The organism is Blautia sp. DFI.9.10 (assembly GCF_024461705.1).
In the GTDB taxonomy this organism is placed as follows: Bacteria; Bacillota; Clostridia; order Lachnospirales; family Lachnospiraceae; genus Blautia_A; species Blautia_A fusiformis.
The window spans coordinates 1-57,671 of record NZ_JANGAA010000020.1 but is presented as its reverse complement, the minus strand read 5'-3'; the positions used below and the strand labels follow the sequence as shown (position 1 = coordinate 57,671).

Annotated in this window: 62 protein-coding genes and 1 pseudogene (1 of these 63 running past the window's edge); 62 read left to right on the top strand and 1 reads right to left on the bottom strand. The window is 42.7% G+C overall.

What is annotated here, in order from left to right; all coding sequences use genetic code 11:
• The 37 genes and pseudogenes from NE671_RS12220 to NE671_RS12050 all read left to right on the top strand — a co-directional run.
• A protein-coding gene (locus NE671_RS12220; RefSeq protein ID WP_059085786.1) for a VanZ family protein crosses the window boundary here: on the top strand, positions 1–104 show its final stretch. It extends 406 nt beyond the left edge of the window; 104 of the gene's 510 nt are visible here — the last part of the coding sequence; the start codon falls outside the window, past its left edge; its stop codon occupies positions 102–104.
• Between the two features lie 13 nt (positions 105–117).
• Entirely contained in the window at positions 118–1,182 is a 1,065-nt protein-coding gene (locus NE671_RS12215; RefSeq protein ID WP_059085787.1) for a sensor histidine kinase, read from the top strand.
• A 140-nt stretch (positions 1,183–1,322) separates the two neighbouring features.
• Entirely contained in the window at positions 1,323–2,210 is an 888-nt protein-coding gene (locus NE671_RS12210) for an ABC transporter ATP-binding protein (protein ID WP_059085788.1), read from the top strand.
• 1 nt (position 2,211) lies between these two features.
• Positions 2,212–3,453, top strand: coding sequence for an ABC transporter permease subunit (locus NE671_RS12205; RefSeq protein ID WP_059085789.1), 1,242 nt, complete (start codon positions 2,212–2,214; stop codon positions 3,451–3,453).
• A 360-nt stretch (positions 3,454–3,813) separates the two neighbouring features.
• Positions 3,814–4,167 carry a DUF3784 domain-containing protein gene (locus tag NE671_RS12200; protein ID WP_330590508.1) on the top strand — a complete coding sequence of 118 codons (354 nt, stop codon included), beginning with the start codon at positions 3,814–3,816 and terminating at the stop codon, positions 4,165–4,167.
• 100 nt (positions 4,168–4,267) lie between these two features.
• Entirely contained in the window at positions 4,268–4,471 is a 204-nt protein-coding gene (locus NE671_RS16200; protein WP_015524992.1) for a PF20097 family protein, read from the top strand.
• 118 nt (positions 4,472–4,589) lie between these two features.
• On the top strand, positions 4,590–4,751 hold the full coding sequence (locus NE671_RS12195; protein ID WP_173722117.1) for a hypothetical protein: 162 nt from the start codon (positions 4,590–4,592) through the stop codon (positions 4,749–4,751).
• Positions 4,739–5,071: a DUF1648 domain-containing protein gene (locus NE671_RS12190; RefSeq protein WP_173734484.1), complete on the top strand. Its 333-nt coding sequence runs from the start codon at positions 4,739–4,741 to the stop codon at positions 5,069–5,071. Before NE671_RS12195 ends, NE671_RS12190 begins: the two co-directional genes overlap by 13 nt.
• A gap of 92 nt (positions 5,072–5,163) precedes the next feature.
• The gene (locus NE671_RS12185) at positions 5,164–5,544 is read left to right on the top strand and encodes a DUF4825 domain-containing protein (RefSeq protein WP_055056114.1); all 381 of its coding nucleotides are present in this window, start codon (positions 5,164–5,166) and stop codon (positions 5,542–5,544) included.
• A gap of 80 nt (positions 5,545–5,624) precedes the next feature.
• Entirely contained in the window at positions 5,625–5,819 is a 195-nt protein-coding gene (locus tag NE671_RS12180) for a zinc ribbon domain-containing protein (protein ID WP_055056113.1), read from the top strand.
• A gap of 61 nt (positions 5,820–5,880) precedes the next feature.
• Positions 5,881–6,360, top strand: coding sequence for a hypothetical protein (locus NE671_RS12175; RefSeq protein WP_059085791.1), 480 nt, complete (start codon positions 5,881–5,883; stop codon positions 6,358–6,360).
• A 25-nt stretch (positions 6,361–6,385) separates the two neighbouring features.
• Positions 6,386–6,484, top strand: coding sequence for a hypothetical protein (locus NE671_RS16195; RefSeq protein WP_158565314.1), 99 nt, complete (start codon positions 6,386–6,388; stop codon positions 6,482–6,484).
• 427 nt (positions 6,485–6,911) lie between these two features.
• Positions 6,912–7,091, top strand: a pseudogene (locus tag NE671_RS16085) (AraC family transcriptional regulator); the annotation flags it as partial.
• 1 nt (position 7,092) lies between these two features.
• The gene (locus NE671_RS12165) at positions 7,093–7,443 is read left to right on the top strand and encodes a DUF2500 domain-containing protein (RefSeq protein ID WP_059085792.1); all 351 of its coding nucleotides are present in this window, start codon (positions 7,093–7,095) and stop codon (positions 7,441–7,443) included.
• Complete coding sequence (gene galT / locus NE671_RS12160; RefSeq protein ID WP_059085793.1) at positions 7,437–8,927, top strand: UDP-glucose--hexose-1-phosphate uridylyltransferase; 1,491 nt, start codon at positions 7,437–7,439, stop codon at positions 8,925–8,927. The genes NE671_RS12165 and galT overlap by 7 nt, the downstream gene beginning before the upstream one ends.
• 339 nt (positions 8,928–9,266) lie before the next feature.
• On the top strand, positions 9,267–9,845 hold the full coding sequence (locus NE671_RS12155; RefSeq protein WP_235812414.1) for an energy-coupling factor ABC transporter ATP-binding protein: 579 nt from the start codon (positions 9,267–9,269) through the stop codon (positions 9,843–9,845).
• A gap of 60 nt (positions 9,846–9,905) precedes the next feature.
• Positions 9,906–11,354 carry a L,D-transpeptidase family protein gene (locus NE671_RS12150; RefSeq protein ID WP_118037293.1) on the top strand — a complete coding sequence of 483 codons (1,449 nt, stop codon included), beginning with the start codon at positions 9,906–9,908 and terminating at the stop codon, positions 11,352–11,354.
• Positions 11,355–11,398: 44 nt separating this feature from the next.
• Positions 11,399–11,650: a hypothetical protein gene (locus tag NE671_RS12145; protein ID WP_235812351.1), complete on the top strand. Its 252-nt coding sequence runs from the start codon at positions 11,399–11,401 to the stop codon at positions 11,648–11,650.
• A 59-nt stretch (positions 11,651–11,709) separates the two neighbouring features.
• A complete protein-coding gene (locus NE671_RS12140; RefSeq protein ID WP_059085795.1) occupies positions 11,710–12,060 on the top strand; it encodes a DUF2116 family Zn-ribbon domain-containing protein in 351 nt (116 codons plus the stop codon).
• A 63-nt stretch (positions 12,061–12,123) separates the two neighbouring features.
• On the top strand, positions 12,124–12,315 hold the full coding sequence (locus NE671_RS12135; RefSeq protein ID WP_059085796.1) for a DUF6019 family protein: 192 nt from the start codon (positions 12,124–12,126) through the stop codon (positions 12,313–12,315).
• A gap of 697 nt (positions 12,316–13,012) precedes the next feature.
• A complete protein-coding gene (locus NE671_RS12130) occupies positions 13,013–14,119 on the top strand; it encodes an RNA-guided endonuclease TnpB family protein (RefSeq protein ID WP_059085798.1) in 1,107 nt (368 codons plus the stop codon).
• A gap of 359 nt (positions 14,120–14,478) precedes the next feature.
• On the top strand, positions 14,479–15,138 hold the full coding sequence (locus tag NE671_RS12125) for a response regulator transcription factor (protein ID WP_015525013.1): 660 nt from the start codon (positions 14,479–14,481) through the stop codon (positions 15,136–15,138).
• A gap of 2 nt (positions 15,139–15,140) precedes the next feature.
• Entirely contained in the window at positions 15,141–16,400 is a 1,260-nt protein-coding gene (locus tag NE671_RS12120; protein WP_256164034.1) for a sensor histidine kinase, read from the top strand.
• A 110-nt stretch (positions 16,401–16,510) separates the two neighbouring features.
• Positions 16,511–17,893 carry a DUF6034 family protein gene (locus NE671_RS12115; RefSeq protein ID WP_129974479.1) on the top strand — a complete coding sequence of 461 codons (1,383 nt, stop codon included), beginning with the start codon at positions 16,511–16,513 and terminating at the stop codon, positions 17,891–17,893.
• A 122-nt stretch (positions 17,894–18,015) separates the two neighbouring features.
• A complete protein-coding gene (locus NE671_RS12110) occupies positions 18,016–19,809 on the top strand; it encodes a DUF4209 domain-containing protein (protein ID WP_114001668.1) in 1,794 nt (597 codons plus the stop codon).
• 312 nt (positions 19,810–20,121) lie between these two features.
• Complete coding sequence (locus tag NE671_RS12105; RefSeq protein ID WP_110103125.1) at positions 20,122–20,805, top strand: hypothetical protein; 684 nt, start codon at positions 20,122–20,124, stop codon at positions 20,803–20,805.
• Between the two features lie 66 nt (positions 20,806–20,871).
• Positions 20,872–21,261 (top strand): hypothetical protein, encoded by a 390-nt coding sequence (locus NE671_RS12100; protein ID WP_256164032.1) that lies wholly within the window; start codon positions 20,872–20,874, stop codon positions 21,259–21,261.
• A 248-nt stretch (positions 21,262–21,509) separates the two neighbouring features.
• A complete protein-coding gene (locus NE671_RS12095; protein WP_015525019.1) occupies positions 21,510–21,926 on the top strand; it encodes a YjdF family protein in 417 nt (138 codons plus the stop codon).
• 124 nt (positions 21,927–22,050) lie between these two features.
• Entirely contained in the window at positions 22,051–22,383 is a 333-nt protein-coding gene (locus NE671_RS12090; RefSeq protein WP_114001665.1) for a DUF3784 domain-containing protein, read from the top strand.
• 53 nt (positions 22,384–22,436) lie between these two features.
• Positions 22,437–22,817 carry a mannose-1-phosphate guanylyltransferase gene (locus tag NE671_RS12085; RefSeq protein WP_114001664.1) on the top strand — a complete coding sequence of 127 codons (381 nt, stop codon included), beginning with the start codon at positions 22,437–22,439 and terminating at the stop codon, positions 22,815–22,817.
• A 249-nt stretch (positions 22,818–23,066) separates the two neighbouring features.
• The gene (locus tag NE671_RS12080) at positions 23,067–23,204 is read left to right on the top strand and encodes a helix-turn-helix domain-containing protein (protein WP_243002453.1); all 138 of its coding nucleotides are present in this window, start codon (positions 23,067–23,069) and stop codon (positions 23,202–23,204) included.
• 211 nt (positions 23,205–23,415) lie between these two features.
• Positions 23,416–24,108, top strand: coding sequence for a response regulator transcription factor (locus NE671_RS12075; protein WP_015533258.1), 693 nt, complete (start codon positions 23,416–23,418; stop codon positions 24,106–24,108).
• Positions 24,105–25,136, top strand: a complete 1,032-nt coding sequence (locus NE671_RS12070; RefSeq protein ID WP_005936000.1) for a sensor histidine kinase — start codon at positions 24,105–24,107, stop codon at positions 25,134–25,136. The genes NE671_RS12075 and NE671_RS12070 overlap by 4 nt, the downstream gene beginning before the upstream one ends.
• Before the next feature lie 165 nt (positions 25,137–25,301).
• A complete protein-coding gene (locus NE671_RS12065) occupies positions 25,302–27,335 on the top strand; it encodes an ABC transporter permease (protein ID WP_055201191.1) in 2,034 nt (677 codons plus the stop codon).
• 129 nt (positions 27,336–27,464) lie between these two features.
• Positions 27,465–27,725 carry a hypothetical protein gene (locus NE671_RS12060; protein WP_005927561.1) on the top strand — a complete coding sequence of 87 codons (261 nt, stop codon included), beginning with the start codon at positions 27,465–27,467 and terminating at the stop codon, positions 27,723–27,725.
• A 5-nt stretch (positions 27,726–27,730) separates the two neighbouring features.
• Entirely contained in the window at positions 27,731–28,396 is a 666-nt protein-coding gene (locus NE671_RS12055) for an ABC transporter ATP-binding protein (protein ID WP_009296631.1), read from the top strand.
• A 14-nt stretch (positions 28,397–28,410) separates the two neighbouring features.
• Positions 28,411–30,789 carry an ABC transporter permease gene (locus NE671_RS12050; protein WP_256164031.1) on the top strand — a complete coding sequence of 793 codons (2,379 nt, stop codon included), beginning with the start codon at positions 28,411–28,413 and terminating at the stop codon, positions 30,787–30,789.
• Positions 30,790–31,014: 225 nt separating this feature from the next.
• Here the strand turns inward: NE671_RS12050 and NE671_RS12045 are convergent, their stop codons facing one another.
• Positions 31,015–32,055: a DUF6076 domain-containing protein gene (locus NE671_RS12045; protein ID WP_008816376.1), complete on the bottom strand. Its 1,041-nt coding sequence runs from the start codon at positions 32,053–32,055 to the stop codon at positions 31,015–31,017.
• 302 nt (positions 32,056–32,357) lie between these two features.
• Between NE671_RS12045 and NE671_RS12040 the strand changes: the two genes are divergently transcribed.
• The 25 genes from NE671_RS12040 to NE671_RS11920 all read left to right on the top strand — a co-directional run bounded on the left by NE671_RS12040 (position 32,358) and on the right by NE671_RS11920 (position 57,624).
• Positions 32,358–32,582 carry a helix-turn-helix domain-containing protein gene (locus tag NE671_RS12040; protein ID WP_005362423.1) on the top strand — a complete coding sequence of 75 codons (225 nt, stop codon included), beginning with the start codon at positions 32,358–32,360 and terminating at the stop codon, positions 32,580–32,582.
• 147 nt (positions 32,583–32,729) lie between these two features.
• The gene (locus tag NE671_RS12035) at positions 32,730–32,933 is read left to right on the top strand and encodes a hypothetical protein (RefSeq protein WP_004614949.1); all 204 of its coding nucleotides are present in this window, start codon (positions 32,730–32,732) and stop codon (positions 32,931–32,933) included.
• A 286-nt stretch (positions 32,934–33,219) separates the two neighbouring features.
• Positions 33,220–33,537, top strand: a complete 318-nt coding sequence (locus tag NE671_RS12030) for a DUF3847 domain-containing protein (RefSeq protein ID WP_008816380.1) — start codon at positions 33,220–33,222, stop codon at positions 33,535–33,537.
• Between the two features lie 2 nt (positions 33,538–33,539).
• Positions 33,540–35,012 carry a MobQ family relaxase gene (gene mobQ, locus NE671_RS12025; RefSeq protein ID WP_074104019.1) on the top strand — a complete coding sequence of 491 codons (1,473 nt, stop codon included), beginning with the start codon at positions 33,540–33,542 and terminating at the stop codon, positions 35,010–35,012.
• 47 nt (positions 35,013–35,059) lie between these two features.
• On the top strand, positions 35,060–35,800 hold the full coding sequence (locus NE671_RS12020) for a CHC2 zinc finger domain-containing protein (protein ID WP_035110550.1): 741 nt from the start codon (positions 35,060–35,062) through the stop codon (positions 35,798–35,800).
• Positions 35,685–37,025, top strand: coding sequence for a virulence-associated E family protein (locus NE671_RS12015; RefSeq protein ID WP_256164037.1), 1,341 nt, complete (start codon positions 35,685–35,687; stop codon positions 37,023–37,025). Before NE671_RS12020 ends, NE671_RS12015 begins: the two co-directional genes overlap by 116 nt.
• 270 nt (positions 37,026–37,295) lie before the next feature.
• Positions 37,296–37,481, top strand: a complete 186-nt coding sequence (locus NE671_RS12010) for a hypothetical protein (protein ID WP_004849804.1) — start codon at positions 37,296–37,298, stop codon at positions 37,479–37,481.
• A gap of 107 nt (positions 37,482–37,588) precedes the next feature.
• Positions 37,589–39,211 carry a recombinase family protein gene (locus NE671_RS12005; RefSeq protein WP_008791695.1) on the top strand — a complete coding sequence of 541 codons (1,623 nt, stop codon included), beginning with the start codon at positions 37,589–37,591 and terminating at the stop codon, positions 39,209–39,211.
• A 51-nt stretch (positions 39,212–39,262) separates the two neighbouring features.
• Positions 39,263–40,090, top strand: a complete 828-nt coding sequence (locus NE671_RS12000; RefSeq protein WP_256164030.1) for a putative signal transducing protein — start codon at positions 39,263–39,265, stop codon at positions 40,088–40,090.
• 172 nt (positions 40,091–40,262) lie between these two features.
• Positions 40,263–40,940 (top strand): response regulator transcription factor, encoded by a 678-nt coding sequence (locus NE671_RS11995; RefSeq protein ID WP_015525024.1) that lies wholly within the window; start codon positions 40,263–40,265, stop codon positions 40,938–40,940.
• A complete protein-coding gene (locus NE671_RS11990) occupies positions 40,933–41,832 on the top strand; it encodes a sensor histidine kinase (RefSeq protein WP_256164029.1) in 900 nt (299 codons plus the stop codon). Before NE671_RS11995 ends, NE671_RS11990 begins: the two co-directional genes overlap by 8 nt.
• A gap of 135 nt (positions 41,833–41,967) precedes the next feature.
• Positions 41,968–42,639, top strand: a complete 672-nt coding sequence (locus tag NE671_RS11985; RefSeq protein WP_256164028.1) for an ABC transporter ATP-binding protein — start codon at positions 41,968–41,970, stop codon at positions 42,637–42,639.
• 15 nt (positions 42,640–42,654) lie between these two features.
• Complete coding sequence (locus NE671_RS11980) at positions 42,655–45,297, top strand: ABC transporter permease (protein WP_256164027.1); 2,643 nt, start codon at positions 42,655–42,657, stop codon at positions 45,295–45,297.
• 67 nt (positions 45,298–45,364) lie between these two features.
• Positions 45,365–45,670, top strand: coding sequence for a hypothetical protein (locus NE671_RS11975; RefSeq protein WP_243007658.1), 306 nt, complete (start codon positions 45,365–45,367; stop codon positions 45,668–45,670).
• A gap of 306 nt (positions 45,671–45,976) precedes the next feature.
• Entirely contained in the window at positions 45,977–46,531 is a 555-nt protein-coding gene (locus NE671_RS11970; RefSeq protein WP_015525029.1) for an RNA polymerase sigma factor, read from the top strand.
• The gene (locus NE671_RS11965) at positions 46,504–47,607 is read left to right on the top strand and encodes a DUF4179 domain-containing protein (protein ID WP_256164026.1); all 1,104 of its coding nucleotides are present in this window, start codon (positions 46,504–46,506) and stop codon (positions 47,605–47,607) included. The genes NE671_RS11970 and NE671_RS11965 overlap by 28 nt, the downstream gene beginning before the upstream one ends.
• 478 nt (positions 47,608–48,085) lie before the next feature.
• Positions 48,086–48,394: a hypothetical protein gene (locus NE671_RS11960; RefSeq protein ID WP_015525087.1), complete on the top strand. Its 309-nt coding sequence runs from the start codon at positions 48,086–48,088 to the stop codon at positions 48,392–48,394.
• 36 nt (positions 48,395–48,430) lie between these two features.
• Entirely contained in the window at positions 48,431–49,090 is a 660-nt protein-coding gene (gene ssb, locus NE671_RS11955) for a single-stranded DNA-binding protein (RefSeq protein ID WP_256164025.1), read from the top strand.
• 23 nt (positions 49,091–49,113) lie between these two features.
• The gene (locus NE671_RS11950) at positions 49,114–49,731 is read left to right on the top strand and encodes a hypothetical protein (protein ID WP_215707818.1); all 618 of its coding nucleotides are present in this window, start codon (positions 49,114–49,116) and stop codon (positions 49,729–49,731) included.
• Between the two features lie 14 nt (positions 49,732–49,745).
• Positions 49,746–51,968 (top strand): SF1B family DNA helicase RecD2, encoded by a 2,223-nt coding sequence (recD2, locus tag NE671_RS11945; protein WP_256164023.1) that lies wholly within the window; start codon positions 49,746–49,748, stop codon positions 51,966–51,968.
• 97 nt (positions 51,969–52,065) lie between these two features.
• Positions 52,066–53,856 (top strand): hypothetical protein, encoded by a 1,791-nt coding sequence (locus NE671_RS11940; RefSeq protein ID WP_256164022.1) that lies wholly within the window; start codon positions 52,066–52,068, stop codon positions 53,854–53,856.
• Positions 53,857–53,875: 19 nt separating this feature from the next.
• On the top strand, positions 53,876–56,029 hold the full coding sequence (locus NE671_RS11935; RefSeq protein WP_256164021.1) for a cobaltochelatase CobT-related protein: 2,154 nt from the start codon (positions 53,876–53,878) through the stop codon (positions 56,027–56,029).
• A 2-nt stretch (positions 56,030–56,031) separates the two neighbouring features.
• Complete coding sequence (locus NE671_RS11930; RefSeq protein WP_118254398.1) at positions 56,032–56,712, top strand: hypothetical protein; 681 nt, start codon at positions 56,032–56,034, stop codon at positions 56,710–56,712.
• A complete protein-coding gene (locus tag NE671_RS11925) occupies positions 56,702–57,181 on the top strand; it encodes a hypothetical protein (RefSeq protein ID WP_256164019.1) in 480 nt (159 codons plus the stop codon). Before NE671_RS11930 ends, NE671_RS11925 begins: the two co-directional genes overlap by 11 nt.
• A 62-nt stretch (positions 57,182–57,243) precedes the next feature.
• On the top strand, positions 57,244–57,624 hold the full coding sequence (locus NE671_RS11920) for a hypothetical protein (protein WP_256164018.1): 381 nt from the start codon (positions 57,244–57,246) through the stop codon (positions 57,622–57,624).
• Positions 57,625–57,671 lie beyond the last annotated feature (47 nt).

Genomic DNA, 57,671 nt, shown 5'->3' with positions numbered 1-57,671 from the left:
TCGGAAATAGAATAAAAGCAAACAGACTGTTTTCCATTCTGGCAAGCATAGTAAGTGTTGTCGTGATTGGACTGCTTGGCTTAATTCTGTTTGCTAATCGGTAGGAGGTGTATTCTCATGTCGAAGAAAGAAATGACAACAGAAAAGCGCCTTAAAGTGCGCTTATATCTATCATTGCTGATTTATACCGTTGTTGGATATGGTTTGACCCTTCTCTTGGACTACATCTTTTCAAAATTTGACAACGATATTTTTGCATGGATCTACTGGAGGCTTGGTCCGCTGTTTATTCTGTATCTGGTGATAGGCTTTGTATGTATCTTCAATTACTATTGGAAAAAGCCGTGGGACTATCTGGATGAAGTAATTGACGCAACCCAAACGGTCTATGAGCAGAACAGTCATACAGTATCGTTGTCTGATCCTCTGAAAGAACTGGAGGAACAGCTCAATCAGATCAAAATGTCTGTTCTGTTAAGCAAGCAGGCTGCAAAGCAGGCTGAAGAAAAGAAAAATGAAATTGTCATGTATCTGGCACATGATATACGCACACCTTTAACAACAGTGATCGGTTATTTGAGCCTACTCCATGAAGCCTCTGATATGCCTGAGCAGCAAAAGGAAAAGTATGTCAAGATCGCGTTAGACAAAGCAGAGCGCCTTGAAAGACTTATCAATGAGCTTTTTGAAATTACCAAGTACAATGCACATACGGTCATTATCAAAAAAGAAAATGTAGATTTGCATTGTCTGATTGCGCAGGTAATAGATGAAATATACCCGACACTCTCTGCAAATGGCAACACGGCGGTATTTACTGCGGAGGACAACTTATCTGTGAACGCTGATCCCGAAAAGCTGGCGAGAGTTTTCAGTAACCTTTTACGAAATGCCGCGTCATATAGTTACCCGCAGACAGAAATCACTATATCCGCCAAACGGTTAGAGCATGATATTCAGATTACTTTTGAAAATCGTGGGGAAACAATCCCGGAGGAACAGCTTAACAGTATATTTGAGAAATTCAATCGCTTGGATGATGCCCGGCTTTCTAATACAGGTGGTGCGGGACTTGGTCTTTCTATTGCGGAAGAAATTATACATTTACATGGTGGAAAGATTACTGCATCCAGTCAAAACGAAACTATAGACTTTGTGATTACATTACCCCTTTCCGCTTAGGAAAATAAGACTGTGATCTTAGGAATTACTTAGGAATTTAAGCGTGTGATTTTTGAGATTGAAAAGCCTTTGTTCGGTACAATGATTATCGAACAAAGGCTTTTTATTGTTCAGCCGAAGCAAAAGAAAGGAGTGTAAGCATGGAACTGAAAATAGAGCATTTAAGCAAGCAGTTCAAAGACAAAACAGCAGTAAATGATGTCAATCTGACATTGACTCCCGGCGTTTGGGGACTTTTGGGGGCGAATGGTGCAGGGAAAACCACGCTCATGCGCATGATTGCTGATATTATGACACCAACCAGCGGAGCAGTTTACTATGACGGAAAAAACATTCGAGAGTTAGGTGAAGTCTACCGAAGCAAGTTTGGCTTTCTGCCGCAGGATTTTGGGTATCACCGGGATTTTACGGTCAAAGATTATTTGGAGTATATAGCTGCGCTGAAAGATATTCCCACAAGGGCAACTACCAAAAAGATCAATCATTTGTTGGACATTCTTTCGCTCTCCGATGTGAAAAAGAAAAAAATCTCCAATCTGTCAGGTGGCATGAAGCGTCGTGTTGGTATTGCGCAGGCTATGTTGAACGACCCGGAGATACTTGTCATGGACGAACCGACAGCAGGACTCGATCCCGGAGAGCGCGTGCGTCTGCGGAATTTCATTTCCGAGTTTTCGCATGATCGAATCGTGTTGATTTCCACCCATATCGTATCTGACATAGAATATATTTCTACGCGCAACGCAATTATGAAAGCCGGAGAAATTGTTGATGTCGGAACTACCGCAGAACTTGTCAAGCAGATTGAGGGCAAGGTTTGGAATTGCACAATTCCGGCCTCAAAGCTGCCGGAATGTGAAATGCGGCTGCACATTATCAATCAGCGAGGCGAAGATCACAATCAGGTTTCTATTCGTTATCTGTCCGAACACTCGGAAATTGATGGATCTGTTACAACGGAACCACGATTGGAAGATCTGTATCTGTGGTTGTTTCCGCAGACAGACTTGGAAAAGGAGGAGAGATAATATGCGACTCTTTAGACTTGAAATAAAACGTATTTTGAAGTCACGGCGCACCCTGATTATACTTGCAATCGCACTTTTGCTTTCCGTAGCCATGGCATACCTGCCTATTTCATTTGAGGGTATTAACCGTCCAAACGAAGATGGCACGGTTACAGAATTAGACGGCTTGGCAGCGATCAAGTACAAACAAGATTTATATAAAACATCCGCTGGTGAAGTGACCCCGGATAGGATCAAATCGGCTTTGGAAACTTATCAAAGCTGCGTTCGAGAATATGGGCCAGTCGAGGAAGAGGGCTTTCCTCTGGCTGTATTTATTGAAAAAATCGTCCCGTTCCGTCACTTGCTGATGGGTCTGCCCGAAGCGTTTGCTGATCCATTAACAGGCATTGGTGCTGATTTAATGGATATTGACCCGAATGACATTGACGGAGCCTATTATGAAAAGTGCGCAGAACATTTACAGGATGTCATGCGGAATGAGCAAAGAGAAAACGAAACCGCACAACAGAAAGCTCTTGAAAAATATTCAGAACTTGATACGCCATTTTATCTTCATTCTGGAATTTCTAAAGATGCATTTGATTATATTGAGTTTTATATTTTGTTCCTTGCTATTTTGTGTGTGGCAATCGCAGCTCCTACTTTTGCCGGAGAATATCAAACGGGCGGTGACTGCATCCTGCGAACCACCAAATACGGGCGTAAACAATTAGCAATTACCAAAATTCTGGCAGCATTTACACTTTTCGTTGTTACTTTCCTTGTCGGGATCACGGTACACATTCTGATTTTAGATGCAGCGTTCGGGACGGATTGCTTAAAAACATCGTTTCAGATGCGATACTCTATCATTAACCTGCCAAACATCAATCTGGGGCAGTTGCAGATCATTCTCGCAGCAGCGGGCTTACTTTCTGTATTAGCAACGGTTAGCTGTACGTTGTTCCTGTCTGCAAAATGTAAAGACACATTGACAGTTTTGCTGATCTCTATTGTAGTTCTTCTCATGCCGTTTTTTGCTTATGTGGCGATGGGAGCAACATGGCTCTCTACCATACTTCCATCTGCCGGAATTGGTATGCAGAACAATTTCCTTTGTCAGCTTGCAAATTTCAATTATCTGAATATCGGTGGGATGAGTTTCTGGACACCGCATATTATTTTGCTTTCGGCAGGAATTGAATTATTTGTGTTTACATTCTTGGCGATTCATTCCTATTGCAGACATCAGGTAGCATAAAAGAAGTTCAAAATAGAACGAATTGATTATCTGCCGCACGACGGCAAAAGAAAAAGCAGACAATTTGGAACGACGGCTTTGATTTTCAGAGCCAGCGTTTCTTTGTGGCAACACAAACCTATGATGAATTTTCTGGAAATATTGTAGTTAATAGCATTGTTTATGCGTTGAAAATATCTGAAAAATTGATGATAGTAGAAATATAATATTAAAATAAAAAATAATATAAAAAATTGTTTTACTATAGAAAAATATATAGTATAATACAACCATAAGAAGTGATAAAAAAATAACAAGTTGACCTAGCCAAACATAATAAGTTTTACTGTTGTGTTTGGCTTTTTTTATTTGATAGCCAGAGTGGGAAGTGAGGTGTCTACAATGATAATCTGTGTTATCTTTGATTTGGGAATGGCAGTGATTATGTTTTTATTTGGAATCAGTTTTGTAAAATCAAATGGAAAGGCCGCTGCATTTTTGTCTGGCTATAATATGAAATCTACGGAAGAACGAAAACAGTATGATGAAAAAGAAATGTGCAGAGTATATGGAAATCGGATGATGTGGATGGCACTGCCATTTGTAGCCGGTGCAGCCATAGATTTATTATACAGTGGAATCGGATGTTTTGCAGCGTGTGTAATATGGACCGTTCAATTTGTTTTATTGATGAAAGAACGTATGAAACGAGAAAAAATAGAAAAGAACATTTAGGCAAAAATTATATTCGAAAGAAGATATACAAGCTATCCAGGAACAGGATAATTCTCGGGAACAAGAGGAACTTTAATTACTTAAAGGAGATGACGTGAATATGAGATGTCCATATTGTGAAGGAAAAATGCGAAAGGGTCAGTTGCATGCGGTTGGCGCAGGGGCAGGACTGGAGTGGAAAGAAGGCTCTGAGAGTTTGCGGTTAAATACGGATCCAGAGTTGGCAGCAAGGATATCTGGAGACCGCATAGCTGCCTATAATTGTGATTTCTGCAGAAAGATTATTGTTTCTTACGAATATTGAGATTTTCAATTCTTTGAATTGTAATGACCGTAACGGGAAAGGATAAAAAGAGATAATAGAAAAATATCCAGAGGGCGAGGAAGGCCGGACATTTGGCTCTCTCGTATATGAGGAAGAAATGTATTCTATTGGAATTCCTACGGTTTTGTATAAGGAACTTCTGCTAATAGCAGAAGGTAAGGAAGAAAATTTACTGGAAAAACTTCTTGAAAAAATTTCTTCTAAGGAAACATATTTACTAGATATCGTTCCAGATGAGGCACTGTTATGGATGGTATAAGCAGCAGGAAATTAACATGGGGAATTTGCATCGTTGGAATTGCGATTGCAATAATAAGCTTCTTTTTCTTACCGGAGATTATTCCCGTTCACTTTGCTGGGAATGGAGTCGCAGATGACTTTGGCAATAAGACAGAAATTTTTTTAATGCCGATACTCCTTCTGGCTGTTACAATCTTGAGTGGTATAAAAAGTATAAAGTATGTTCTGATGCATTCGAAGACTTGGCTAACAGTTGGTCAATATAACCTAATGATTGATTGTGTTTTAGGAATTATATTGATCGCAGAAATTTTTATGATTTATGCTTCGTTTGTTTAAAGGCTGATCTATAAATAAAGAAGCAGATATATGGCAGTTTCTGGTTCATTGGGCAGGCTGTTTTATATCAAAGTGTGAAGAGGAGCTGGTTCATGATGAAAAAAGTAATTCCAATTATTTTATTTACGGTATCAGCAATATTGCTTTCTGCATGTGGCAGAAAAGAAGAACTGTACGAGATTCCTGACTTGTCACAGTACAAGACAGATTATGTAGGAGATTCTTCGAATGTTATAAATATTGTAAGTGGGCAAGAGTATCCGGAAGGATATTCTTATGATAGCATACAGATACAGTCTGAAACGAAGCCTTATGGATTAACAGTATTTCTAAAAGTTGAGCCGTCTGCAGTTAAGATTGAAGATGAATTGCAAGTTAATGCGGATATGACATTTGATTTGATTGGTAATTTGGAAACACTTGATTATAAAATAGCGGATAGCAAGGAAATCATTGCATCGTATGAACGGTAGATCATTCAGTGGTTAATATTTTGTCTGCTATTATGTAGTAAGAAAAATAGGAAAGCGAAATATATATTTGGAGGACAGCAATGAGAAAATGCGAAAAGTGTGGAACAGTCATGAGAGCGGATTTAAGACTTAAAGTTAATGGCGGTGGCTATGGGATCGTTGTAGATGTAGATGAAAAACAAAAAACGACAACTATAGATGATGTTAAAGTTGCAGTCTGTCCAGAGTGTGGACATACAGAAATGTATTTAGAGGATTTAACTAAATTGAAGTAAAATTAGATATGATTGAAACAGGATAAAAAATTTTGATGGAATGCTTGTGGAGAAAATAAATATGAAAAAACTTAATTATACAGAAGATTTATTGAGAGTTATCTTCTTTTGGATAGGAACATTCTTTCTTGTTTCCGGTATCTTAAGTTTTCTTGGGATATTAAAACCAGCAGTAAACTCAGGTATTCAGAATCCAGATATGTTGGGAACTGTGTTTTCTATAACGGGGGTGCTTTTGTGTATAATAAGTGCTGCTCTTGGAATTTATACTGCAAAGCTTGATAAATTACATTTACAATTAATCGAAAATGGTACAAAAGTGAAGGGCTTGGTAGAAAAAGTATATTTGCAAAAATACACAAGATATAGAAGACAGATTCCATACAGGATTCTATATAGTTTTACATATCATGATAAAGTGTATTATCATAAAAGCCGTTTGGTATGGGAAAAGCCGGATCTTAAGAAAGGCGACTTGATTACCGTATATGTAAATAATCTTGGTAAATCAACAGTTTATAATTGCAATGAAGCGGTCTGATATCTAGCCTCTATATTTCGGAAAAATACTGCACGATTTGTGGTTTACAGAAGAGCAGCTTCAAAGAATGCTGAGGATGAAAAATGCAAATCCATCAGATGTATGGAAATTCAGAGATTATTAATTGGACAAATTGAAAGCTGAAAGGAAAACTGCCTATCCGTTTTCAGCATTGGCGGATCCGTCTGCTAATAAGTGGTTTAAAAATCAAAAAACGTGGTAAGAGTATTTTCATAATTCTGTTCAATTTTGTCTATGTTTTCGAGAATCCTGTTCATGTACAAATGCAACTAAATTAGAGTATAATAAGGGAAACCATTGAAACTGGGTTTCCGTAAAGGACATTCCTGTGATGGCAGGAATGTCCTTTACATATAGCGGTAAATTCTGAAGTAGTTGGCATAGAAGTTCATGAGGTAGTTGACGTATGCTTTAAATCTTTTCATTTCGTTTTCCTCCTTTCTTTATCTTACAAGCACATTATAATATCAGAAGACGTCTATTACTTGCCAAATGGGAAGAAAAAGTAGACAAAACTTGCAGGAGATTAATTGGAATGTACTGGTAAGAGCATCACAGACATTTGCCTGGATGCAGGAGTTGAGAGCCAAAGGACATTTAACCGGGTATCTCGTGAAAGATATAAAGTAACGTCAAGGGAATACCGGAATTTTTATCGTGAACAACATATAAGTCAGACCCAGGATGAAATATCTGGAATGGAGAAATAGGATGGCATTTATAATCTGTGTAGCAGCACTCATAATCATGATGTTTGTATTTACCCAAATGTTGTTAAGTTTCAGCAATAATAGTAGTGCGGCAGTTGAATCTGTTGATGCGACTGTAGTTGAAAAGAAGCAAGGAATCTATACCCATATGCAGTCTGAAGCACATGTACCTTGGTTTCGCGTTGTATTTGAGATGACAGATGGAAGTTTGATGGAATTTCAAATGCAACAGGGAGATTTTCGTGAATTGGAAAAAGGCGATCGAGGTATGCTGACTTATCAGGGAAATCGGTATATATGTTACCAAAAATATAAATTTAAAAGTGAAGCACAGGAGGAAGAAAAATGTTAAGTGAAAGCATTGCAAAACTGGTACAGTATGGGATTACAACAGGTCTGACACCGGAATGTGAAAGAAACTACACAACAAATCTTCTGCTGGATGTTTTTCATGAAGATGATTATGAAAAACCGGACAACATTGAGGAACCTGTTAATCTTGAAGAAACATTGGACGAATTGCTGGATGAAGCCGTAAAAAGAGGTCTGATTGAGGACAGTATTGTATACCGGGATTTATTTGATACCAGATTGATGAACTGTCTGATGCCACGTCCGGGTCAGGTACAAAAAGAATTCTGGGACAAATATGCAGAAAGCCCGAAGAAAGCTACTGATTATTTTTATAAGCTGAGTCAGGACAGCAATTATATCCGCAGGTATCGTGTAGAGAAGGATCAAAAGTGGAAGGTAGACAGTCCATACGGTGAGATTGATATTACCATCAATTTGTCCAAACCGGAAAAAGATCCAAAAGCAATTGCCGCGGCAAGGAATGTAAAATCCGGAAGTTATCCGAAATGTCTTCTTTGCCCGGAAAATGAAGGATATGCGGGACGTGTTAATCATCCGGCAAGGCAGAACCACAGAATTATTCCGATCACAATCAATGATACTCCTTGGGGATTCCAGTATTCTCCGTATGTGTATTACAATGAGCATTGCATTGTGTTTAACTGCCAGCATACTCCAATGAAAATCGAGAGAAATGCATTCATTAAACTGTTTGATTTTGTAAAACTGTTTCCGCATTATTTCCTTGGATCTAATGCAGACCTGCCGATCGTAGGTGGTTCGATCCTAAGCCATGATCATTTCCAGGGTGGACATTATACATTTGCAATGGCAAAAGCACCAATTGAGCAGCACGTGGTACTTCCGGGATTTGAAGATGTAGAGGCTGGAATTGTAAAATGGCCATTATCTGTGCTTCGTATTCGACATAAAGATTTCAACCGTTTGGTAGATCTGGCAACACATGTGCTGGAAGTATGGAGAGGCTATACCGATGAAAAAGCATTTATTTATGCTGAGACCAATGGAGAACCACATAATACAATTACACCAATTGCACGTAAAGTAGGTGATACCTACGAACTGGATCTGACATTAAGGAACAACATCACAACAGAAGAACATCCGCTGGGAGTGTACCATCCGCATGCAGAATATCATCATATTAAGAAAGAAAATATCGGTCTGATCGAAGTTATGGGACTTGCAGTTCTTCCGGCCAGATTAAAAGGTGAGATGGAACTTTTGGAAGAGTATATTCTCGAAGGCAAAGATATTTCTTCAAATGAACAGATTGAGAAACATGCAGAGTGGGTTAAGAAGTTTCTTCCGAAATATCCGGAAATCACAAAAGAAAACATCCATGGCATTCTTCAGAAAGAGATTGGAATCGTATTTACCCATGTTCTGGAAGATGCAGGAGTATACAAATGTACGACCGAGGGAAGAGAAGCATTCATGCGTTTTCTTGAAACATTATAAAAACTGAAATAAAAGGATTCTTTGGGAAATGGGAGGTAAGTGAAACCTCCCATTTTTTTAGGGCAGCTACTCTTAAGAAGCATGGATCGGGCAGTTGCATTATACGAAAGTATGGAATTGCGGGGATTCCATGGGGAATTTTATTATGCAGAGAAAGCATATAACAAACTTGCATCCTGGGGATATGTGATTTTCTGGGTATCAGTATTTATTTTGATGAGAACATGCTCAGTCACAGTGCTGCTGGGAAGAATGTTTGTATAGAAAGTGTAGACGAAAATAATAAAATTTGAAAATGTAGTATTTGGATATGGAGAAGAGAAAAATGCCTTGAATTATGTGTCTTTCCATATCAGTAAAGGAGAACAGGTGGGGCTGATCGGAGCCAATGGTGCAGGGAAGTCTACGCTAATGAAGGCAATGCTGGGACTGATCCCTGCAAAGGGAAAGATCACTGTTGATGAAACAGAAGTAAATCAGGAAAATTCAAGTAGAATCCGGCAATGCCTGAGGTATGTGTTTCAGGATTCTGATAATCAGATGTTTATGCCGACGGTTTATGAAGATATGATATTTGGACCATTAAATTATGGTAAGAGCAGAAAAGAAGCAGATCAGCTTGCCAGGGAGGCCTTGGAAGAACTGGACCTTATACATTTGAAAGACCGCCAGAATTATAAGATGTCAGGTGGCGAAAAGAGAATAGCTGCCATAGCCACCATCCTTGCAATGAACCCAAAGGTAATGCTGATGGACGAACCATCAACAGCATTAGACCCAAAGAACCGGAGACGGCTGATACGGATCCTCGCAGAAAAGAGCAGCGTAAAATGTTTTGTAGAAATCAGCTTACTGTTTGTAAAAGAAAATGTTTTTTCCAGCAGCCCTGGTTATTTTTTATTAAATCGGAGATATTAAAATCAGACGATTTAAAAAATATGTCTGAATGCTGTTTATCGTTAAAAACAGGGGGCATGGATGGGAAAAAGAAAAGAGATAACCGGTAAGGATAATGGAAAGCAAAAAATGTGGACAATAATCACTGTCATCATAGTGTTCTTTGCTATGGCTGGCTATGCAGGAATGTCTTATTACTATTCAGACAGATTTTTTCGGGGAACAACGATCAATGGAATTAACTGTTCTGGAAAAACATCGGAAGAGGCAGAACAGGCGGTTGCTAAAAAAGCAGAGGATTATCTGCTGGAAGTAAAGGCAAGAAATCTGAAATCACAGAGTATCAATGGAAAATTGATCGGATATCGTTATGTTTCGGATGGCAGTATTTCCCAATATCTGGATGAACAAAAACCATATAAATGGGTTCGGGGATTTTGGAAAAAACAAAATTATACAGCCAAGGAAAACATGACCTATGATAAAGTGAAGTTAAAAGAACAGCTGGAAAAACTGGAATGTGTAAAAAAAGAGAATCAGACAGCACCAGAAGATGCATATGTAGCTTATAAAGATTCGAAGTTTGAAATCGTACCGGAAACAGAAGGGAATACCCTGGATTTCAATGGAGCTTATCAGGCACTGTCAGAAGCGGTTGCTAGCAAAAAAAGAACGATTGACCTGAATAGCTGTCCGGCTGTTTATGTAAAAGCGGCAGTACTGAAAGATGATCCAGATCTTAAAAATTCATTGGAAGAATGCCAAAATCTGATTCGGACCAAAATCGTATATATATTTGGAGAAGAAACGGTAACATTGGAGGGAGACGAGATCAGAAAATGGCTTATTTTTGATGAGAGAGGACGGCTGCAAAAAAATGAGGATGAACTGAGACAGTGTGTGGCAGAATATGTGGCACAGCTGGCTGCCACACATGATACCGTAAATACAGAGAGGGAATTTTGTACAACAAGCGGACGTACTGTTCAGGTGTATAGTTCCGTTTATGGATGGAAGATCGATCAGGAAAAAGAAATAGAAACCATTATGCAGGAAATGATTGCAGGAGTACAGATAAGCCGGGAACCGGTATACGCTATGCGGGCAAATGCACGGGGAATGAATGATATAGGCAGCACGTATATTGAAGTGGACCTGTCTGCACAGCATTTATATTACTATCAGGATGGTTCTATCATTTTGGAATCGGATATTGTGTCAGGAGATATGCAGTATGCAAAACGGCAGACACCACCGGGAATTTTTCAACTGTATTACAAGAAAAGTCCATCTGTGCTGAAAGGAAAGATGCTGGAAAATGGGAAATATGAATATGAAAGACCAGTAACTTACTGGATGCCTTTTAATGGGGGGATTGGATTTCATGATGCTTCATGGCAGCCATACTTTGGAGGAAATCGTTTCCGAGAAGGTGGTGGATCCCATGGATGCATTAATCTTCCGGCGGACAAAGCGGCAGAACTTTATAATAGGATAGACGAAAGTGTGCCGATTGTCTGTTTTTATTAAAAATGGGCAGGATATATAGTTTTATATAGAGGTTTGTTTATAAAATGGAAGATCTTAAATGGTCTTCTGTTTTTTTTATAATTATCAGCAATAATTTCATGGAAGAAAAGTGTGTATGTTCCGTCCAGATATGGAAAGAAGTCTTTGACCATTTTGACCGGGAACCGAAAAAAATCGAGATAAATGAGATTTATTCGATTGATGAAGATGCAAAGGAAACCTTGCAGGAGAAGATCAAGAGGATGCTGGTTACAGAAGCAAAACGAATGGTAGTGTATAAAATTAGGTGGATGTAATTGAGAAAAAAATATGATATCATGTTAGTAACAAAACGGAAATTATGGAGGAATAGAGTGTGAAAAAATGCAAATATTGTGGCAAAAAACTCAATGATAATTTTGAATTTTGTAACAGTAAATGTGAAAATTATTATGAAAAGATGATGGATAAAGACAGCCATAAAATCAAGTATTTTACATTAGGCATTATTTTGGGATTCTTAGTTATGTTTTATGGCATTATTTCTAACAATAATGTCTTTATAATAGGAATTGGGATTGTAGTAATGGGTATAGATGTTGTTTTATTGCCATTTACAACTCCTGAAACAATTAATTTTCTAGGATATCAAAAGTCAAAATTCGCAGGAAGAATATCAGGCATATTGATTATAGCAGTTGGAGTATGGATGTGTTTTATTCAATGATAAATCCCAGCCTGCAAAATTGAAAATAAATTGAAAGTTACGAAATCGGAGGAGTTAATGATTATGTGGAATGAATTAGGTTTAAGCGGGGGAACCGCAATTATTATTTTGATTGCGCTGTATTTCGTCATCAAATGGGCAGTGAAAAATGGAATCAAAGAAGCCTACAGTGCCATTACTGGAAAGAAAACGGAAGAAGATGTCAGAAACGAAAAAGAATTGAAAGAACTCGGATTTGAGTTAGAAGATAAATAAAAGTTTATAGAGATGATGAAAGCATAATAGAATTAGCTGGCATGTGGGAGTGATCGAATGAGTTGGTTAAATATATAGTACGAAAGTAATTTGAGAAAAAATGATAAAAGGGATGGGATGAAAGCTCTTGCAGTTTACTGCTTAATCATGTGCAGTGCTTTCTGTCAGGGCTGGCTTTATACAACAAATATAAATGTTATTGTGCTGAATTTATCACAGATATGGATCCCTTTGATTTTGACTGCTGGCTTCTTTTTATTTTTTTACTGTAGCAAAGAGAACATTAGAAGTATTATTCAGAGGGTACATACAAACAAGATTATTTGGACTCATAAACAGTCAGTGGATAGTTGGAATAATCAATTCTGTTCTTTTTGCTTCTTGTCCAAAGAGAAAGAAAAGGTAGATTAGAAAGTGTTTTTTACAGGCAGGTGATTAGATGAATGATCAATTCTTACAAGGAGTATTATTCGATTGGAATAGAATTGATAACGATAGTTATTTAACAAAATATAACAAGAATTCTCCTTCCTCTATAGGTGGGAGATGAATTGTAGATCTGAGCATAAATGCTCAAAAGAATTTTATAAACAAAAAAGAAAACACTTGTTCGCGTGTTGGAATTGTATTATAATAATAAAAAGAGAACATATTGTTCAAAAAACGATGATTGAAATCATTCATATGTAGGAATAAGGTGAGAAAAATAAATCGGGCAGTAAAAATAAGAATCTATCCAAATGCAGAACAACGTGTGCAAATAGATAAAACAATCGGTTGCAGTCGCTTCATCTATAATTGTATGCTTGCTGACAAAATGGAACATTATAAAAAAGAAAAAAAGATGTTAAGGAACACACCAGCCAGTTACAAGAAAGAATATCCCTGGCTGAAAGAGGTGGATTCATTGGCGTTAGCAAATGTACAGATGCATCTGGAAAGTGCATTCCATAAGTTTTTTCGTGAACCATCTGCAGGATTTCCGCGTTTCAAATCAAAGAAGTCATCAAGGAAATCCTATACAACAAACGTGGTGAATGGAAATATCTTTCTGGAAGGGAAATATCTGAAACTGCCTAAGATGACGGCTGTCAGAATAAAGCTTCACCGTCCGGTATCAGAAAAATGGAAACTGAAATCTGTGACAGTCAGCAGGGAGCCATCCGGAAAATATTTTGCCAGTCTTTTGTTTTGCTGTGAAAACCAAACAGCAGAAAAAAGACCGGCAGAAAAATTTATTGGGATCGATTTTGCGATGCAGGGAATGTGTGTGTTTTCTACCGGTAAAAGAGCTGAATATCCGATGTTCTATCGAAATACAGAGAAAAAGCTTGCGCGGGAACAGAGAAAGCTGTCCAGATGTCAGAAAGGCAGTCAGAATTATAAGAAACAGAAGAAAAGAGTTGCACTGTGCCATGAAAAGATCCGAAATCAGAGAAAAGACTTTCAACATAAACTCAGTGCCAGTCTTGCCGAGAGCTACGATGCAGTATGCGTGGAAGATCTGAATCTGAAAGGGATGGCAGGAGGACTTCATCTTGGAAAAGGCGTACATGATAATGGATATGGCCTGTTTCTGTCTATGCTGGAATATAAACTGGAGGAACGCGGGAAGTATCTGATAAAAGTAGATCGTTATTTTGCATCAAGTAGGATTTGCAGTGCATGTGGAAAGAAAAAAGAAAAATTGTCTTTATCTGAAAGGATCTATTACTGTGAATGCGGACACAGAATGGACCGTGATGTAAATGCAGCAGTTAACATCATGAATGAGGGAAAAAGAATCTTTGCAGAATGTGCATGACAGCACAATAAAAAGTCCGTAACCGGACTAATAAAAATCGCGGGGCACGCGAGGATAGCTTGTAGATACTTGGCTCAGTAGAGCCATTGAGCAAGAAGCCCCCACTTCAAAATCAGAGATTTAAGTGGTGGGAGCATGTCACTGTTTGGATTCGTAATGGCAAAAAAGATAAGAGACAAAAATCTATAATTTCAGTTTTATTGTACTTTTCTAATTCGAGACACACTGTGCCCTGAATTGAGCTGGTCACATTATCGTGCCCTGATGCGTATAAATGATGAGAAAGCAAGATCAAATGCAATGTAGACTTGGGATATAAAAAACTATACTATAGAAAAACGTTAGAGGTGGCAGCGGGAATGAAAAATAAAATTTTGGTGATAGAAGATGACCGTGCAATTTCAGAATTGCTGTGCATGAACCTGGAGGCAGCAGGGTATGAGACTGTGGCAGCGTATGATGGGGAAGAAGCCCAGAGGCTGCTCTTATGGCAGGAGGACGCGGACCTGGCAGTGGTGGATATCATGCTGCCGGGAAAAGACGGATTTGCACTGATGGAGGATTTCAAAAAGAAGGAGCTTCCGGTGCTCTACCTGACTGCAAAGGATGATGTGGCTTCCAAGGTAAAGGGGCTGAAACTGGGTGCAGAAGATTATATGGTAAAACCTTTTGAGATGCTGGAACTTCTGGTACGCATTGAGAAGGTGCTGGAGAGGACGGGACGGGCCAAGAAAGTCTTAACGGTCCGGAACATCCTGGTGGACATGCAAAGCCATCAGGTCTACAAAGACGGGCTTCCGGTAAGCCTAAAGCCAATGGAATATGACCTCTTTGTGCTGCTCCTGCAAAATAAGAACATTGCGCTTGGAAGGGAAGAACTGTTAAAACGGGTCTGGGGAGAAAACTACCTGGGAGAAAGCAGGACGGTGGATGTCCATATCGGACAGCTCAGAAAAAAGCTGGAACTTTATGATGAGATCAGGACGATCCCGAAACTTGGATACCGTCTGGAGGAATAAGGATGAAGCTGTGGAAACGAACGGTACTTCTTATGCTGGTAACGCTATTATGTGCCCTGATTCCAGTGGGAACGCTAAGTCTTTATATCACAGGAAAACGAAGCCTCAATAATGCTGCAGAGACCTACGGAAGACAGCTGGAAAATGGTAAGATACTCCTGGAACAATTTTGGGATAACAGCAAATATGAGCAGATGTCCGAGACTGGAAAGCAGGCTTATATGGGCTTTCAGTTCCAGCGATGCTGTGGGGAAGGCATGGCCCTGATCGACCGAAAAAGCAATGCCGTCATTGAAAACCTGACAGATTATAAAGTGGTGGGGCTCGAAAACTTAGGCTTTAAGGATGAAGGAGATCCGTATGCCTACAAGATACAGAAACTGGGACAGAAATACCTCCTTCTCCAGCTGGAACCATTATCCAGACCGGAAGGATACGAAGTCCTCTCTGTCCGGGAAGTCACAGGGCTTTTTGCAGAGCTGAGACAGACCGCTGTCTGGTTTTTTGGAATTTATCTGGCTGTGTTCCTGATCGCCGGCCTTTTTATTTATATGATGATGCGAAGAACTGTGGAACAGATGGAGAAGCTACAGGAAGTGGCAGAGAAACAGGAGCTGCTCATGGGGGCACTTTCCCATGAAATGCGTACCCCGTTAACGTCCATTATCGGGTATTCGGATACCCTGCGCCATGTAAAGCTGAAAGACGAACAGAAAGACCGGGCACTGGAACATATCAACCGGGAGGGAAAACGCCTGGAGGCTCTTTCTGGGAAGATGCTACAGATGCTGGGGCTTTATCAGAACCATGCCATACAGATGGAAATGACCATGGCAGGTGACCTTTTAAACCATGTCATAGACATGGAAAAAGAACAGGCAGAAAAGAAAGCGGTGCACCTCAAGATGGAATGTGAAGCCTTTTCCATGAAAATGGATCCGGCCTTGATGGAAAGCCTTCTGATAAACCTGATCGACAATGCCCTAAAGGCTACGGATGCCGGTGGAAGCATTTGGGTAAAGGCTTATGAGAAAGCTGGAAAAAAGATCTTTGAGGTGTCGGATAACGGAATGGGGATCCCGGAGGAAGAACTGGGAAAGATCACAGATGCATTCTATATGGTGGACAAATCACGAAGCCGAAAAGAAGGCGGATCCGGACTTGGGCTGGCACTCTGTGTGAAGGTGGCTGAAATCCATGGCGGATGCTTGAAAATCGAAAGCAGACAGAGAGAGGGGACCACGGTAAGAGCCATCTTCTGATTTACAATTTGTTTACATCTTGATGAATACATCGGCAAAGCAATATGGTACTCTTTTCTCATAAGAAGAGGGTACCTTTTTTAATACCGAAAGGAAAGGATGGAAAAAGGATGAAGAAAATAAAAATGTTTATGGGAGCCGTTCTGTGTATGAATCTTTTGACATTATCCGGATGTGACCGTATTGTCCAGTCTGCTGTTGTGGAAGAAAAGGATCAGACAGAACAGAAAAAAGAAGAGAAAAAGGAGACAGTTCAGAAAATCGTTGCCGAACAGGTTCAGGCACCGGAAACATACCAGACAACAATCCAAGCAGATCTAAGATCAGCGGACCGGGAGGATAAAGAAACCCCGATGAATTTTACCCTGACAGCGGATGCACCGGTAAAAGTCCCGGATGTAGATGCAATCTGTTTAAAAAAAGTAAAAAGGGTGGCGATTCCTGAAGAAGAACAGAATAAAATAAAAGACACATTCGGAAAAGGACAGCCCATGCAGGAAGAGAAGAATGAGAACGAACAGGCGGGGACATATACAGTAGATGGACTGACCTATCGGTATTCTTATACACAGAGTGAGCAGGTATCGGATGTGGAGGAACTCGGATTTGGGATAGCGAAGTTTATCTTTGACGATTGTGGAGACATGACCCTGGAATCGAGTGAGAAAAAAGAAAGGGAAGAACGCTTTCAAAATTATATAAAGGCAGGAAGCGAGAAAGTATCTGAAAAGGAAGCAAAGGAGAAGGTTTCAGGTCTTGTGTCCGGAAACTGGGAGATATTTGAAAGTTCCTCAAAAGCACTTACTGAAGGAAGCACTACCTTGGAAAAAGATGATTTCATTTTTGAACGGATGATAGACGGGGTTCCGGTTAATTATGTGAGGGAAACCTCTCTGCCTGTTAATGAGCAGGCTCTTGAATGGGAAAACGAAGATGGAACACTTCATGAAGGACAGTCTGAAGGATGGGAAAATGAAGTACTGACGATGGACTTTTGCAGTGGGACACTTCAGAGTTTTCTGCACCGAAATCCCATAGAAGCATCGAATGCTTCCGATGAAAGGCTGTTCCTACTTCCTTTTGATGAGGTCAAGGATATCTTTGAAAAAACGATCACTTTGCAGGTCATGACAGAAGACAAGAATCGGCTGATCTCTGTCGATGGAGGAAGCCACTACCGTTATCCGTCCATTGATGCACAGAGTGCGGAGATAACCATAACAAAGGTACAGCTGGGTTATATGTGCATGCCAGACAGTGAAGGCAGCGATACCGAAGCAGTCCTGATCCCGGTGTGGGATTTTTATGGAACCTGGACATCCAAAGAGCCAGAGTATGAGTACGGAAATGGGGAGGATGGACCGGTCATAGGAGACGTGACGATGGATGATGCAGGTGTTCCACTCCTTACGATCGATGCACGGGATGGAAGCGTAATACAAAGGATTCAGGCTGGATGGGCGGCTTCTATGGGTTCCAAGGATATAAAATAAGTGTGAATTTCAATTTCTAATCAATGATGACAGAAAGACCTGGAATTTCAGGTCTTTCTGCTTTACAGGAAAAAGAAAAATACATTATACTTTTCCTATAGAAAAAGGTTGGAGGAATATGTATGGCAGAAAAAATGGCAGAGCGGATCGCAGAGATTTTAAAAGGACCTAATTTTCAAACGGCAGAGAAAGCACTGACAGATTTCTGCGGAACGATGGATGGGGAATTCAGGAATCTTCTGGTGGATATTATTGTGGAACGATGGATTGATACGCCTAAAGACGTACCGTTTTCCTATGCCCGCAGCATTTGGAATCGGAAAGATATAAATAGAGAAGAGTATCAGGCATTGCTGGAGGAAATCCGAAGCTATCCCATCGCACCGATCAACAAGGCAAAGATATCGGATTTTTTATGGGTTGTGGAAAATGATTTTTCAAATGCTAAAATAGCAGAAACGGCTTATTGCGAACACTTGAAGAACACCGGTGCATTTGCAGATCATATCATGGCTATAAACCGGATCTTGTTTATCTCTAAAAAAATCCGAAGCAAGGAAATCAATGAAGAGGTGCGAAAGAATCTGCTGATAAAAGTATTAGAAGAGTATGATAACAGCAGCCATGCAAAAATTGGATATTTGATAAAAACTGCCATGGAGGAAAAAGTGGATACAGGATATCTGATCCCTTATGTGGAAAATATCTTGAAAACTTACGATGATAATAGCTGCGATGCACTGCTCATTGGTAAGTTTTGTGATCTGTTGGAAGAACTCTATTGCAGAAAAAATAACTGGCAGAAGAAAAAGTGTATTACTGAACCTAAACTGATTGCGATACGAAGACGTAAGATTCAGGCTGTCCGGATGGAGGCTGAATATGCCGGGGCCTCTTCCAAAGGAAATTTAATGAGAAAGATTCACTATTTGAAAGAGGTTATTCAGTTGTTAAAGACCATACAAGGTACGGAAAAAGAAAGAAAGGCACTGTTGCAGGAAATAGCACAGATAGAAGAAGCTTCCCTTTCGGAGATGATGGTATGGAGTGATAAACAGGATGCCAGCGGCATTGTAAAAGAACTGTTCCGCCAACTGGAAGATCTTGATAAAGAAGAGGCATTATGTTATTTTGCTTCATTTCTTCCGATTCCGATAAGAGAAAAGGTAAAGAATCAAGTATTAAATAGGACGGGGATCCTGAACACGATATTTCCAGCGGCAATCCTTGGAAAAGGAGGAAAATTAATTGCTAAAAGCAGGCCTGTGAAAAAGCCTGATGGAACAATCGATGAAGGTGCGCTTAAGGATAATATGGAGCGGACAGCAGCCATGGAGATGGATTATTTTGCACAGATCCTGGTGAGCAATACGTTTGAATATATTCGTTCCAGATTTTTGATCGAAGAGAGTGATGTAAAAAAGATTGTAGATGTAAGTTGTGCGATTCCGGAGGGGAGAAAAGAATCGTATACCAAGGGTCTCATGTTTGGCTTTTCTGGAGATTTCTTGACGGCGCTCAGTATCCTGATTCCACAGATAGAAAATGCAGTAAGATATCTGGCAGTAGAATGTGGAGAACCTGTTTACAACATGAATGAAGAAGGGATTGAAGAAATAAAATCAATGCACGCTGTCTTAGAATTGGAAGGAGTAAAAGAAAGCCTGGATGAAGACCTTATATTTGCGTTAAATACGATTTTCTGTTCAAAATTTGGATTTAACATGCGCAACAATGTGGCACATGGAATGCTGGATGATCAGGCATTCCAGAGCTTCAAAGCTTTGTATATCTGGTGGTTTGCACTGAAATTTTGCTATCTATTCTGCGGAAAATTACAGGAGGAGAATAGAAGTAAAATAAATAAAAGGCTGAAACAGCTGATGGAGAAGAAAGATAATATGGATGAGAATTAATATAAAATGGTTGGACGGATGGTATAGTTTCCTTAAAAAGTGTTCGGAAGTACCTGGCAAACATAGCGTTTGGATATCAAAACGCACTTTGGGGACGGCCTCAACCCCCGGAATGTGTAGCACTGAGAGTAAATCTATAAATATAATATGAATTATAAAAACACTCCAACTTATTAGTAGTCAGAGTGTTTTTCAGTTCAAATATCCTTGCAGATAACAATATCATCAGAAAAAGTGTATAATTACAAGGAAAGAATTGATGAAAAAATTTATCTATGCAGAAAAATGTTGATGGATTGAGAGGTGATAAGTGTGAGAATTGATAAGATTTGTAAAACGTGTGGATTTGACTCCAATGGTGTGTGTGGCATGTATACCACATGCAAGGAAGGCGAAGAGTGCGATGACTGGGAAGCTTCTTTGGAGTATTATACCGAGATTACGAAAAAAGCACCTTGGTATATTAAGAAACCTTATGATCAATGTAAAATAAGTTATGAAAAATTTCTGGATCTTTTACAACAGGATGAACAGGGAGTCGGTGTAGAAATAAATATTTATGATGCGATTGAAAAAGTATATGAATTAAATTCGGTAGAACTAGCAGGGGTGTTAGATGTGTCTATGGGAGTGTTGGGATATGCCAGCACTCAAAGAACGATACCAAAGAGAAAAAGACAATTTTCAAGCAGGCTACATATTCCGGAAAGCTTCTTTGATGAGTTTTTATCTACACAGCTGGATGCATTAAAGAAATGTAGAGAAGAATTTCGTGATTGTTATGGGGACGAGCTGATAGAAAAATTTAAGCAAAATGGTTATGCTGCAATGGAAGCAAAGATAGAAAAACAAAATGCAGTCGATAAAATAAAAAATGAAAAGTATAGGGAAGAAAACCAGAACAGATATCAGTATAAGGAGAAGACAAAAATGTACCATGATCTATCTGATGATTACAAATCCAGGGACTATGTGATTGCGATAACCTTAAAATAAGGCGATTATTATGGAAATATATTCTATGAATACAGCTCTGGAGGATATGGCTTGTCTGTGGCCATAATGGAAGATATTTTGCAATTTATTGAAAATCTGGATTGTGAAGAAATCAATGAGTTAAACGAGGAAGGTCTCTTAAATAATAATATAGCCTTGCAAGCAGACATAAATGGCAAGGATATTCATTTTGAACTGAGAAATGATGCAGGAGAAAAGCTCGAAAAGACAATCCTGGAAGATGAATTGCAAAAATACATTGTTGGTTATGAAATGATCCGGTGCGATGGACGTGGAATGAAAAAGGAACGCAGAAAATGTGGTTCCTGCGAAAATTTTACACCGATAGAAGGCTGTGCAAAAGGAAACTGTTCTGTTAGAGGTGATATCATTCAGAGAAGCAGAATTATATGTTCCCATGATTATGTGTTGAAAGCAGATAAAGTATTATGTTAAAATCGTCTCGTACTATCAATGGAAAAGATGATTGTATAGATTTACTATAGGAATTAGAATATATAAATTGTAAGGATATATTGTGTGATATTGCACTTTATATGATAAAAACAAGATAAAAACGCAATGCATATTTTTAAGATATGCTAGAGCTGGTAGGTAGCCCAGCCGTCCTATGTAAATAGGGTAAGTAACCTGCCCCTCCGGGTTGTCCATTCTTTGTTCAATTCATTTTAGGAGGGATTTTTATGGACAAAACAAATGGAAAACTGACGGTATATTTTGAAGAACCATTTTGGGTAGGCGTATTCGAGCGTATTGAGGATGGTAAATTATCTGTAGCGAAGGTAATATTTGGTGCAGAACCAAAAGATTACGAAGTGCAGGAATATATTCAACAATACTATTTCAGTTTGAAATTCAGTCCGGCTGTTGAAACTGTTGTAAAGGATATAAAAAGAAATCCGAAACGGATGCATCGAGAAGTAAAAAAGCAGACAATAGGGACAGGTATTGGCACAAAATCGCAGCAAGCATTGAAGTTACAGCAGGAACATAACAAACAGGAGCGTAAAGAGAGAAATCGCAAGAAAAAAGAGGCAAAAGAACAGCGAATGTTTGAGTTGAAACAGCAAAAGAAAAGAGAAAAGCATAAGGGGCATTAAAAGCCTCTTGGGCTTTAACTCAAATCGGAATTGACCGAGCGCATTGGGCGAGAGATACTTCTTGTTTGAATGGCAAGAAGATGGAATTGAGAGTTTAGAAAATTGGAATTCAAGGAGCATATAGATGAAATTAGCAGATTTAGCAACAGGTTCTGATTGGATAGTGTGGATTGTCTTTGCAATATTTGCTGTACTTTCTATAACTTTACTTTCTGGACACGGGAGCTGGTTTATTTCTGGATATAATACAGCTACAAAAGAAGAAAAGGAAAAATATGATGAAAAGAAGTTATGCAGAACAATGGGAATTGGAATGTCTATTATAGCAATTCTTGCATTAATTATGGGCTTGCTTGAAAATATTTTGCCTGCATTTTTTGTATATATTGCATTGGGGATTATTTTGATTGATGTCGTGGTAATTATCATTTTGGGAAACACGCTATGCAGAAAGTAATAACTTCCAGTTAGTTGAGATGTTGCAAAATTTGGAATCAGGAGAGAATAAGAATGATTAACAATTTGATGTACATTGAATTAAAAACGGGATATTCTGATGATGGTCCGGCATGGATTGGATATGTCAAAACTTCAAAAAGTAAGAAAACAATCTATTTTAATGACCATGCCTTTCAGAAGAATATCGGTAACTATGCAAATTATATAGATATTGAGAATGGTAATAAATATTGGATTTCTGGACTGAAAAAGGAAGAGAGCAATCGTCATTGGGCAGGACATGGAAAGATTATGATTGATCGTAGAGCTGTTAATGAATACCTTTTCCTGATTGGTGAAAAGGTATTGCCATTAAATCTGTTTGAAGTAGTTGATATTGAAGATAGATTTCCGGTTAAAAGAGTAAAAGAATTATTGAATGAAAAGAAATAGCAATGCCAGCAGTCTTACAATATTGAGTTTAGAAAAATTGTGACATTCTCACATATGACCGAGCGCATTGGGCGAGAGATACTTCTTGTTTGAATGTTGGAATGATTATAGGTATTTGTTTTCGGTATGAAAATACCGTTTATTTATTCCAGACATAAGATGTCCGGTTGAAAATTAACGGATTCTCGTTTTATGTCGTGGTAATTTTGGTGCATATTGGTAAGCTGTAAGTGGAAGAGAGGTAGAGATATGGATACAAAAAAGATTGGAGCTTTTTTAAAGCAATGTCGTAAAGAAAAGAATCTTACGCAAGAACAGCTTGCCGAGAAGTTTGGGGTATCTGCAAGAACAGTTTCCAGATGGGAAACAGGAGTTTCCCATAGTTAAAGATACCACACCAAATATGATGAACCCACGCTTATACACTACCAGCTATAATAAACCGCAAGGACAGCAATTTGATGATACTGCTGTCCTTTCTTTTATAAAATTGCAGTACACATAAAAAAGCTGTAAAATGATAAATATATTTGTCCTTGTAACAATTCTCGGACATTTGCCTGTTATACTATCTGCAAAAAGCAAAGGAAGTGAGAATATGGAGCAGATTTTAATTGTCGAGGACGACAGTTTTTTGAATAAGATGTTAGACTATAACCTGACCGCAGACGGCTACGGCGTGACTTCTGCCCTAAATGCCAGAACCGCAGCCGAAGCCATCCGCCAGCGGGAATTTGATTTAGTGCTGCTGGACATCAACCTGCCGGACGGGAACGGTTTTGAACTGTGCAAGCTGATAAAGCCCCAGCACCCGGACACCATCGTAATATTCCTGACCGCCAACGATCAGGAGAGCGACCAGATACGGGGCTATGAGGTGGGCGCGGTGGACTACATCACAAAGCCCTTTGTGATCGGGGCCTTGCAGCGAAAAATCAAAGCCATGTTCGCCATGCTGGAACACCACAAACCGGCCAAGGACATTTACGACGACGGGCGGTTGTTTCTGGACTTCTCGGAGCAGACGGCTTCCTTAAACGGCAAGCCCCTGACTCTATCCCCGATGGAGTACAAAATGCTGAACCTGTTTCGTAAAAATCCCCGGCAAGTGCTGACCCGTGGGCAGCTTTTGGAAAAGCTGTGGGATATAGACGAGCGGTTTGTGGACGAACACACCCTGACAACCTCCATCAGCCGTATTCGCAGCAAGATTGAAGCCGACGGCGGCGCACCCTACATCAAGACCGTTTACGGCATGGGGTATCAATGGACGGGAGGCGAGGTAAAATGAAGTTTCAAAACCTCTCGGTAAAGCGGCTGTTTGGCCGGGTGGCAATGGAGCTTGTCCTCTCCATGTCCGGGATCACCATAGCCCTGTTTCTTGTGACAAAACAGATTGCGGTGCTGCTGACAGGCGGGACGCTGCTGCTGTGCGCCCTTGTGGGGATTTTTGTACTGACGCAGGCGTTTGGAAAGCGGCTGTCGCAGTTTACCGCTGACCTGTGCCAGACCTTAGACCACATGATCGCCGGGAATGAAGCGCCCCAGCGGCCAGAGGACAGCGAAACCCAGCTTGCCAGAATCGGACACCGGCTGGCAAGGCTTTACCAGATCATGCAGGAGAACCGCCGCCGGGTGGACGAGGAACGGCAGGAGTTACAGACCCTTGTATCGGATATTTCCCATCAGGTGAAAACGCCGGTAAGCAATCTGAAAATGGCGACGGACACCCTGCTGGAAAAGCCCATGACCGAGGCGGAGCGCACCGACTTTATCCGGGGAATCCGCAGCCAGACGGATAAGCTGGACTTTCTCTTTCAGGCCCTTGTGAAAACCTCACGGCTGGAAACGGGCGTGATCCAGTTGGATAAGAAACCGGGTCGCCTCTTTGATACCGTGGCGCAGGCCATGAGTGGGATTGTGTATGCAGCGGAGAAAAAGGAAATCGCTGTGTCCGTGGACTGCCCGGAGGATTTGACCGTTTTCCATGACAGCAAGTGGACATCCGAAGCCCTCTTTAACCTGCTGGACAATGCAGTGAAGTACACCCCGGCAGGCGGGAAAATCGCCGTGTCAGTGGTGCTGTGGGAAATGTATGTGGAGGTCAAAGTGACCGACACCGGCAAGGGCATTTCCGAAAGCAATCAGGCTGCCATCTTCCGGCGCTTCTATCGTGAGGAAGAAGTACACGAACAGCAGGGCGTGGGCATTGGCCTGTATCTGGCCCGCGAGATCGTAACGCGGCAAGGCGGCTATATCAAAGTGGTTTCGGAGCCGGGCAAGGGTTCAGAATTTTCCATTATGCTGCCGACAAAATAGAACGCGGCGGACGGCCATTTCCGGCTGCCCGCCGTAAATTTTTTTGAGATGTCCGAGCGTTGTAACATTTCACCCCGATTTTCAATGAAATTTTTTGGCCGCTGTAACATTTCGCGGACATTTAGGTTTTACAATACCCTTATCAAATATGGAGGTGATACAACTATGACATGGCCTTTTGAAAATGACACCAGCGCCATTACAAAGAAGCTGGCGCAAAGAAGCTTCAAAGCCAACAAATTACGAAATATTGTTGCTGTAATAGCAATCGTTTTAACATCAATGCTTTTTACTTCTGTAACGACTTTATGTGTTGGAGCGATCCAGTCTATACAGACAACTATTTTGCAAATTAGGGGAACCAGCCCGTCCACTGGTACATCTGTAAATTGGATTGCCATAATAGCAGCCCTGTTTTTTATTATGATTTTTGTAATAACGGGCTATTTGCTCATTCGCAATATTTTTGAGATTTCTGTTGTTCAAGAAATAAAGAAATATGGCTTATTAAGAACAATCGGAACAACGGAGAAGCAAATCAAGCGAATTGTTTATAAGCAAGCATTTTGGCTGTCTATAATTGGTATATCTATTGGGTTGATTTTGGGATATATAGTAGGAATACTTATGCTTCCGTGGATTCTTAATTTTATGAAAGGCGAGTATCACAATCTTTCTGTGAACTTGAGTTTTAATCCTATTATTTTTGTCGTTGCCGGGATATTTAGTGCGATTACTGTTTGGGTGAGCATAAAGAAACCATTCAAAATTGCAGCTACGATTTCGCCCATTGAGGCAACTAGATACTATGAAAAAGACAATTATCATAGTGCCAACAAGAATCGTCTTTCGTTTAAGAATAGAATAACAGAAATGGCATGGAGAAATTTAAGAAGAAATTCAAAGCGTACCATATTTATCGTCTTATCCATGATACTCTGCATTATTCTCCTAAACAGTGCAATCGCAATCGGAAATAGTGTTGATGTTAAAAAATATGTATCTTCTGTTACCTCATTTGATTTTGTTGTGGCAAGCCCAAACACATTTTCTAATGTGCAAGGTTTTCGATTTAAAGATGATTCTGTTAGTAATGAAATCATATCTGATATTGAAAATAATATTCCTGTGCTGAACGGAAGTCGAATTTATAAAAACACTTTGGATGATGTCAGTGTTACTTATGATTATGGTAGTTTGGTCACGGAAGTATTAGACGAATACACAGAAGATAATCACCTTATACGAAGTGGTATGGTTGATGGCAGAACTTATCCAGTAAAACTCGGTGTTGATTATCGACCTCTTTGCAATATTTACGGGGTAGAAAAATCAATACTTCCTAAATTGAATTTCATTGAGGGAGAAACAGATATACAGCAACTAACCTCATATTTGGAAAGTGGAAACTATGTTATAGAAATTTCAGCGATCAACCCAAATGAATCTCCTGAATTTCTTTGTCCGCTCAATCAGGAAGTTACCATTTACAAAGATGGATTGCCTTATAAAACGGTTTCGGTAATTGCGCGTGCAGTGGTTGATTTTTCATTGGTAGAATCTCCGGGTAAGAATGTTGGCTACACTGATGTTGGCGGCGATTGTCCTATTTTCTATATGAGTAATGAGATGTTTGTGGAATTGTATAACAATCCAGCCATAATGAGTTATGTGTTTGATGTGGAAAAAGAACACTTTTTGCCAGCGACCGAGTACATCAATTCTTTGCCTACCGTTGAATACGCATCGTCTGAAACATTGGCACAAACTATGAATGGATTAAAACAAACTATTTTTATCATAGGTGGCCTTATTGGGTTTCTGTTAGGAAGTATCGGGCTTGTGAATTTTTCCAACATCATTATAACGGGCATTATAAACCGGCAACGGGAATTTGCTACATTAGAGAGCATCGGAATGACGAAAAAACAAATTAACAAATTGACCGTATTGGAGGGATTGTTTTACGCATTTCTGATTTGTGTAATGGGTTTACCTCTCTCTCTTATTGTTGCAAATACAATTCTTCCTACTTTCTTTAATCAACCTGACTTATGGCTGTTTACAATACAGCCTACGATTTTCCCGTTGATATTAGAGGGAATTGTTATTTGCGTTGTGGCGATTATAGTTCCTCATGTTTCGTTTCGCTATTTTAGAAAAACAAGTATTGTAGCTCGATTAAGGGTAGTTGAATAATAATTTTGAAATGTCCGAGCGTTGTAACATTTCACCCCGATTTTCGATGAAATTTTTTGGCCGCTGTAACATTTCGCAGACATTTGGGTTTTACAATGACCTTATCAACAAAAGTGAGGAGGCGTTGCAATGGAACTGACCCCGACCATGATTTTGAATCTGGCGCTGCTGATCGTCCCGCCCGTTGCCCTTGTGCTGGCGTTCTGGCAAAGGCTGGCCCAGCACATCCGCTGGACGGTTGCCTTGACTGCCCTCTGCGATGTTCTCCTGTTTTGGGATGAACTGTTCTACTATGAGAGCTTCGGACTGTTCGCTGTGCTGATTCTGGTACAGTTGGCGGCCACCGGCGCAGCAGCGTTCCGCATTTACAACAAACAAAGAAAGGATTGAATTTTATGAGAATTTTACAGACTATCGACCTGAAAAAGTATTACGGTACAGAGCCGAATATCACCCGCGCCCTTGACGGCGTGAACTTCTCTGTAAATGACGGCGAATTTGTGGCCGTTGTGGGAACCTCCGGCAGCGGCAAGTCCACCCTGCTTCACATGATGGGCGGGCTGGACACCCCTACTTCCGGCAATGTGATTGTCCGGGACAAAGAGCTGTCGAAAATGAACGACGAACAGCTTACCATCTTCCGCCGCCGCAACATCGGCTTTATCTTCCAGAACTATAACCTTGTTCCTATCCTGAATGTGTATGAGAACATCGTCCTGCCGGTGGAGCTGGACGGGGACACGGTGGATCAGAAGTTTTTGGACGAGATCGTTCACCTGCTGGGGCTGGAAGATAAACTGAAAAATATGCCGAACAATCTTTCCGGCGGCCAGCAGCAGCGTGTGGCTATCGCACGCGCCCTGATTACCAAACCGGCTATTGTGCTGGCCGACGAGCCGACCGGCAACCTTGACAGCAAGACCAGCGCCGAGGTGCTGGGGCTTATCAAGCGCACCAGTGCAGAGTTCCGGCAAACTGTTGTGATGATTACCCACAATGACGACATAGCCCGTCTTGCAGATCGGATTGTCCGCATTGAGGACGGCAAGATTGTGGAGTAAGGAGGTGGCAGGCTATGACATGGCCTTTTGAGAATGATACCAGCGCCATTACAAAGAAGCTGGCAAAGAAAAGTTTGCAAAGCGAGAAGCGCCGGAATCTGATGGTGGTGATTGCCGTTGCGCTGGCGGCATTTCTGATCTGCTTTACGGGAATTGTGTCTACCTCCCTGACACAAATGCAGCGCAATCAGGTTGTCGATACTTATGAGGCGGTCTGGCTGGGCGTAGAGGAAAACGACATTGAAACCCTGAAAGGACTGCCGGAGTTTGAGCGCGTAGGCGGCTACTATATGCTGGGTGAGGAGCTTTCAGAACAGGGCTATCATGCGTCTTATGTGTATTGCGACGCGCAAATGATGGAGATTACCAAGGCGCAGATGGAGTTGTTAGAGGGCCGGGTTCCTGAAAAAGCAAATGAAGTTGTTGTAAGCGAATACTTTCTTTCCACCTATGGAAACAATGCCAAGATCGGGGACACTGTGACCTTAGATACAGAGAGTTTTCATGGTGATTATGTCGTTACCGGCATTATGGACAGCGTAAATGAAAAAGAAGCGAATACCTGCGCTATCATTCTTTCCAACGCTGCCCTGACAGAATGGAAAGGATTTGACCCGGCTGGCTATCGCGCCTATGCTCATTTCAAAAACAGCGACCAGTTGGGCGAAGAACTGATGACCTCTTATTGCAGGGAGATTGCGGAGGAATATCAGCTTCCTATGCCCAAAATGAACAGTAAGTATTTTGCCTATGCTTCTAAATCCTTTGATTTTACACTAATGGCTGGCGTGATTGCCATTGTTCTGATCGGCGGCTATATTGTGATCCAGAGTATCTTCCGTATCTCCATCAATGACAAAATCAAGAGCTACGGTCAGCTTCGGACGATTGGTGCAACGCCAAAGCAAATCAAGCGGATTGTAAAGCGGGAGGGACGCAAACTCGGCAGTATCGGAATTTTGATTGGTACAGTGCTGGGCGTATGCGCTGGTTTTCTCCTGTTTTCCAAGGGATTTAACGCTGTTTCCTATGTGGTTATGATTTCCCTGACACTCATAAGCTGCTGGTTTATGGTGTCTATTTCCATCCGTAAGCCAGTAAAAATTGCGGCAGGGATTTCCCCCATTGAAGCCGTCCGTTTTACCCCGGCGCAAAAGGACATCCGCAGCCGCAAAAAGAATATCAAGCTCAATCCTATTTCAATGGGAATTGCGAATTTTAAGCGTGACCGAAAAAAGACCGTTGCTATTGTAGCTTCATTGAGTTTGGGCGGAATTATCCTGCTTGTGGTATCCTCCATTGTTTTGCTGCGCTCACCAGAGGCACTTGCAAGACAGTTTTTCCCAGACGGCGACTATAAAATTTATTTGGATTCTGAAATGACAGAAGAAAAGGTTATGGCAGCGGGAAATCCATTGAATGAGGAATTAAAGCAGGAAATCTTATCTATTGATGGCGTTACAGATATAATTCCAAGCAGGCAATCTCTCCATGCAACTTATAAAACAGAGATTCATCAAGCTGGTGGTATGTGCGATATGCTGACCGACCAGAATTATGCGGCAGTTGAAGCGGCTTTGACAGAGGGAACCATGCCAACAGATTCCCGTAGTATTGTAATTGATTATAATGTGCTAAAGCAGAATGAGGACATGGGTGTTGGTTCAACGGTTGAGATTTCTTTGGGAGAAGAACAGCCATCCGTTTCTGTTACCATATCGGGGTTATACGCTCCTGCAAAGGTATATTCAGGACATGGCAGGATGCACTTAGATGGGGCAACTCTTTTTGCACCAGAAGCGTTGTTCCACGAACTGCACCCGGAAATCACCTCTTTTGACTATTCATGGAGCATTGTAAATGACCCTAAAAAAACGGACTATGTGGGAGCTGAATTGAAAAATATTGTTGCCAGCCATAGTAATATTGCCTTAGATGAAATCAATACAGTGATTGAATATGAAGAAATGACAAATTCTTTTGCGTTTGGCAGTATGGAGATACTTTCATGGCTGGTATTTCTCTTTGGCGTTATCAACCTTATCAATACGACACTCTCTAACCAGATAGCCCGAAAGCAGGAAAACAGTATTCTGCGTTCTATCGGCCTAACACAAAAACAGCTATGTAAAATGAACATCTGTGAGGGGCTGTGCTATGCGCTCTTTGCAACATTGGCGACGCTGATCGTTGGGCTTCCGGCTTCCATCTTTGCTTGCAGAAAAATGAGTGTAGGTGCTTTTGCCGGAAATGTAGTGCCTTACAAATTCCCGGTTTTGGAAATGGGGCTGTTCATTCTGGTGTTGTTCGGAATGGAACTGATCTTGTCTGTATGGACAGTCCGCAGACAGAAAAAACAATCCCTGATCGAACAAATGCGGGCGATGGAATAACCGTATGGGATCGGCGGGGCGGCGTGTGCTGCCCCGCTTTTTTCGCCGTTTCTCAAAAAAATTTTTGAAATGTCCGAGCGTTGTAACAATTCAGCCTGTTTTTCTGTCGAAATCAAAGGCGCCTCGGACATTTATAGTTCTTCCAAAAGTTTGATGATAATATTACCATTCATGGAAGAAGCAATCTGTTATTGCAATAATGCGAAATTGACGATAGAAAGTTTTTCATATCTCGGTCAGCTCAACAATTACATTACTCTGCTGATACAGCCAGTCCGTAAATTCTTTCGGGCTGGCCGTTCCTGTTTTTACAGCCTTTTTTCTCTGTAAGGCTTCTTTCTTAAAGTCGGAAAAGGAAGCCTGTATTTTTTCCAGACGGTCAGCCGGAAAGCCTGCGGTATTTTTTACCCGGTTTATTTTGTTGCGCCAGTTCTGGCATTCATTTTTATAAAGCAGGTCATAGTTATTTTCTCTTGACCTCTCGTCAAATTCCCGCTTGTTTTGAAGCGCCTGCGCTTTTCGGCACTTGTCGCTGCACAGCTCATACCGCTGGCTCTTTGCCAGAAAATATTTTCCACAGACCTTGCACCGCCGGAAGCAAAGCCCCCAGTCATTCAGCCTGTTCAGATAATAGGTAATCAACGGGTAGAGGGACGCATAGGCAGACACACATTCTTCTGTGCGCCGGTTGTCCGGGAACCAGAGGTCAAGCCGGGTATCTTCTGACGGTGCGCCTTTGAAATAAAGGCTGCCAGCTTGAAATTGTTTCGGTTTTCCTGTCTCCCTGTCAAAGCTCATGGTTTCGTTTTGGAATACCCCGGTCAGTCTGCTCATTTTATCCATGAAGCGGTCACAGGCAGCGTTACGGTCACGGGGTTCTCTGGCAAGCAGATAGCTGTTCCAGATACGGAACGCCACATACATTTTCAGAGGGTCGTTGCTAAGATATTTCTCCCAAAGAAATTCGCTTGCCGCCTGCTCCAGCTCCGGCTGTTTCCATCGGTTGGAGTGGAGAGCTTGCCGCAGCGGAGAAAGCCCGTATAAGTTCCAGTCTCTGTCCGTGTCACGCTCAAAGTTTATCAAAAAAGTTCCCAGTGGGCGTGTCATATCACAAAGCACCTCTGCGTTTTGGCTCCCGTTCAGACGGAAGCGGATCTGCTGTTCTTCCCCAATCAAAATCCGCTCTTTCATTTTCTTCCTGTCCAGCGTCAGGACAAACAAAATCCTCTCAAAACATGGCTCATGCCGTATAAACTGATTCTCCATCCCTATCCCCTGCCTTTGTTTATGGTAATTATATAATTCAGTTATATCCGTTACACTCATGGTATCGCAGAATCATTGTTTTGTCAAGGATAGTACGCTATGATGATTGCGGTTGGTAATTTCGTACCGCACAGTACCTTGACAAGTGAATGACCGTCCAAAAGGGATATGACCGGCAGGAGAAGTGACGCATTCGGCGCACCAATGCAGGGAAACACCGCAGGAATGGGGCAGGAAAACGGCTTTTGGGGAGAACGGCAACAGGAAGCATTTTAACCTATTTGATTTATGGGAGGAACAGAATGAACGATAAAAAGAGATTGAACAGCTACGAGGATTTACCGCTGGTTCTGGATGTGGCGGACATTCAGCGGATTATGGGAATTTCAAGAGCGAGCGCCTATGAGCTGGTACACACACCCGGCTTTCCAGCGTTCCGCAGGGGCAGACTTATCAAGGTCAGCAAAATTGCTTTCTTTGAATGGATGGCAAAAGGCTCCGAAACCGTACCGGGAAGCGACAAATAAGCGTGAGGTATCATTCCCTGACTTGCAATACTGCCGCACTTTCCAAAGGGGCATACAGAGGGAAAAAAACTTAAAAATGATACCGAGACGCTACATCAAAACAGCCTATCTGCGTACATCAGATAGAAACGGAGAAAGGAGCCGGTTATGGCAAGAATGAGTAACAAGCGGCGGTTGGAATGGTCTTTCTTCTTAAATGACCGCAGCCGTATCACTTACAACGAACTGTGCCGGAAATGCCAGCACGAATGTAAACAGAGCTTCCGGGCGGTTGTGGTTGACTGCCCGAAGTATCTTTCCAAGCGTTCCAAGAAAAAGGACAAGACTGCCGGAAACGGCAAAATCCCTTAGGAACTAAGGGCGCACTTCTATACATAGTCTAAAGACCATGTATCGTGCGTCCTGCGGAGCTTACCTCTGCCGCTGATAAAATCAGCAATCCGAGGTCTGCGTTCGCTTCGCTCCGACAAGGTGGCTACACCCCCTTGCGCCGCTAAAGCGGCTATCCCCTGTGTACCCGCCGCAAAGAGAAATCCGCTCTGCGGTTTTCCCTTTTCATCGGGTTTTATAGAAGCACTGACACACGGACTGTCTGCGGATGGTCTTTCTTTATCTTATCAGCAAAGGATGTGAGAACATGGAAAAATCTTTGGAACAGTTGAAGCAGGAATATGAAAAAACCACTGTCCTGCTGGAACAGGAAAAACGGAAAATGCAGCGTTTGAAAAACCGGCAGGCGTATCTGGAAAGCGGTTCCCGGAAACAGAGGACGCACCGGCTGATTACCCGTGGGGCAGCTATTGAGAGCATTGCACCACAGACAAAGGAGCTATCCGAAGCGGAATTTTATTCCCTCATGGAAAGCATTTTGAATCTGCCGCAGGCGGAGCATTTCATCCGGTCTGCCACAGAGAACCACGCCCGTATTTCCGGGCAGGAGAAAGGCGGTGACTAAGGATAGCACTTTATCATTTTTCAATCGCACAGATCAAGCGCAGCGCCGGTCAGAGCGCCATTGCCAGCGCAGCCTATCGAGCCGGGGAGCGTCTTTACAGCAGCTACTATGGAGAAGTCAGCGACTACACCAAAAAGGGCGGCGTGATCGCTTCGGAAATCATGCTGCCGCCCCATGCGCCGGAAATATATCTTGACCGGGCGACCCTCTGGAATGCTGTGGAGAACTGCGAGAAACATCCAAAAGCACAGCTTGCCTATTCCTTTGATATTGCCATGCAGAATGAATTGACGCTGGAAGAAAACATGGAGCTGGCGAGGAAGTTCGTACAGGAGCAGTTTGTGACAAAAGGCATGATTGCCGACCTTGCTTTTCACAGCCCGGAGAAAGAGGACGGCGGCATCCCTAACCCGCATTTTCATGTGATGACAACCATGCGCCCTTTGAACCCGGATGGCACATGGGGACAAAAACAGCGTCGGGAATATCTTCTTGATGAAGATGGAAACCGAATCCGGGATAAAAACGGCGATTATATGTTTAACGCTGTCCATACAACAGACTGGCATGAGCCGGAAACGCTGGAACACTGGCGGGAGCAGTGGGCGGCTGCCGTTAATACAAAATTTGAGGAAAAAGGGCTGGATGTGCGTATCGACCACCGTTCCTATGTGCGGCAGGGGCTTGACCTGATACCTACTGTCCACGAGGGAGCTAATGTCCGGCAGATGGAAGCAAAGGGCATCCGCACCGAGAAAGGGGAACTGAACCGCTGGATTAAAGCCACCAACCGGCTCATGCAGGATGTGAGGAAGAAGATCAAAGCCCTGTTTGTCTGGATGGCAGAGGTAAAAGAAGAACTTTCCAAACCGCAGACACCGAGCCTTGCTGACCTGTTGATCGCTTATTACAACCAGCGCAACGCAGGGGCATGGAGCAATAAAGCCAGAACCGGAAACTTAAAGCAGTTTGCCGAAGCCGTCAATTATCTGACGGAAAACAAGCTGCTCACATTAGAGGATTTGCAGGAGCGTCTTTCCTCTGTCAACGAAGAATTTGAAGCGTTAAGCGACTCCATGAAAAAGAAATCTGCCCGGATAAAGGAATTGCAGGAATTGATACGGGAGGGCGAGAATTACCAGCGGCTAAAACCTGTTCATACGGAATTGAACAATATCAAGTTTAAGAAACAGAGGGAGAAATTTGAAACATCCCACGATGCGGAGTTACGGCTGTTTTATGCCGCCCGCCGTATTTTGAAAGAAAAACTGGACGGAAAACCCATTGCCCTGAAAGCATGGAAACAGGAATACGCACAGTTAAAAACAGAGTATGCCGAACTGTCTCCGCAGCACAAGCCACTCCGGGAGGAAGTCATACGGCTACGGCAGGTGCAGAACGCCGTAGATACCGCACTGCGCCGGAGGGAGCAGCCACAGGCAGTACAGAGAAAGAAACATGAGATGGAGCTATGATATAACCGGCAGCTTTACCGCTACCAGTATTTTTATGGAGGGAGCATTTGAATGTATTTGAAGCGGTGAAACAGTCTGTTACCACCCGGCAGGCTGCTTCATTCTATGGAATCCGGGTGGGGAGAAACGGCATGGTCTGCTGTCCATTCCACAATGACCGCACGCCCAGCATGAAAGTGGACAGCCGCTTTTACTGCTTCGGCTGCGGGGCTTCCGGGGATGTGATCGACTTGGCCGCTTTGCTGCATGGATTGGGGAAACGGGAAGCTGCGGTCAGGCTTGCGGAGGACTTCGGCGTTTCCTATGAGAAATCCGGCAATGCGCCGCCAGATAGGAAGCGTCACAACAGGTCACAGCCCCGACAAAAATCAGCGGAGCAGAGATTTCAGGAAACGGAACGGTATTGTTTCCGGGTGCTATGCGATTATCTGCGCCTGCTGGAGCATTGGAAAACAGCACACGCCCCACAGCCGCAGGATGCCATCTGGCATCCTCTTTTTGTGGAAGCGTTGCAGAGGATAAGCTACACAGAATACCTTTTGGATATTTTGTTATACGGAGAAATAGAAGAAAAAGCGGCATTGATCGCCGCACAGGGAAAGGAGGTGTTGCGGCTTGAACAGCGAATTTCAGAGCTTGCCGCCGGTAACGCAGGAAGCGGTCAAAAGGACGATGGACACAATGGAACCGGCGCAGACACCGGCAGAAATCCGGGAAACATTAGAGGGGACGCAGAAAGGCGGCGTGAAGAACAGCATCCGAAACTGCCTGACGGTGTTCCAGCGTGACCCTCTGTTTCGCGGGGCGCTGCGCCTGAACCTTTTGACGGAGCAGATTGACATTGTGAAGCCGCTGGGCTGGGAGCGCACCAGTACCACGCTGACCGACATGGACATGAACTACCTGCTTTTGTATCTGGAAGAAAATTACGGGCTTACCAGCGAGAAAAAGGTGCAGAGCGCCATCAAGATTGTTGCCAATGAAAACCGCTACCATCCAGTCAGGGATTACCTGAACAGCCTGCAATGGGACGGCACAGAGCGCATCCGTTACGCCCTGCATCACTTTCTGGGAGCCGATACGGACGAATACACCTATGAAGCCTTGAAACTGTTCCTGATGGGAGCCATCCGGCGGGTATTCAGACCGGGGAGCAAGTTTGAGGTCATGCTCTGTCTGGTTGGTGGTCAGGGAGCCGGGAAATCTACCTTTTTCCGGCTGCTGGCAGGCAGGGACGAATGGTTTTCAGACGATTTAAAAAAGCTGGACGATGAAAATGTGTACCGCAAGCTGCAAGGGCATTGGATTATCGAGATGTCGGAGATGATTGCCACAGCCAACGCCAAGAGTATTGAGGAAATCAAGTCATTCTTAAGCCGCCAGAAAGAAACCTACAAAGTGCCGTATGAGACACATCCGGCAGACCGGCTGCGGCAATGTGTATTTGGAGGGACGACCAACCGGCAGGACTTTTTGCCCCGTGATCGCACCGGCAACCGGCGCTTTCTCCCCGTGACGGTGTACCCGGAACAGGCGGAGGTTCACATACTGGACGATGAAGCGGCGGCGAGGGCGTATATCGAACAGATGTGGGCGGAAGCCATGACGGTTTATCGCAGTGGGAAGTATAAGCTGTCATTCAGCATGGAAATGAACCGATACCTGAACGCCCACCAGCAGGACTTTATGCAGGAAGACACACAGGCCGGCATGATCTACGCCTATTTGGAGGACTACACCGGCGACAGGGTATGTTCCAAGCAGCTTTATGAGGAAGCGCTGGGGAACTTAAATTCCCCGGCAGACTGGGAGACACGGGCAATCTGCGAGATTATGAATACCGGCATTGCGGGCGGCATCATACAGGGCTGGGTAGCCTACAAAAGCCCGAAGCGGTATAAAAAATACGGTTCTCAAAAAGGCTGGGAGCGTGTCAACCAAGCTCCGCCGGAGGGGGACGGTTTTCAGGAAATCACGGAAGAAGAAGCCCGGCAAATGGAACTTCCATTCTGAAAAGCCACCGGTTGACAGTTTGGTTGACGCTTTGGTTGACAGCCGGTTGACGGGGAAAAGCCTGATATTTGGGGCATTTCTCTCCTTTGTCAACCATGTCAACCAAGAAATCAAAGAAAAAGTAAAAAGTAATAATAGAGCGCCTATGGATTGTTTTCAAAGTCTTTTCTGCCGGTTGACACGGTTTGGTTGACACGGAGACAGTCTGCGGCTGTACACCTGTCTGACATTCCCTTGTCGGGCATATTTCATTTATGGAGGTAACTGCCTATGGCAAAAAGCAAAAACGAGAGCAATAACAAAAACAGCGGCACCCTGCTTACCGAAAAAGACGGCACCCAGTATTTTGTCATGGGGAAAGTCCGTATCAAGGTATCGGAGCATTTCGCACAGGATGGGAAGCCGCTTGACAGCCTGCTGGAAGATGTGATCCAGCACGCTGCCGCCGCTTCCTGAAAAAATACGGAATAACGACTGTCAATCAGCCCACGCTTATGATATACTTGTACCAGCGAGTATTGTATAAGCGTGGGTTGTTTCTTTTAGAAGGAGGATTTTTAACCGTGAAACAACCATACAATACAACGATTTATAACACTGCACTATATTTGAGATTGAGCCGTGACGATGAATTACAGGGGGAAAGCGGCAGTATCCAGACCCAGCGCATGATGCTTAGACAGTATGCCGCAGAGCATGGGCTGACCGTTGTAGACGAGTACATTGACGACGGATGGAGTGGGACAAATTTCGAGCGTCCAAGTTTCCAAAGGATGATTGATGACATCGAAGACGGGAAAATCAACTGCGTTGTCACAAAGGACTTATCCCGTCTGGGAAGAAACTATATCCTGACCGGTCAGTACACGGAAATCTATTTCCCCAGCAAGGGAGTACGCTACATTGCCATCAATGACAATGTGGACACCATCAACGGAGAAAGCGAGCTTGCACCGTTCTTAAACATCCTGAATGAAATGCACGCCCGACAGACCAGCAAAAAGGTCAAGGCTGCCATGCACACAAGATTTGCCAATGGCGCACACTATGGAGCCTATGCACCGCTGGGCTATGTAAAAGACCCGGACAAAAAAGGTCATCTTCTGATCGACCCGGAAACACGCTGGATTGTAGAGAAGATTTTTGACCTTGCTGTACACGGGCGTGGAGCCGCCAGCATTACACGGATTCTGGTGGAGGAAAAAGTACCTACCCCCGGCTGGCTGAACTATGAAAGATACGGGACTTTCGCCAATATCTACGCCGGTGCGCCCGCAGAAAAAGCCTATGCGTGGACGATAGCACAGGTCAAGAGCATTTTGAAAGAGGAAACCTACATCGGTCACAGCATTCACAACAAGCAGAGCAACATTTCATTCAAGAACAAGAAAAAGGTGCGGAAGCCGCAGGAAGAATGGTATCGTGTAGAAAATACCCACGAAGCCATCATTTCTGAAGAAGTGTTCCAAAAAGTTCAGGAGCTGATTGCAAGCAGACGCAGGAAACGCAGAAACGGTACGACACAGATTTTCGCAGGATTGATAAAATGTGCAGACTGCGGATGGTCTTTAGCCTATGGGGAAAACAAGCAGAATAAGAACCCATACGGGTACTACCATTGCAGCAAGAACGGGCAGGGATTACGCCAGTGTTCCATGCACTATATCCGCTATGATGTACTGTATGCCTATGTGCTTGCAAGACTGCAATACTGGTCTATGCTGGCACAGAAAGACGAGGACAAGCTGCTGAAACGCCTGCTCAATGCCAGCGACAGGGAAAGAAACTCTGCGAAGAAAAAGCAGGCTGCGGAGCTGAAAAAGGCAGAGAAGCGTAAAGCCGAGGTTGACGGGCTGTTTGCTAAAATGTATGAGGACTGGTCTGCCGGACGCATAACCGAGTATAACTTCAATATGCTGTCCGAGAAGTACCAGAACGAGCAAAAGGAGCTTGAAACAAAAATAAGACAGCTTCACGAAACGATGGAAGCCGCCGTACAGACCGCAGCGGATGCTGAAAAGTGGATTGCCCTGATGAAACAGTATGTCAACCCTGTGGAGCTGACCGCCGAACTTCTGAACACTCTAATTGAAAAAATAACCGTCCACGAAGCTGTCAAGGGCGAGGACGGAAGCCGTGAGCAGGAAGTAGAAATCTACTACCGCTTCATCGGCAAAATCGACTGACCTTTCTTTTTTACCCAACAATATCTTTAATTAAGGGAGACGGGAATAAATATGCCAGATCTCAGTGTACTTGTTCAACTTGCTGAATATTACGATGTTGAGATGAGAGAGCTCCTGGATGGAGAAAGGAGCCAGACTATGAATAAAGATATGAAAGAAACACTGGACAAAGTTGCGGTGTATGAAGAATGGGTGAAACAAAAAGCATTAAAGGCTGGAAATCTTGCATTTGCATCAATGTTTGTGATTGGTGTGTTAGCGATTATTATTCAGATGCTATTAATGGTGGATACTCGTTTGGTTTTGGGAGAGATAGTAACTGTCTTAGTAGGAGGAATCCTATATGTAGCTATTATGGTGTATAATGGAATATGGGATAAATGCCTGCCAAAAAGTGCTGCTATATGGCGAAATTTTCTCACCAGTGTAATATGTGCAGGAATTTTTACAGTCATCTATGGTATATGTTTATTTAGAATGGGAGCTACAGAAACACAGATAACACGATTGGCATTGGGATTTCTGATAGGTATTACTATTGTGTCATTTATTATTCTTAGGACCTTAGCATTTATTAATCGAAAAAGAAATCAGAATTCACCAAATGTTCAGGAGAGAAAAGAAACTTCCCAATCTAAGACAGAATGGACAAAGATTTATAATGCACAGAATATAGTAGAGACAGAACAGCTCGTAGAAATGTTAAAGCAAAGTGGAATAGAAGCTTTTTCCCAGGAAGCAGGTGCGAATGTTGCAATGCATGGAGCACCTGGATTTGGAATATATGGTGTGGATATATTCGTGAAAACCGATGATGCAAAGAAGGCAGTACAGCTGATCAAGGAGATTAATAACCAAGAGAATGAAGAAATTTTTTGACATTGTCACATATGCGTGCTAATATGATTATAGAAAAAGTGTGCTGCCGATAGACGGTTAGTCCACATACTTAATTGATTGAAAATAACCGTTCAGTTTTGCTGGGGCGGTTATTTTTGTGTCTTGTTATTAACTTTGCCGAATACCTTTGAGTAACGAGGGAGTGAGATATATGGAGCAATTATTGATTGTTGAAGATGATATTGGTTTGAATCAAGGTTTATGCAAAGCACTGAAAGTAGATGATCGGAAGATCATTTCCTGCCAAGACCTGAAAACGGCGAAGGAGCAGCTGCTTTGCGGCGGTGTATCCCTGATCCTGTTGGATATCAATCTACCGGATGGCAGTGGGCTTGAGCTGCTCCGGGAGGTCAAGGAAAACACACCCGGGATTCCTGTTATTCTGCTGACTGCCAATGATACCGATCTGGACATCGTGGACGGACTGGAGAGGGGCGCTGATGATTACATTACCAAGCCCTTTTCTCTTTCGGTTTTGCGGGCAAGGGTGAATACCCAACTGCGAAAGCAAGCGTCAAGCCATAAAAATGCACCGACCCATATTGATCTTTTTCACTTTGACTTTGAGGCTATGACCTTTTATGTGGGAGATTCAAAAGTGGAATTGAGTAAAACAGAGCAAAAATTACTGCGTCTGCTTGTTGAAAATCGTGGTCGAACCATGACCCGTGGAGACCTTGTAGACAGGATCTGGACAGATGGTGCTGAATATGTGGATGAAAATGCTTTGTCTGTTACGATCAAGCGTCTGAGGGATAAGCTTGGGGCACAGAAATACATTAAAACCGTCTATGGAATCGGTTATAGCTGGGTGACAAAAGATGAATAAAAGCGGCATCGCGATCATACTGCTGTGTTTTCTGGCGGCAGCAGCTGTTGTATTATGGGAGCGGAGAAAGGTCATAAAAACGATGGAAGAAATCGAAAGGATGCTGGACGCCGCCATGACCGGCTCCTTTTCTGAAACAACTTTTGATGAAAGCCAGCTGTCTGCTTTGGAAACAAAGTTTGCACACTATCTTTCTGCCGCAGAAGCATCTTCTCGAAATATGGCACAGGAAAAAGACAAAATCAAATCCTTGATTGCGGACATTTCCCATCAGACGAAAACGCCGATTGCAAACCTGCTGTTATATAGCGAGCTTTTGATGGAGGAAACTCTGTCTGCATCGGCAAAGGAAAATGTGGAGGCACTGTACAAACAATCGGAAAAGCTACGATTTCTGATTGATTCTCTCGTAAAACTTTCCAGACTGGAAAATGGGATCATTTCACTTTCCCCTCAGCAAGCATCACTTCAGCCGCTGCTTGAAAGCGTAGTAGAACAATATACCGCCAAGGCTTCTGAAAAAGGATTGTCTTTGCAAATGCAGGATACCAATGCTTTTGCTGTATTTGACTTCAAATGGACAGCGGAAGCGCTGGCTAATATCGTAGACAACGCCATCAAATATACGGAGCATGGAACAATCACGATTTCTACCGTAAGGTACGAAATGTTTACAAGGATCGATATATCGGATACCGGTTCAGGTATCCCGGAAAACGCGCAGGCAAAGATCTTTGCCCGCTTTTATCGTTCAAAGTCAGTTCGGGAGCAGGAAGGGGTTGGCATCGGCTTATACCTTGCCCGACAGATCATATCCGGCGAGGGTGGTTATATCAAGGTTGCTTCCGTTCCGGAAAAAGGAAGTACGTTTTCCATATTTCTGCCGAAATAACAACAATTCTATCAAAATTGTTAGATTTCATTTTCCGCAGGAAAGAATGTGGAAAGAATCTTATGCGATAATCTGTATGTATCAAAGGATCATTTCCTTTCATACATACAGATTTTTTCATGGAGGTACTCATTTATGGAGGTTTTACAGGCAAAAGACCTGAAAAAAATTTATGGCTCCGGCAATAACGCAGTTCATGCGTTGGATGGAGTTGATTTAAGTGTGAAGAAGGGCGAATTTGTTGCAATAGTCGGCACATCCGGCTCCGGCAAATCTACGCTGTTACACATGCTGGGTGGGCTGGATCGCCCTACAAGCGGCACAGTCAGGGTGGACGGACAGGATATTTTCTCCCTGAAGGAGGAAGCGCTGACCATCTTCCGCCGCAGGAAAATCGGCTTTGTGTTCCAAGCATATAATCTTGTTCCGGTGCTGAATGTGTATGAAAATATTGTTCTACCCATTGAGCTGGACGGTGGCAAGGTCAATAAGGATTTCGTACAGCAGATTGTACAGACACTTGGGCTGGATGATCGTCTGGATGCGCTGCCCAATCAGCTCTCAGGCGGTCAACAGCAGCGGGTAGCCATTGCCCGTGCGCTGGCGGCAGCACCCGCTATCATTCTGGCAGATGAACCGACAGGTAATCTGGATTCCAAAACCAGCCAGGATGTATTGAGCCTTTTGAAAGTCACCAGTCAAAAGTTCGCCCAGACAATCGTAATGATCACTCACAACGAAGAAATTGCGCAGATGGCAGACCGCATTATCCGTATCGAAGATGGTCGGATCGTCTCCCAGAACTAACGGGAGGTGGCTACGATGAATGTCAAAAACAGAAAATGTATTCGAAAGCTCAGCTTAAAATCTCTTTATGCGAACCGTCGCCGCAATCTGATCGCCATTTTTGCCATTGCGCTGACAACGCTGCTATTTACGTCCATGTTCACCATTGTCTTGTCGTTGAACGCCAGCTATGAAACCTACCAGTTTCGGCAGGTAGGCGGCTATGCGCATGGCACCTTTAAGGATGTTTCCCCCGAGCAGGCGGAACGCATCGCTGCCCACCCAAAGGTGAAGGCTGCGGGGGTACGGAAGGTAATCGGTATCACTGCGGAGGGGGTCTTTGCCAAAATACCGGCAGAGATCAGCTACATGGATGCCAACTGCACTAAATGGAGCTATGCAGCCCCTACTACCGGACGGATGCCCGAAAGCGGCAAAGAGGTAGCCATGGATACGGCAGCGTTGCAGCTGCTTGGCGTAACGCCGGAGCTGGGCGCCGAGGTCACGGTTTCCTATTCCATTACGGACAAGGATCAAACCGCCTTTACTGTAACAGACACCTTTACGCTGGTGGGCTATTGGGACTATGATGAACTAATGCCTGTTCATTACATCAACATCAGCCGTGATTACGCAGATGACATCGAAGCGCAGGCAGTGAAAACAGGTTTACAGCCTTTCCGCACCGATTTGAATGTCATGCTGGCCTCCGGCACAAACATTCAAGGGCAGATGGAGCAGGTGGATACCGATCTTGGCTACACATGGGACAGCTATACCGATCCCAACAGCGTCCGGATCGGCGTCAACTGGGGATATACCTCATCCCAGCTGGAGTCGAAGCTTGATCCGGAACTTGTGATCGCCATAGCAGCTTTTTTGCTGCTGGTGATTTTCACTGGGTATCTTATCATCTATAACATTTTCCAGATCTCTGTTGTAGGGGATATCCGGTTTTACGGACTTCTGAAAACCATTGGCACAACGCCCCGGCAGCTCAAACGCATCATTCGCCAGCAGGCACTTCTGCTTTGTCTGATCGGCATTCCGGCAGGGCTGCTGCTGGGCTACGGCATCGGCGCTGTTCTGGTGCCTGTTGTCTTGCGCTCCACCCAGTTGGATGCAGGCATCACCACCATTAGCACATCGCCTGTGATCTTCCTTGGTTCTATGCTGTTCGCCTTGCTGACAGTGCTCTTGTCCTGTTCCAAGCCCGGAAAAATGGCAGCTAAGGTCTCTCCGGTGGAGGCTACCAAATATACGGATGCAATGCAGACCAAGAAAAAACAGCGCAGCACCCGGGGAGCGAAGCTCCATCAGATGGCCTTTGCCAATTTGGGACGAAACAAGAAAAAGACGGTACTGGTGGTGGTGTCTCTGGCACTGTCGGTGACACTGTTCAATGCGCTGTGTACCTTTGTGGGCGGCTTCAGCATGGAGAAGTATGTATCCGCCAAGACCTGCGCCGATTTTATTGTCAGCACGCCCGACTATTTCCGTTACAACTCAGCAGATGAATTCATCACGCCAGAACAGATCGGAGAGATCGCAGCAAACACAAAGGCCAGTCTTTCCGGCACGGGATATGCTGTGCGAAAACCCGCCTACCTGTGGATGACGGAGGATGCTCTGCGGCAGGACTATGCAAGGTACGAAAGCGCCGAGCAGTTGGACAGCCATATGAGCCGTCTGGAGCACCGGGGCAATATGGTGATGGGAGATACCAGAATTGAGGCTCTGGATAACAGTCTGTTTGACAAGCTGCAAGTGTTCGACGGAGATATTTCTCCCATGTTGGAGCCGGACAATAACGCCATTGCCATTGCGGTTTCCTTAGATGACTACGGTAATCTGCCCAATCTTGAATACTACCCCAAGGTGGGAGACACGATCACCGTTACCTATGCGGACGATGTGAAATATATCGACAGCCGCACCGGGGAACTCACCGAAGATACACCGGAGGAGTACTTTCAGGCAAAATTGTATGGAGCCAGAGATGTAGAGTACACGGTCTGCGCCTTGGTAGAACTTCCGAATTCCATGAGTTATCGTTATGGTGGTATTGGATATGACGTAGTTTTGTCTGTGGACACCGCACAGAGGGACAGCGGTGGTGCGGTCGTTCCGATGCTCTACTTGTTCGACACAGCGGACGAAGCTGACGAGGCCGAAGCAGAGCAATATCTATCGAAGCTCACGGCCGGTGAGTTTTCGCCCCTGATGTATGAAAGCAAGGCCACGGCTCGGTCTGAGTTTGCTCAGTTCCGGCAGATGTTCCTTCTGATCGGTGGTATCCTTTGTGCTATCATTGGGCTGGTGGGACTCTTAAATTTCTTCAACGCCATGATGACTGGTATTCTTTCCCGCTGCCGGGAATTTGCTGTGCTTCAGGCTGTAGGAATGACGTCCCGACAGCTCAAAACCATGCTGATCTACGAGGGGTTGTTTTATGCAATGTCTTCCGTATCGGTGGCCTTTGTGCTTTCACTGGCGGTGGGACCTCTTGCGGGGAAAATGCTGGGCAGTATGTTCTGGTTCTTTGAGTATCGGTTCACCGTTCTGCCTGTCCTGCTGACAATTCCGGTATTTCTTCTGCTTGGGTGGCTGATCCCCTGCATGATGTATGATAACGCAGCGAAATGCAGCATTGTAGATCAGTTAAGGGATGCTCAATAATTGCTAAGCCCATAATAGCCCTCTGTCAATGAAAAGGCTGAGGGCTGGAATTCAAATAATAATCAAAGTGACCATTACACTGGCCAGCGGCAAGAAACAGGTCATTTCTATTACTGTGCAGAAAACAACGGTAAGAACAATAAAGATCACCGGACTGAAATCCAGCGTGACCGTTGCAAGGAATAAAAAACTTACGTTGAAACCAGTCATCAGCCCGATCACTTCCCAGGAGAAGGTTACCTGCAGTTCTTCGAATAAGAAGAGCGTGACGCTAAATTCCAAGGGCGTGATCACCGGAAAGAAAAAGGGAACAGCCTATATCACAGTGAAATCTGGAAAGATCCGTAAAAAAGTAAAAGTAGTTGTTAAATAAAAATGATTCAAGCAGGAGCTGCCTTTCATGAATACACATGGAATGGCAGCTCCTTTTTTCATTTTTTGCATGTAGTTTTATTTGCAGAAGTAGATTACGATATTAATAGTTGACCAAGAGAGAAGAATGTTTAGATAATATGTTATAGTGATAATGGAAGCATGGTAACAAAAAAAATTATAAAAATAGAAAAAAAGTGCAACCAAACAGAAAAAAATACGTTCTATATAATAGAAAACATTAATATGGCACACTGCAAATAACCTATCTGCATAAAAACACTAATATACAGGGGAGAAATGTGATATGGAAGATATACATATTATAAATTTATTTTTAGAAAGATCAGAAGATGCAATTCGCCAGGTAGAAGTAAAGTACGAAAAATTTTGCTTTAAGATTGCATGGAATATTTTATATAACACAGAAGATTCAGAAGAATGCGTAAATGATACGTGGCTGATAACGTGGAATAAGATTCCGCCCAAAACGCCAACAAAATTATCTGCATTTCTTGGAAAAATAACCAGAAATTTGGCATTGGACAATTTCAGAAAGAAAAATGCTTCAAAAAGAGCAGATACACATATGATGGATATTTGTGGTGAAGTGGAAAAACTGGAAAATACAATAAAGGATTATGTGGAAGAGGATATAAAGAAAAAGGAAATTTTGAATATTTTAGAAAAATTTTTAAGTGATTTAAAAGCAGGAGACAGGGATATTTTTGTCAGGCGATATTGGTATATGGATAATATTAAAGACATTGCAAAAAGACATGGATGCTCTGAGACTAAAATTAAATCCAGTCTTTTTCGAAGCAGAAACAGATTATGGGAAGAGGTGAAAGAAATCATATGAAAAAAGAAAACAATTTTTTGGATCTGATGGGAGAAATAGATGAAAAATTTGTTTACGAAGCTTCCTTGCCATGGAAAAAGCGAAATGTTAATTTGAAATTTAAATTAGCAAAGATTGCAGCAGCAGGAGTTGTAATAGCATTATTGATAGGAGGTTTGGGACATCCGCATGAGATAAAGGCGGCCTGGGAACAGATTACTTCGTGGATTCAAACTGCATTGGGGATTAATGAAAATGTAGAATCATATATAGATAGTGTTGGAAAAACGATTACTAAAAATGGAATTTCTATTACGTTAGATGAAATTGCTGCTGATAAGGAGAATTTATGGGTGGCAATATCTGATAATATAAATGATTCAAAAGAAAAAGAGACTATTCTACTAACAGAAGTGGAGATAAATGGAAAAGCGGCACAGTTAGATGGAACATATGCTCTGGAGAAAAAGGAGAACGGAACAGATGGTCAGGTTTGTCATTATAGGTTGGAAGATACAACTATTAAAGATAATACAGCAGATATAAAAATGAAAGTATGGTTATTTGATCCAACAGAAATGGATACTGCAGATACAGAAGATACGGATGACTATATTTTTGAATTTTCATCAAATTGGGAAGAATTAGAGAAGAATACAATAAATGTAAATGTGAATAAAAAAATAAAGATATCTCCAAATCAAAATCTGACGATTTCAAAAATGAGCTTAAACGATTTGGCAAGTACAATTTATGGAAATTTGGATAATAAAGAATATGAAGATTATTATTTACTAGGAACCGACGATAAAGGAAATCAGGGGCTTTATAGAATGACAAATTATGGAGACACAGAGACTGTGTTTGAAGAAAGCAGAAATAATACAAAATATAAAGGAATTTCTCCAGATGCTAAAACGGTGACATTAGAATTATATGTAAATAAAGAAGAAAAAAACAGAACAACATATAAAAAATATGAAACTGGAATAGAAGATACTTACGGAGAAGGCGAAGGACGTGTTTATGAAAGTGATGAAGATCCTCTGGATTTATATAGCCCAGTGGAAGGAAAAATAGAAATTAAAATCAGATGACAAAAGAATAATTTAATCGAAGAGAGGGATGAGATACCGCAATTGGATATTTTTACTGTAGAGATAAAAAAAACAATAAAATGTTTGGTGGTACATTTAAGATTCGTATAAATAAAAATGGTAAAATTACATTTCCATAAGTAATAAGAGAAGTTGATTAAATCTTTGAAAATCGAAAATACAAAATATAGTAAAAGTGCGATTGACGCCAACAATATCTTGTGTTAATATGATTGTGAGATTTGTATTTGTATCTGTAGACACAGATAAGAAACGCTGGTTCCGGGTCTGACCGGGAGTAAAACATTAAGGAGCCAAAAGCCTCCTGCCTTTGTAATAAATAAGGTCATTTAGAATGAAAATTTCTAAATGGCCTTTTTTTGTTGCAAAAATATGGCAGACAACAAGTACAGATCAGCAAATACGGAAAGGAGGATCATAAAAAACACAAGGAAACTCAAAATACAAGGAGGGCGTTATGAAACGAAAAAAGATGGAAAAGGAGGTTGTGCACCTTCTTGAATGGATTATCGAATATCCAGGAGTATGGCAGATTGTATGTAATCCAGATGGAAAAGAAACTTCGCCTGAATCTTTTAAGATGGCATATGATATGCTGGTCAAAAAATCTCTGTTTTATCTGATACCGGTATTGTTTGCAACACATCCGGGAGAAGAATCACTGGAGATGGCGAAAAATTTATGTACGGCTGACTCTGCTGCCCGCGAGATTCGAAAAAATGGTATGGGAGCATTAGTCAAATGTATGCGGGAACATCTGGAATGAAACTGGAAAACCTTATAAAGCTATGGGAGGACAATTATGAACAAATCAATCATGATGGGACGAGTAGTAAATGAGCCTGATTTACGCTACACACAGACAGAGAATGGAGAACTTGCCATTGCAAACTTTCGCTTGGCGGTAGACCGAAAATTTGTACGAAGAGGAGATCCGGAAGCAGATTTCTTCAGCTGTACGGCTTTTGGCCGAAAAGCAGAGTTCGCGGAAAAATATCTGTTTAAGGGGATCAAGATTCTGGTAGAAGGCCGTATGCAGAATGACAACTACAAGAATCGGGCTGGTGAAAATGTCTACGGCATGCGGCTTATGATTGAAGAGATTTCTTTTGCAGAAAGTAAGAAAGCTTTAGAATCTGGAAATGACGAGCGGGAAGAACCGGAAAGAGAAACGAGGGCATCTTCTAATCGAAACCGTTCTGACCGTGCAGAAAACCAGCGTTCAGCTTCCAGAAGCACCAGAAGTGAAAGAGCAGCAGAAATGGATGACCGTGACTATGACAGGGAACGTGAAGGTGGAAGATACAGAAGCAATACCAGGACAGATGCATCAGATGACAGACGGAGATCAAATTCAGGCGGGACAAGATCCAGAGGAACTTCGGCAAGAAGCCGGGAGCGTAGTCAGGATATTGATGACCGGTACATGGAAACAGATGATGAAAAACTGGATTTTGACTGAGCAAATCATAGGAGGAAATGCTTATGATGGAGGAAATGAACAAATGGTTGTCTGCACATAAAAAGCTGTGCGTGATAACTGGAATTTTTGGTCTGTTAGTATCACCATTTTTATGGCCGATATTTCTGGCAGTGATCATACAGTCCCTTTCACTGGTCATTCCGGTTGCAGCAGGATTGTTTTTCTATGAAAAATTTATTATGAAAAAGGACAAGGAGGAAACGAATGAGAATGATGATGACAACAAACAGCAAAAGAATGCAGATGCCCGTAAAGTACATGCAGATGCTGAAAAGACCGAGGATTTACCGAAAAATCATGAGAAGGGATCGGAAACGGTAAATTTCGATAATCAGGAGAAGCAGGCAAGATGCAGGGCACAGGCTGCCATATGGTACGAAGATGAAGGCTTTGAGCGGATCCAGGCGATTCGGAAAACTCTGGAATCTGAAAATCGAAACCGTTTTTCAGTAAACAGGGAAGGAATCTGCAGTATTTCCATTGGAAAAAGGAAATATCGAAGGGTTGGAATTTTAAAAGGATATCCTTTTGGACAGACAGAGGTGATCCGGGAAAAACTAAAGAAGGATGGTTTCATCACCAGTATGGGATGCAATAATTATCTCTGGATCTCATGGTAGAGAGGAGCTGGAACATGAGCATTTGCTGTAAAGCCATCCGGCAGATCTATTATAATGCAGGAAGTGGATATACGGTAGCTTCCTACATGACCAATGAAGATTTACCGGAGGAAGTAAAAAAACAAAAGAATGGAAATTATGGAATATTTCAGGCATTTGGAACCGAACTTCCGGCGAACGAAGGCCTGGATGTGGAACTGACGGGAGACTGGAAACCCACAAAATATGGAATGCAGTATAGTGTGAGCAATTTTTCAGTAACCATGCCAACCACAAAAGAAGGTATTCGGGCTTATTTGTCGTCATCCCTGATCAAAGGGATTGGACCGGCAATGGCAGCCCGCATCGTAGAAATGTTTGGGGAAGACACACTGAATGTTTTTAATGACAGCCCGGAGAAACTCCTTCAGGTAAAAGGAATTACGCAGAAACGCTTAGATGATATTCTGGAAGGATATCAAAAAAGCAGTTCCATCCGGGAACTGATGATGTATTTGTCCCCTTTTGGGGTGACTCCTGCAAAAGTTTCAAAAATACAGGAGAAATTTGGCCCTGCTGCAGTTATGATCGTGAAGGAGGAGCCTTTCCGGCTCTGTGAGGTTCATGGATTTGGATTTCTGACTGTTGACCAGATTGCAGTAAAGGCAAAACATTTCCGTGCAGATGATCCCCTTCGTATTAAGGCTGCTATTTTGCATATTATGTCAGAAGCAGAAGGCGAAGGACATTTGTATTTAAAAAGAGAGGACATTATAGAACGTGTCGAAAAACTTTTAAATCACAACAAAGATGTTTCACCGGTCTCTGAACGGGCAATCCGGGATACAGGCAATGATATGATCCATATAGATGGAAGCCTGGTCTGCCACGATGGAGGGTTTTATACACGCAAAAGCTTCCAGGCCGAACTGGGAGCTGCTGCCGCATTAGTCAGACTCCATATGCAGACGGGAATGGTTGTAAATGTTGACCGTATTTTAAGAAAGATCCAGAAAGAACAGGATATTATTTTGAATGCGAAACAGCAGGTGGCAGTAAAAAATGTCTTTGAAAACCCGGTATCCATCATTACAGGAGGACCCGGCAGAGGAAAGACTACGGTGATCCGTTTCATCATTGCTGTACAGGAAGCATTGGATAAAAATGCGGTGATCCTTTTATGTGCACCTACAGGCATCGCCAGAAGGCGAATGCGGGAATGTACAGAGTATCCAGCACTGACAATCCATAAATCCATAGGGCTTACCGGAGAAGCTGGAGAGGAAGAATGGAAGAACGATCAGCCAATTCCAGATGACCTGATCATAGCAGATGAGTTCAGCATGGTCGATATGTATCTGGCGGACAAACTGTTTGCCAGTATTAAATCCGGTGCCAGACTGGTTCTGGTGGGTGATAAAGATCAGATCGAATCCGTAGGGCCTGGAAAAGTATTTCAGGAGATCATTGATTCCGGCGTATTTCCGGTAACTGTCTTAGATGAATGTTTCCGACAGGAAGGGAATTCCACCATCAGCCAGAATGCCATTAAGATCAATAAGAATCAGCTGGATCTGGTGTTTGATGATACCTTTCAGTTTATTCCGGCTTCCACACCGGAGGAGGCTTCGCAAAAGATACAGAAGATCTATCGGAAAGAAGTACTGCAGAGAAACGGTTCTCTGGAAGAAGTGCAGGTGATGTCACCGCTACGAAAAGATACGGAAGCAGGTACGGATGCATTGAATCTGGTATTGCGTGACATTGCGAATCCAAAGCGTTTCGGTTATCCGGAAATCACAAATGGCAGGAATACTTACCGGGAAGGTGACCGGGTCATGCAGACAAAAAACAACGATGAAGTAGCAAATGGCGACATTGGAGAAGTCATAGGGATTTTTCGGAAAGATCAAAAAATGGTCATGCGTGTAGATTTTGGGGATGGCCGGGTCATGGAATATCAGGAGGAAGACTATTGGCCGCTGACACTGGCATATGCGATTACGGTACATAAGGCTCAGGGCAGTGAATATCCGATGGCAATCCTTCCAATGCTTCCATGTTTCCGATGGATGCTTCGCAGAAACATTTTCTATACAGCAGTAACAAGAGCCAGAGAAAGGTTTATAATTGTGGGAAGCAAACGTGCAATCGCACAGGCTATCCGGACGGATTACATCAGCCGGCGAAACACCATGTTTGGGTACCGTATCCGAAAAATATATGAAGCAATCCTGGAACAGGAAAAGAGCGCATAAAGAATGAATGACAGGCAGACGTTGGAAAAATCCAATGCTCTGCCTGTTTCTTTCCTTCGTATGCAGAAAATTACATAATGAAAGAGGAGGGAACAAAATGCCAGATCTTTGTTTTTATGCACCATGGATTATGAAAGAACCCATTCCGGACCCATTTCGGATGATGTTGGAAAAAGCAGGGAAAAAACGGATCAGCTATGATGAAGCGGATTGTTCCATGCGAAATATCAGGAAGCAGGGAAAAGTCTCCCGCCTTCATGGGCCTACGTTACATGCTCTTCTGACACTGATTCAGATTCGGAAAGAAAAAGACTCTGGTGCTGCCGGTATACAAAGGGGCAGGGATGCCATAAATTATTTCTGCATGGAATATCCTGGAAAACAGGGAAGGTATGTAATGACCTATAATTCGAAAAACGGACGTTTCAGTGGGATTTTAAAGACAGAAGAAAAAAACGAGAAGCTTCCGGGAATCCGGGAAGGCAAAAATACAGGGGAGCAGTACCTGGCCCTTTTGGCGTATGCAAATCTGGTCCCGGATAATCCTTTGTATAACGAAGAGTTCCAAAGAAATTTCCGAATACTCGAAGAACAGGAAAAAAATGAATGGGAAGACAAGGAAGCTGCACTGCGGGCGGCATTTATCTGTTGCGATGCCATGTACTGCGAAGTAATAGCAAATCCGCAGCAGGCGATCCCGCTGGAAAAGAGCCAGTTCCGTGCAGAGGAACTGGAGGATGTGCTTCCGGAATATAAAATTGCGGCCGGGGTATATGCACCAAACGATGAAATCTATGGAAAGTTTCATGTGCTTTTGCCTGTAAATGAGAAGACAAAAAGAACACTTTTTGAATTAAAACAGATCTACTCTGGCAGATGGGATGTAAATGAAAGGACAAAAGAAAGGATCCCTTCGCTTCCAGAAGACTATCTGGTAAGTAAGGAAGCTGAAGAAATCCTGCAGATGGTGGATAAGACACCGGCAAGGCTGTTTATGATGACAGGCGATGCCGGTACTGGAAAGACAACGGATGCCAGAATGATCGCCCAGATCTTAGGGCTTCCATATTATGTGTTCACCTGTGGACCCGGAACGGATGAACTGGAACTTTTAGCAACCACCGTGCCAAATATGGGCGGAACAGCACATCTGGAAATGGAATTGCCACGTCTGGAAGACATTGAAATGGATCCGGCTTCAGCTCTTGCAACGGTAAATGGCATTTATGAAGAGGGGATCAGCCGGGAAAAAGCTTTTCAGGAGATCCTGAAAGCAGTTTATGAAAAAGGCTATGAAAAGTCGAAAAATGAAAAAGACTTCCTATTAAAAGAATCAGAAATCGTAAAGGCATGCAGGGAACCATCTGTGATTGAAATTCAGGAGCCGGCCATGATTGAAAAACCTGGGACACTTACGAGATTAAACTCCCTGTTTGACGATGGAGCTGTAACCGATCTGGTAAATGGAGAACAGATACGGAGAAATCCGGATACGATTGTGATCATGACCACCAATCTGGATTATGTTGGCTGTCAGAACTTCAACCAGTCAGTTCTTTCCCGAATGAACCTGATTCAGCCAAAGGAAGCCCTGACAGAAGAGGAAATGGCAAAAAGGGCAATGAAAAGAACCGGGTTTAAAAACAAAGAACTTCTGTCCTTTATGACTGCCACGGTCTGCAAGATCCATGAATATTTGATCGAACAGGACATTACAGATGGCGTATGCGGATACCGGGAATTGGAAAACTGGGTGTTAAGTTACATGGTTTCCAATGATCTCAGGAGGTCAGCATGGACAGCACTGCTCAGTAAAGCATCCATGGACAGGGAAGAACGGGGAACTATGGAACGCGTCTTTCTTCTTCCTCATTGTGATGTGGATTAAAAACGGATGGAGGAAACGAATGAAAAAGGCTTTATACCGGAAACGGATATGTGCAGAGAAAGAAAAACTGACACCGGAAAAAGTATTTCATACGCCGCAGTATCGTGATCTTTTGACCTCGATCGGGCATGAAATCACGGGTGGAAAGTTGACTACATTACGGTTATACGATGATAAAAATTCAGGGATTGCAGGATGGAATCAGGGAGAAACTGTTGCCGTAAATCTTGGAAACCAGATTACGTCAAGTTTTCTGACACTGGAATTAAAAAGTGACAGCCTGATCGGGATTCTGGGACATGAATGCGGACATTACCGGTATACGGATTCTGCACTTAGAAAAAGGTATGCCGAGCATATGTTAAATGGCAGCTGGTATCCAAAGGAGCCAGCACCGGAAAATGCACAGGAAAAAGAGGCATTGGATGCAATGAATGTCTACTTTGAAAGAAAAGATAAAGCAATCCTTTCTATCTTTCTGCAGACAGCATCCTATCTCAGCAATCTTTTGAATGATATGTACATAGAAGAGAAGATGTGCGCCCTTTTTCCGGGAAGCATCCGCAGGGGAATCCTTATGAATCGCGACCGAAATGTGGAATGGCTTCCAACACTTAGGGAAATGCTGGAAACGGAGAAAGACAGGTTATCTATTCTTATGAACCTGTGTGCACAGTATGCCTTGTCTTCAAGGGTCAATGCCTGGGATGGTGCGGATTACGAGCTTATTGATACACTAAAACTGCTTATGCCGGTCATTGATGAAGCGGGAAAGGCAGCAGATGACATGGAGAGATATCTTGCCACCAACCATATCCTTCTGATGATCTGGAAATATTTTGCGGAAATCATAGATGAAATAGAGAAGAACAGTACAGAAAATGAAGAGCAAAAGCCAGAACAGGAAGAGCGTGAAGGGCAAAAGGAAAACCCGAATGAATCCGAAGAAGAACCGGAGGAAGAAAAGCAGGGTAACACAGGGGCACAGACTGAGCAAAATGAAGATAAGATCAGAAAAGAGGATACGGAACAGGAGTCGGAAACAGAAGACAAAACCGAAAGAAACGGAAAGGATCAGGAAACGGAAGGCCATGAATACGGGCGTACTGCAGAGCTTAAGAAGTTCCTGCAGCAGCTGTGTGAAAATCTTCCGAAATGTGTCAGGGAGTCTGGTGGCTTCGAAGACAAACAGAATGAATGTGGCATCCCTGCCTCAGAAACGGAAGCATCCAGTGATAATGCCTTGCAAAAAATCCTTTATGAAATGGCGAAAGAGACGCTTGATGAGAAGATACAGAAAGAAATTTTCGAACATCTTCAAAAGGAATTGATGGAGATACCGTTTGAAGAAGGCCATGACCTGGTACAGAAAAAACTTTGCCGTAAGACCGAGATATCAGATTTTTTAAAATTACTGACAGAAAAGTATGAGGGGCAGCTAAAACAGGTAAAAAAGAGACTTCGCCTGAAACTGCTTCCTATATTGAAAAATCAGAAAGAACGCACGGAACATAAGCTTTTTCTTGGACGTCGGGTAGATCTTCGAAACATAGCTGCACCGTCTGGGGCAGTATTTAAGAAACAACAGCCAGGAAAAAAGCTGGATATCTGTGTGGCTGTGCTGGTCGATAATTCTTTTTCCATGTGTGGGGAACGGATGGATCATGCCATTCTTGCAGCACTTTGCCTGTATGATTTTTGTATGGAATCAGAAATACCGGTTTTGGTGTGCGGACATCATACAGATGGATACCGGCATGAGAACCTGAAAGACGAAACGGTGTATCTGCATTGCTGCGCAGATTTTGAAACGGATGAAAAGGATCGGTTCCGGATCGCTGGTATGCAGTCTTATGGAAGCAACCGGGATGGAACTGCATTGTGGTATGCTGGCAGCCGGCTTTTAGAACGACCGGAAAAGCAGAAACTGCTGTTTGTGATCAGTGATGGTGCACCTAATGCAAACCAGTATGGAGGCACAGGGGCAAAAAGGGACCTTCAGAAGATTCAGAAAAAGCTGCTGCAGCAGGGAGTATTCTTTCAGGCGGCTGCAATCGGAAGCGACAAGGAAGCAATTCAGGAAATTTATGAGGAATCTTTTCTGGATATTACGGATCTTGAACAGCTTCCAGCTCTTCTGACAAAGAAATTGCTGCGTTTTATCAGGAGGTAAGGATGAACAGGAAAAACAGGAAAGAAAAAGAACAGAATACGGATGTATCAAAACAGATCTGTGTTCATAAGACACAGAATACGTTACTGGAATTTAATAGCTTTTTGCGGATGGCAGAGCCAAAGGATTTCTGGCATTTTCACGAAGACTTTGCCAGCGATTATTCCAGGATCCGCGCTGTCATGGTTGACTACAGCAAAGAAGACAGCATCAGCGTTTATGCAAATCTGAGCCCGGAAATCATAAAATACCTGTACTCCCGTATATGGAATAATGTACAGGAATTTAAATTCTTCCAGCAAAAGATCTTTTGCGAGGATAAAAATTCCAACACGGGAAGGGTTACAGTATTTTCCATACAGAGGAAGGTTCGCAACAACAAAGGAGAAGTTTTAAATTATCCGTGGGTTGTCAGGATACAGAATGGCACCGGTGTAGCGATGCATAATGCCAATGGCGGGCAGTATTGTAAAAAAGACAGCTACCGGAAAGAAAAAGAGGTTACCATACAGCTGAAAGATGAGGAAATCTTCACTCTGTTTGCAAGAACTTCTGCTGTGATCCGGGCATTTGAACAGGACTGCATGACACGCCGCAGACAAGCTGGAAATTTCCGGAACTTGTACAGAATGATAGAAAAACTCATTGTTGGAACTGAGGAGGAAAAAGATAATGCTGCGTAAAAGAATAAAGAAGAATACATTGAAATGGAAAAAAATCTATGCGGAACAGCTTCTTGATATGATGGACGAGGAAGAAAATGCTTTACAGAAGATTTATCTGACAGGGTATGTACTTGAACTGAAAAAGAACCGGTATTTTGCCGGATGGTACAAAGACCGGATCGTTTGCCGTTCCCTGGAGTATGCACGTTATTTTCCAAGTGCCGAGGCAGCGGAAGAGTATGTACATAAGTATCTGGGATTTGCAGGCATGACCTGTTATATCTGCCATGTAAACTGGACGCTGGCTTCCTGCGGGAGTGAAAATATGGAAGATAACGAAGAGAACTTGTTAGAGGAAAATGGTAAGATCCTTTCGTTTACAAATTATGCAGATGTAAAGCAATACCAGAAACAGCGAGGCATGGAACATTCTACAATGGCAACCACTTATGCAAGCCGGAAAAAGAAGATTATCCTGGCAGCATAAGAACAATTTTGGGGGACTGGCGAACAGTCCCCTTTTTATATGGGAAAACAGGAGGAAATTGGATGGAATGGAAGATTTATGAAGAATGGCTTGATATTACCCTGTACCGGCAGATGACGAACCTGATCTATAAGCTGTCATCTAATGAGGAAAAATATAAAATTTATATGCAATTAAAAGAAAATGACATGTTTCTGGAAAAGCCGAAAGTAGACATGGAAACCGCTTATGGACTGCACTATCCGGGAGAAGTCCTGGAGCGCATTGGAGAACATCTGACCTTGACAAAGCAGACATACCGTGCCCTCGGACTTGCCCTGGCAAGGATGATGCCTTTACAGGAGACCTGTATGTTCAATGGGGCACAAAAGGATCTGTTTTGGAAAAAGATGAAACAGATTCTTGGAGAGAAAGACCTGTTTTTAATCAGTATCAATTATTAGGTAATTGCGAAACTCGCGGTGCTCGTTCGTAACCTTGAACCAAAACA

Coding starts and splice junctions, on each gene's coding strand:
- NE671_RS12075 (WP_015533258.1), top strand. CDS start 23,416: ATGGAGCAGATTTTAATTGTCGAGGACGACAGTTTTTTGAATAAGATG.
- NE671_RS12195 (WP_173722117.1), top strand. CDS start 4,590: ATGTATTCTATTGGAATTCCTACGGTTTTGTATAAGGAACTTCTGCTA.
- recD2 (WP_256164023.1), top strand. CDS start 49,746: ATGAGCATTTGCTGTAAAGCCATCCGGCAGATCTATTATAATGCAGGA.
- NE671_RS11980 (WP_256164027.1), top strand. CDS start 42,655: ATGAATGTCAAAAACAGAAAATGTATTCGAAAGCTCAGCTTAAAATCT.
- NE671_RS11990 (WP_256164029.1), top strand. CDS start 40,933: ATGAATAAAAGCGGCATCGCGATCATACTGCTGTGTTTTCTGGCGGCA.
- NE671_RS12085 (WP_114001664.1), top strand. CDS start 22,437: ATGATTAACAATTTGATGTACATTGAATTAAAAACGGGATATTCTGAT.
- NE671_RS12010 (WP_004849804.1), top strand. CDS start 37,296: ATGGCAAAAAGCAAAAACGAGAGCAATAACAAAAACAGCGGCACCCTG.
- NE671_RS12030 (WP_008816380.1), top strand. CDS start 33,220: ATGGAAAAATCTTTGGAACAGTTGAAGCAGGAATATGAAAAAACCACT.
- NE671_RS12190 (WP_173734484.1), top strand. CDS start 4,739: ATGGATGGTATAAGCAGCAGGAAATTAACATGGGGAATTTGCATCGTT.
- NE671_RS12095 (WP_015525019.1), top strand. CDS start 21,510: ATGGACAAAACAAATGGAAAACTGACGGTATATTTTGAAGAACCATTT.
- NE671_RS12080 (WP_243002453.1), top strand. CDS start 23,067: ATGGATACAAAAAAGATTGGAGCTTTTTTAAAGCAATGTCGTAAAGAA.
- NE671_RS11940 (WP_256164022.1), top strand. CDS start 52,066: ATGCCAGATCTTTGTTTTTATGCACCATGGATTATGAAAGAACCCATT.
- NE671_RS12065 (WP_055201191.1), top strand. CDS start 25,302: ATGACATGGCCTTTTGAAAATGACACCAGCGCCATTACAAAGAAGCTG.
- NE671_RS12180 (WP_055056113.1), top strand. CDS start 5,625: ATGAGAAAATGCGAAAAGTGTGGAACAGTCATGAGAGCGGATTTAAGA.
- NE671_RS11985 (WP_256164028.1), top strand. CDS start 41,968: ATGGAGGTTTTACAGGCAAAAGACCTGAAAAAAATTTATGGCTCCGGC.
- NE671_RS12090 (WP_114001665.1), top strand. CDS start 22,051: ATGAAATTAGCAGATTTAGCAACAGGTTCTGATTGGATAGTGTGGATT.
- NE671_RS11970 (WP_015525029.1), top strand. CDS start 45,977: ATGGAAGATATACATATTATAAATTTATTTTTAGAAAGATCAGAAGAT.
- NE671_RS12210 (WP_059085788.1), top strand. CDS start 1,323: ATGGAACTGAAAATAGAGCATTTAAGCAAGCAGTTCAAAGACAAAACA.
- NE671_RS11935 (WP_256164021.1), top strand. CDS start 53,876: ATGAAAAAGGCTTTATACCGGAAACGGATATGTGCAGAGAAAGAAAAA.
- NE671_RS11950 (WP_215707818.1), top strand. CDS start 49,114: ATGATGGAGGAAATGAACAAATGGTTGTCTGCACATAAAAAGCTGTGC.
- NE671_RS11965 (WP_256164026.1), top strand. CDS start 46,504: ATGGGAAGAGGTGAAAGAAATCATATGAAAAAAGAAAACAATTTTTTG.
- NE671_RS12100 (WP_256164032.1), top strand. CDS start 20,872: ATGGAAGATATTTTGCAATTTATTGAAAATCTGGATTGTGAAGAAATC.
- NE671_RS12125 (WP_015525013.1), top strand. CDS start 14,479: ATGAAAAATAAAATTTTGGTGATAGAAGATGACCGTGCAATTTCAGAA.
- NE671_RS12120 (WP_256164034.1), top strand. CDS start 15,141: ATGAAGCTGTGGAAACGAACGGTACTTCTTATGCTGGTAACGCTATTA.
- NE671_RS16200 (WP_015524992.1), top strand. CDS start 4,268: ATGAGATGTCCATATTGTGAAGGAAAAATGCGAAAGGGTCAGTTGCAT.
- NE671_RS12175 (WP_059085791.1), top strand. CDS start 5,881: ATGAAAAAACTTAATTATACAGAAGATTTATTGAGAGTTATCTTCTTT.
- NE671_RS11995 (WP_015525024.1), top strand. CDS start 40,263: ATGGAGCAATTATTGATTGTTGAAGATGATATTGGTTTGAATCAAGGT.
- NE671_RS12150 (WP_118037293.1), top strand. CDS start 9,906: ATGGGAAAAAGAAAAGAGATAACCGGTAAGGATAATGGAAAGCAAAAA.
- NE671_RS12115 (WP_129974479.1), top strand. CDS start 16,511: ATGAAGAAAATAAAAATGTTTATGGGAGCCGTTCTGTGTATGAATCTT.
- NE671_RS12015 (WP_256164037.1), top strand. CDS start 35,685: ATGGACACAATGGAACCGGCGCAGACACCGGCAGAAATCCGGGAAACA.
- NE671_RS12045 (WP_008816376.1), bottom strand. CDS start 32,055: ATGGAGAATCAGTTTATACGGCATGAGCCATGTTTTGAGAGGATTTTG.
- NE671_RS12070 (WP_005936000.1), top strand. CDS start 24,105: ATGAAGTTTCAAAACCTCTCGGTAAAGCGGCTGTTTGGCCGGGTGGCA.
- NE671_RS12145 (WP_235812351.1), top strand. CDS start 11,399: ATGGAAGATCTTAAATGGTCTTCTGTTTTTTTTATAATTATCAGCAAT.
- NE671_RS11920 (WP_256164018.1), top strand. CDS start 57,244: ATGGAATGGAAGATTTATGAAGAATGGCTTGATATTACCCTGTACCGG.
- NE671_RS12035 (WP_004614949.1), top strand. CDS start 32,730: ATGGCAAGAATGAGTAACAAGCGGCGGTTGGAATGGTCTTTCTTCTTA.
- NE671_RS12165 (WP_059085792.1), top strand. CDS start 7,093: ATGGCATTTATAATCTGTGTAGCAGCACTCATAATCATGATGTTTGTA.
- NE671_RS12055 (WP_009296631.1), top strand. CDS start 27,731: ATGAGAATTTTACAGACTATCGACCTGAAAAAGTATTACGGTACAGAG.
- galT (WP_059085793.1), top strand. CDS start 7,437: ATGTTAAGTGAAAGCATTGCAAAACTGGTACAGTATGGGATTACAACA.
- NE671_RS11925 (WP_256164019.1), top strand. CDS start 56,702: ATGCTGCGTAAAAGAATAAAGAAGAATACATTGAAATGGAAAAAAATC.
- NE671_RS12215 (WP_059085787.1), top strand. CDS start 118: ATGTCGAAGAAAGAAATGACAACAGAAAAGCGCCTTAAAGTGCGCTTA.
- NE671_RS12000 (WP_256164030.1), top strand. CDS start 39,263: ATGCCAGATCTCAGTGTACTTGTTCAACTTGCTGAATATTACGATGTT.
- NE671_RS12110 (WP_114001668.1), top strand. CDS start 18,016: ATGGCAGAAAAAATGGCAGAGCGGATCGCAGAGATTTTAAAAGGACCT.
- NE671_RS12205 (WP_059085789.1), top strand. CDS start 2,212: ATGCGACTCTTTAGACTTGAAATAAAACGTATTTTGAAGTCACGGCGC.
- NE671_RS12185 (WP_055056114.1), top strand. CDS start 5,164: ATGATGAAAAAAGTAATTCCAATTATTTTATTTACGGTATCAGCAATA.
- NE671_RS12040 (WP_005362423.1), top strand. CDS start 32,358: ATGAACGATAAAAAGAGATTGAACAGCTACGAGGATTTACCGCTGGTT.
- NE671_RS12050 (WP_256164031.1), top strand. CDS start 28,411: ATGACATGGCCTTTTGAGAATGATACCAGCGCCATTACAAAGAAGCTG.
- NE671_RS11960 (WP_015525087.1), top strand. CDS start 48,086: ATGAAACGAAAAAAGATGGAAAAGGAGGTTGTGCACCTTCTTGAATGG.
- ssb (WP_256164025.1), top strand. CDS start 48,431: ATGAACAAATCAATCATGATGGGACGAGTAGTAAATGAGCCTGATTTA.
- NE671_RS12060 (WP_005927561.1), top strand. CDS start 27,465: ATGGAACTGACCCCGACCATGATTTTGAATCTGGCGCTGCTGATCGTC.
- NE671_RS12135 (WP_059085796.1), top strand. CDS start 12,124: ATGTGGAATGAATTAGGTTTAAGCGGGGGAACCGCAATTATTATTTTG.
- NE671_RS11930 (WP_118254398.1), top strand. CDS start 56,032: ATGAACAGGAAAAACAGGAAAGAAAAAGAACAGAATACGGATGTATCA.